Source organism: Bradyrhizobium sp. RDI18 (assembly GCF_043203335.1).
Lineage (GTDB): Bacteria > Pseudomonadota > Alphaproteobacteria > Rhizobiales > Xanthobacteraceae > Bradyrhizobium > Bradyrhizobium retamae.
Genome location: NZ_JBICRN010000008.1, coordinates 6,142,891 through 6,198,586 on the forward strand (window position 1 = coordinate 6,142,891; position 55,696 = coordinate 6,198,586).

General features: G+C 62.4%; 53 protein-coding genes, 2 tRNA genes and 4 pseudogenes (1 of these 59 cut by a window edge). 27 read left to right on the forward strand and 32 right to left on the reverse strand.

Translation table 11 applies throughout. From position 1 onward, the window contains the following. The 6 genes from ACFXS9_RS38690 to ACFXS9_RS38715 all read right to left on the reverse strand — a co-directional run. Positions 1-595 carry the 5' portion of a carbohydrate ABC transporter permease gene (locus ACFXS9_RS38690; protein WP_392698541.1) on the reverse strand. It extends 257 nt beyond the left edge of the window, so only the first 595 of its 852 coding nucleotides appear in the window; its start codon is at positions 593-595; the stop codon falls past the left edge of the window. Continuing rightward, positions 592-1,464 carry a carbohydrate ABC transporter permease gene (locus ACFXS9_RS38695; protein ID WP_213288758.1) on the reverse strand — a complete coding sequence of 291 codons (873 nt, stop codon included), beginning with the start codon at positions 1,462-1,464 and terminating at the stop codon, positions 592-594. Before ACFXS9_RS38695 ends, ACFXS9_RS38690 begins: the two co-directional genes overlap by 4 nt. 194 nt (positions 1,465-1,658) lie before the next feature. Beyond that, positions 1,659-3,038 (reverse strand): ABC transporter substrate-binding protein, encoded by a 1,380-nt coding sequence (locus ACFXS9_RS38700; RefSeq protein WP_392698544.1) that lies wholly within the window; start codon positions 3,036-3,038, stop codon positions 1,659-1,661. Between the two features lie 334 nt (positions 3,039-3,372). After that, positions 3,373-3,849, reverse strand: a complete 477-nt coding sequence (locus ACFXS9_RS38705) for a DUF2269 family protein (RefSeq protein ID WP_392698546.1) — start codon at positions 3,847-3,849, stop codon at positions 3,373-3,375. Further along, complete coding sequence (locus ACFXS9_RS38710; protein WP_392698548.1) at positions 3,849-5,126, reverse strand: SDR family oxidoreductase; 1,278 nt, start codon at positions 5,124-5,126, stop codon at positions 3,849-3,851. The genes ACFXS9_RS38705 and ACFXS9_RS38710 overlap by 1 nt, the downstream gene beginning before the upstream one ends. Positions 5,127-5,373: 247 nt before the next feature. Then, complete coding sequence (locus tag ACFXS9_RS38715; RefSeq protein ID WP_392698550.1) at positions 5,374-5,538, reverse strand: hypothetical protein; 165 nt, start codon at positions 5,536-5,538, stop codon at positions 5,374-5,376. 96 nt (positions 5,539-5,634) lie between these two features. On the opposite strand from ACFXS9_RS38715, the gene ACFXS9_RS38720 reads away from it, so the two are divergent. The 4 genes from ACFXS9_RS38720 to ACFXS9_RS38735 all read left to right on the forward strand — a co-directional run bounded on the left by ACFXS9_RS38720 (position 5,635) and on the right by ACFXS9_RS38735 (position 7,258). Continuing rightward, positions 5,635-6,021, forward strand: coding sequence for a hypothetical protein (locus tag ACFXS9_RS38720; protein WP_392698552.1), 387 nt, complete (start codon positions 5,635-5,637; stop codon positions 6,019-6,021). A gap of 147 nt (positions 6,022-6,168) precedes the next feature. Continuing rightward, the gene (locus ACFXS9_RS38725) at positions 6,169-6,393 is read left to right on the forward strand and encodes a hypothetical protein (protein WP_392698554.1); all 225 of its coding nucleotides are present in this window, start codon (positions 6,169-6,171) and stop codon (positions 6,391-6,393) included. Between the two features lie 170 nt (positions 6,394-6,563). Continuing rightward, positions 6,564-6,938, forward strand: coding sequence for a type II toxin-antitoxin system RelE/ParE family toxin (locus ACFXS9_RS38730; protein ID WP_392698556.1), 375 nt, complete (start codon positions 6,564-6,566; stop codon positions 6,936-6,938). After that, positions 6,935-7,258, forward strand: coding sequence for a helix-turn-helix domain-containing protein (locus ACFXS9_RS38735; RefSeq protein ID WP_392698558.1), 324 nt, complete (start codon positions 6,935-6,937; stop codon positions 7,256-7,258). Before ACFXS9_RS38730 ends, ACFXS9_RS38735 begins: the two co-directional genes overlap by 4 nt. A 149-nt stretch (positions 7,259-7,407) precedes the next feature. Here ACFXS9_RS38735 and ACFXS9_RS38740 read toward each other — a convergent pair whose 3' ends face one another. Further along, positions 7,408-9,357 (reverse strand): AsmA family protein, encoded by a 1,950-nt coding sequence (locus ACFXS9_RS38740; protein ID WP_392698560.1) that lies wholly within the window; start codon positions 9,355-9,357, stop codon positions 7,408-7,410. Positions 9,358-9,751: 394 nt separating this feature from the next. On the opposite strand from ACFXS9_RS38740, the gene ACFXS9_RS38745 reads away from it, so the two are divergent. The 8 genes from ACFXS9_RS38745 to ACFXS9_RS38780 all read left to right on the forward strand — a co-directional run bounded on the left by ACFXS9_RS38745 (position 9,752) and on the right by ACFXS9_RS38780 (position 16,701). Then, on the forward strand, positions 9,752-13,114 hold the full coding sequence (locus ACFXS9_RS38745; RefSeq protein WP_392698562.1) for a CHAT domain-containing protein: 3,363 nt from the start codon (positions 9,752-9,754) through the stop codon (positions 13,112-13,114). Positions 13,115-13,140: 26 nt separating this feature from the next. Then, complete coding sequence (locus ACFXS9_RS38750) at positions 13,141-13,593, forward strand: hypothetical protein (RefSeq protein ID WP_392698564.1); 453 nt, start codon at positions 13,141-13,143, stop codon at positions 13,591-13,593. Between the two features lie 77 nt (positions 13,594-13,670). Continuing rightward, on the forward strand, positions 13,671-13,799 hold the full coding sequence (locus ACFXS9_RS38755) for a hypothetical protein (protein ID WP_392698566.1): 129 nt from the start codon (positions 13,671-13,673) through the stop codon (positions 13,797-13,799). Next, a complete protein-coding gene (locus tag ACFXS9_RS38760) occupies positions 13,799-14,020 on the forward strand; it encodes a hypothetical protein (RefSeq protein WP_392698568.1) in 222 nt (73 codons plus the stop codon). The genes ACFXS9_RS38755 and ACFXS9_RS38760 overlap by 1 nt, the downstream gene beginning before the upstream one ends. A gap of 17 nt (positions 14,021-14,037) precedes the next feature. Beyond that, positions 14,038-14,571, forward strand: a complete 534-nt coding sequence (locus tag ACFXS9_RS38765) for a hypothetical protein (RefSeq protein ID WP_392698570.1) — start codon at positions 14,038-14,040, stop codon at positions 14,569-14,571. Positions 14,572-14,655: 84 nt separating this feature from the next. Beyond that, entirely contained in the window at positions 14,656-15,393 is a 738-nt protein-coding gene (locus ACFXS9_RS38770) for a CoA transferase subunit A (protein ID WP_028350172.1), read from the forward strand. Next, positions 15,393-16,043, forward strand: a complete 651-nt coding sequence (locus ACFXS9_RS38775) for a 3-oxoacid CoA-transferase subunit B (protein WP_057847341.1) — start codon at positions 15,393-15,395, stop codon at positions 16,041-16,043. The genes ACFXS9_RS38770 and ACFXS9_RS38775 overlap by 1 nt, the downstream gene beginning before the upstream one ends. Positions 16,044-16,047: 4 nt before the next feature. Then, entirely contained in the window at positions 16,048-16,701 is a 654-nt protein-coding gene (locus ACFXS9_RS38780; protein ID WP_392698572.1) for a GNAT family N-acetyltransferase, read from the forward strand. Between the two features lie 134 nt (positions 16,702-16,835). Here the strand turns inward: ACFXS9_RS38780 and ACFXS9_RS38785 are convergent, their stop codons facing one another. From ACFXS9_RS38785 to ACFXS9_RS38795, 3 genes are all read right to left on the reverse strand, one after another. Beyond that, positions 16,836-18,482, reverse strand: coding sequence for an ABC transporter permease (locus ACFXS9_RS38785; RefSeq protein WP_392698574.1), 1,647 nt, complete (start codon positions 18,480-18,482; stop codon positions 16,836-16,838). A 299-nt stretch (positions 18,483-18,781) separates the two neighbouring features. Further along, positions 18,782-19,765: a Fe(3+) ABC transporter substrate-binding protein gene (locus tag ACFXS9_RS38790; RefSeq protein ID WP_392698576.1), complete on the reverse strand. Its 984-nt coding sequence runs from the start codon at positions 19,763-19,765 to the stop codon at positions 18,782-18,784. A 236-nt stretch (positions 19,766-20,001) separates the two neighbouring features. Next, a complete protein-coding gene (locus tag ACFXS9_RS38795; protein ID WP_392698578.1) occupies positions 20,002-20,967 on the reverse strand; it encodes a threonine/serine dehydratase in 966 nt (321 codons plus the stop codon). Between the two features lie 85 nt (positions 20,968-21,052). Between ACFXS9_RS38795 and ACFXS9_RS38800 the strand changes: the two genes are divergently transcribed. Both ACFXS9_RS38800 and ACFXS9_RS38805 read left to right on the forward strand, forming a co-directional pair. Beyond that, positions 21,053-21,370: an ArsR/SmtB family transcription factor gene (locus ACFXS9_RS38800; RefSeq protein ID WP_392698580.1), complete on the forward strand. Its 318-nt coding sequence runs from the start codon at positions 21,053-21,055 to the stop codon at positions 21,368-21,370. Positions 21,371-21,506: 136 nt separating this feature from the next. Further along, a complete protein-coding gene (locus ACFXS9_RS38805) occupies positions 21,507-21,992 on the forward strand; it encodes a Crp/Fnr family transcriptional regulator (protein ID WP_392698582.1) in 486 nt (161 codons plus the stop codon). A gap of 21 nt (positions 21,993-22,013) precedes the next feature. Here the strand turns inward: ACFXS9_RS38805 and ACFXS9_RS38810 are convergent, their stop codons facing one another. From ACFXS9_RS38810 to ACFXS9_RS38825, 4 genes and pseudogenes are all read right to left on the reverse strand, one after another. Next, on the reverse strand, positions 22,014-22,955 hold the full coding sequence (locus ACFXS9_RS38810) for a hypothetical protein (RefSeq protein WP_392698584.1): 942 nt from the start codon (positions 22,953-22,955) through the stop codon (positions 22,014-22,016). A gap of 44 nt (positions 22,956-22,999) precedes the next feature. Further along, positions 23,000-25,192, reverse strand: a complete 2,193-nt coding sequence (locus ACFXS9_RS38815; protein WP_392700242.1) for an adenylate/guanylate cyclase domain-containing protein — start codon at positions 25,190-25,192, stop codon at positions 23,000-23,002. A 33-nt stretch (positions 25,193-25,225) separates the two neighbouring features. Continuing rightward, a pseudogene (locus ACFXS9_RS38820) lies at positions 25,226-25,342 on the reverse strand (SAM domain-containing protein); the annotation flags it as partial. Positions 25,343-25,684: 342 nt separating this feature from the next. Continuing rightward, a complete protein-coding gene (locus ACFXS9_RS38825; protein ID WP_392698586.1) occupies positions 25,685-26,506 on the reverse strand; it encodes a metallophosphoesterase in 822 nt (273 codons plus the stop codon). A 183-nt stretch (positions 26,507-26,689) separates the two neighbouring features. Here ACFXS9_RS38825 and ACFXS9_RS38830 point away from each other — a divergent pair, with 183 nt between their 5' ends. After that, a complete protein-coding gene (locus ACFXS9_RS38830) occupies positions 26,690-27,112 on the forward strand; it encodes a hypothetical protein (RefSeq protein ID WP_213288776.1) in 423 nt (140 codons plus the stop codon). Positions 27,113-27,338: 226 nt separating this feature from the next. Here the strand turns inward: ACFXS9_RS38830 and ACFXS9_RS38835 are convergent, their stop codons facing one another. From ACFXS9_RS38835 to ACFXS9_RS38845, 3 genes are read right to left on the reverse strand one after another with little or no spacing between them, the layout of a single operon-like run. Next, positions 27,339-28,838 carry a tripartite tricarboxylate transporter permease gene (locus ACFXS9_RS38835; RefSeq protein WP_392698588.1) on the reverse strand — a complete coding sequence of 500 codons (1,500 nt, stop codon included), beginning with the start codon at positions 28,836-28,838 and terminating at the stop codon, positions 27,339-27,341. Next, positions 28,838-29,332, reverse strand: a complete 495-nt coding sequence (locus ACFXS9_RS38840; RefSeq protein WP_392698590.1) for a tripartite tricarboxylate transporter TctB family protein — start codon at positions 29,330-29,332, stop codon at positions 28,838-28,840. The genes ACFXS9_RS38835 and ACFXS9_RS38840 overlap by 1 nt, the downstream gene beginning before the upstream one ends. Next, on the reverse strand, positions 29,329-30,297 hold the full coding sequence (locus tag ACFXS9_RS38845; RefSeq protein WP_392698592.1) for a Bug family tripartite tricarboxylate transporter substrate binding protein: 969 nt from the start codon (positions 30,295-30,297) through the stop codon (positions 29,329-29,331). Before ACFXS9_RS38845 ends, ACFXS9_RS38840 begins: the two co-directional genes overlap by 4 nt. A 314-nt stretch (positions 30,298-30,611) precedes the next feature. Here ACFXS9_RS38845 and ACFXS9_RS38850 point away from each other — a divergent pair, with 314 nt between their 5' ends. Next, complete coding sequence (locus ACFXS9_RS38850) at positions 30,612-31,331, forward strand: glutathione S-transferase family protein (protein ID WP_392698594.1); 720 nt, start codon at positions 30,612-30,614, stop codon at positions 31,329-31,331. 36 nt (positions 31,332-31,367) lie between these two features. Here ACFXS9_RS38850 and ACFXS9_RS38855 read toward each other — a convergent pair. After that, positions 31,368-34,407: pseudogene (locus tag ACFXS9_RS38855) on the reverse strand (PAS domain-containing protein). Positions 34,408-34,698: 291 nt separating this feature from the next. On the opposite strand from ACFXS9_RS38855, the gene ACFXS9_RS38860 reads away from it, so the two are divergent. From ACFXS9_RS38860 to ACFXS9_RS38885, 6 genes and pseudogenes are all read left to right on the forward strand, one after another. Next, the gene (locus tag ACFXS9_RS38860) at positions 34,699-35,082 is read left to right on the forward strand and encodes a phasin family protein (RefSeq protein ID WP_213288784.1); all 384 of its coding nucleotides are present in this window, start codon (positions 34,699-34,701) and stop codon (positions 35,080-35,082) included. Positions 35,083-35,342: 260 nt separating this feature from the next. Continuing rightward, entirely contained in the window at positions 35,343-35,777 is a 435-nt protein-coding gene (locus ACFXS9_RS38865) for a phasin (RefSeq protein WP_392698596.1), read from the forward strand. Positions 35,778-35,993: 216 nt separating this feature from the next. Beyond that, a tRNA-His gene (locus ACFXS9_RS38870) sits at positions 35,994-36,070 on the forward strand. 129 nt (positions 36,071-36,199) lie between these two features. Further along, complete coding sequence (locus ACFXS9_RS38875; RefSeq protein WP_392698597.1) at positions 36,200-36,556, forward strand: hypothetical protein; 357 nt, start codon at positions 36,200-36,202, stop codon at positions 36,554-36,556. Between the two features lie 100 nt (positions 36,557-36,656). Continuing rightward, a pseudogene (locus tag ACFXS9_RS38880) lies at positions 36,657-36,987 on the forward strand (hypothetical protein). 177 nt (positions 36,988-37,164) lie between these two features. Continuing rightward, positions 37,165-37,844 (forward strand): annotated as a pseudogene (locus tag ACFXS9_RS38885) (AAA family ATPase). A 69-nt stretch (positions 37,845-37,913) separates the two neighbouring features. Here the strand turns inward: ACFXS9_RS38885 and ACFXS9_RS38890 are convergent. Next, complete coding sequence (locus tag ACFXS9_RS38890) at positions 37,914-38,048, reverse strand: hypothetical protein (protein WP_334364992.1); 135 nt, start codon at positions 38,046-38,048, stop codon at positions 37,914-37,916. 234 nt (positions 38,049-38,282) lie between these two features. Between ACFXS9_RS38890 and ACFXS9_RS38895 the strand changes: the two genes are divergently transcribed. Beyond that, positions 38,283-38,423 (forward strand): hypothetical protein, encoded by a 141-nt coding sequence (locus tag ACFXS9_RS38895; RefSeq protein ID WP_392698599.1) that lies wholly within the window; start codon positions 38,283-38,285, stop codon positions 38,421-38,423. 49 nt (positions 38,424-38,472) lie between these two features. On the opposite strand, the gene dapA is transcribed toward ACFXS9_RS38895, so the two are convergent. The 3 genes from dapA to trxB form a co-directional block, all read right to left on the reverse strand. Further along, positions 38,473-39,435, reverse strand: a complete 963-nt coding sequence (gene dapA, locus ACFXS9_RS38900; RefSeq protein WP_392698601.1) for a 4-hydroxy-tetrahydrodipicolinate synthase — start codon at positions 39,433-39,435, stop codon at positions 38,473-38,475. Positions 39,436-39,926: 491 nt separating this feature from the next. Continuing rightward, entirely contained in the window at positions 39,927-40,847 is a 921-nt protein-coding gene (locus ACFXS9_RS38905; protein ID WP_392698603.1) for a LysR family transcriptional regulator, read from the reverse strand. 2 nt (positions 40,848-40,849) lie between these two features. Then, positions 40,850-41,815: a thioredoxin-disulfide reductase gene (gene trxB / locus ACFXS9_RS38910; RefSeq protein WP_392698605.1), complete on the reverse strand. Its 966-nt coding sequence runs from the start codon at positions 41,813-41,815 to the stop codon at positions 40,850-40,852. A 278-nt stretch (positions 41,816-42,093) separates the two neighbouring features. Here trxB and ACFXS9_RS38915 point away from each other — a divergent pair, with 278 nt between their 5' ends. Continuing rightward, positions 42,094-42,573, forward strand: a complete 480-nt coding sequence (locus tag ACFXS9_RS38915; RefSeq protein ID WP_028350193.1) for an Lrp/AsnC family transcriptional regulator — start codon at positions 42,094-42,096, stop codon at positions 42,571-42,573. A gap of 73 nt (positions 42,574-42,646) precedes the next feature. On the opposite strand, the gene ACFXS9_RS38920 is transcribed toward ACFXS9_RS38915, so the two are convergent. The 5 genes from ACFXS9_RS38920 to ACFXS9_RS38940 all read right to left on the reverse strand — a co-directional run bounded on the left by ACFXS9_RS38920 (position 42,647) and on the right by ACFXS9_RS38940 (position 48,797). Further along, positions 42,647-43,057 (reverse strand): DoxX family protein, encoded by a 411-nt coding sequence (locus tag ACFXS9_RS38920; protein ID WP_392700244.1) that lies wholly within the window; start codon positions 43,055-43,057, stop codon positions 42,647-42,649. A gap of 411 nt (positions 43,058-43,468) precedes the next feature. Then, positions 43,469-43,942 carry a transcription elongation factor GreA gene (gene greA, locus ACFXS9_RS38925; protein ID WP_156908795.1) on the reverse strand — a complete coding sequence of 158 codons (474 nt, stop codon included), beginning with the start codon at positions 43,940-43,942 and terminating at the stop codon, positions 43,469-43,471. A gap of 208 nt (positions 43,943-44,150) precedes the next feature. Continuing rightward, complete coding sequence (carB, locus tag ACFXS9_RS38930) at positions 44,151-47,615, reverse strand: carbamoyl-phosphate synthase large subunit (RefSeq protein WP_392698608.1); 3,465 nt, start codon at positions 47,613-47,615, stop codon at positions 44,151-44,153. A 320-nt stretch (positions 47,616-47,935) separates the two neighbouring features. Beyond that, a tRNA-OTHER gene (locus ACFXS9_RS38935) sits at positions 47,936-48,011 on the reverse strand. An 81-nt stretch (positions 48,012-48,092) separates the two neighbouring features. Further along, entirely contained in the window at positions 48,093-48,797 is a 705-nt protein-coding gene (locus tag ACFXS9_RS38940; protein WP_392700246.1) for a class I SAM-dependent methyltransferase, read from the reverse strand. A 121-nt stretch (positions 48,798-48,918) separates the two neighbouring features. Here ACFXS9_RS38940 and ACFXS9_RS38945 point away from each other — a divergent pair, with 121 nt between their 5' ends. Beyond that, on the forward strand, positions 48,919-49,452 hold the full coding sequence (locus tag ACFXS9_RS38945) for a Dps family protein (RefSeq protein WP_392698610.1): 534 nt from the start codon (positions 48,919-48,921) through the stop codon (positions 49,450-49,452). Positions 49,453-49,629: 177 nt separating this feature from the next. Beyond that, complete coding sequence (locus ACFXS9_RS38950) at positions 49,630-49,938, forward strand: hypothetical protein (protein ID WP_392698612.1); 309 nt, start codon at positions 49,630-49,632, stop codon at positions 49,936-49,938. Between the two features lie 241 nt (positions 49,939-50,179). Here the strand turns inward: ACFXS9_RS38950 and ACFXS9_RS38955 are convergent, their stop codons facing one another. Both ACFXS9_RS38955 and ACFXS9_RS38960 read right to left on the reverse strand, forming a co-directional pair. Further along, entirely contained in the window at positions 50,180-51,643 is a 1,464-nt protein-coding gene (locus tag ACFXS9_RS38955; RefSeq protein WP_392698614.1) for a DUF1254 domain-containing protein, read from the reverse strand. Between the two features lie 156 nt (positions 51,644-51,799). Continuing rightward, positions 51,800-51,931 (reverse strand): hypothetical protein, encoded by a 132-nt coding sequence (locus ACFXS9_RS38960; protein ID WP_392698616.1) that lies wholly within the window; start codon positions 51,929-51,931, stop codon positions 51,800-51,802. A gap of 627 nt (positions 51,932-52,558) precedes the next feature. Between ACFXS9_RS38960 and ACFXS9_RS38965 the strand changes: the two genes are divergently transcribed. Next, entirely contained in the window at positions 52,559-52,900 is a 342-nt protein-coding gene (locus tag ACFXS9_RS38965) for a hypothetical protein (RefSeq protein WP_392698618.1), read from the forward strand. Positions 52,901-52,912: 12 nt separating this feature from the next. On the opposite strand, the gene ACFXS9_RS38970 is transcribed toward ACFXS9_RS38965, so the two are convergent. The 3 genes from ACFXS9_RS38970 to carA form a co-directional block, all read right to left on the reverse strand. Then, entirely contained in the window at positions 52,913-53,446 is a 534-nt protein-coding gene (locus ACFXS9_RS38970; protein WP_392698620.1) for a hypothetical protein, read from the reverse strand. Between the two features lie 131 nt (positions 53,447-53,577). Beyond that, entirely contained in the window at positions 53,578-54,075 is a 498-nt protein-coding gene (locus tag ACFXS9_RS38975; RefSeq protein ID WP_392698622.1) for a PaaI family thioesterase, read from the reverse strand. Positions 54,076-54,293: 218 nt separating this feature from the next. Continuing rightward, entirely contained in the window at positions 54,294-55,484 is a 1,191-nt protein-coding gene (gene carA, locus ACFXS9_RS38980; RefSeq protein WP_028350201.1) for a glutamine-hydrolyzing carbamoyl-phosphate synthase small subunit, read from the reverse strand. Positions 55,485-55,696 lie beyond the last annotated feature (212 nt).

Here is a 55,696-nt window from a genome sequence, read left to right on the forward strand (position 1 = left end):
TCATCAGCGGCACATACACTAGCCGGAATAGCTGCAGCGTGGTGGCGCCGTCCATGGTGGCGGCTTCATCCAGTTCGACCGGCAACTTGTCGGACGCCTGTTTCAGAACCCAAATCGCGTAAGGGGAGGCGATCGTCACCATCGCGAGAATCAGCGACCAGTGATTGTTGAGGAGCCCGTAATTGCCCATGGTACGGTACATCGGCACGGCGAGGAACGCCGCCGGGATGAAATAGGTGAACAGCGCCAGATTCATCACCCAGCGCCCGCCGGGGACGCGCAGCCGCGAGATCGAGAACGCCGCGGCGGTCGCGATCAACAGCGTCAGCGCGCCGGCGGACAGCGCGATCACCACCGAATTGAAGAACTGGATCCAGAAATCGCGCAGGAAGTAGTGCTCCTGGTAGAACACGATCTTGAAATTGTTCAGCGTCGGATGTGCGGGCCACAGCTTGCCCGAAAACGCGTCTTCCTTCGGTGAGATCGCGAACAGGAACATGTGATAGATCGGCACCAGCGTCCAGATCAGCACGGGGATGCCGATCAGAAGCAGTTTCGCCTCGTTGCCGATTTCTCTCAGAGAGGGCAGCTTCATCGCGACAACCGTTTCATCATGAAATAGACCAGCGGCAGCACGAACGGCAGCGCGCAGACGATGGATGCCATCGCTAGCGAGAGTTGGTCGAGCCGGAGATAGCGGATGCCGAGCGTGGCGAGCACATGGGTGAGGTCGGCGGGGCCGCCGCCGGTGAGCAGATACACGCTGTTGAAGTCGCCCAGCGTCCAGATCATCGAGAGCAGCGTACAGGTGATGTAGAGCGTCTGCATCGACGGCCAGGTGATGTAGCGGAATTTCTGCGACCAACTCGCGCCGTCGACCTCGGCGGCTTCGTAGAGATCGTGCGAGATCGCAAGGCGCCCGGTCATCAGGATCAGCGTCCAGAACGGCAGCGATTTCCAGATGTGCACGCCGATCGCCATGGCGAGGGCGACGCTCGGGTCGTTCAGCCAGTTCGGGCCGTCCTCGGCGGTGAACTTGAAGATCAGTTGGTTGATAACGCCCCATTCCGGATTGAGCATGAAGCGCACGGAGAGAATTGTCGGGATCGACGGCACCGCCCAGGGCAGGATGAACAGCACCGACAGCCATTTGATCCAGGTACGCTGCTGGGCGAAGAAGCCGGACAGGAACAGCGCGATCGCCATTTTCAGATTGATGCCGACCAGGAGGAAGATGAGCGTATTGACGGCGGCGCGCGCGAAGATCGGGTCGTGATAGAGCGCGACATAGCTCGCCGGATGCCGCGCCAGCCACAGCCCGTAGCCGACCGGGTAGACCACGAAGGCCAGGAACACCAGCAGATAGGGGGCGAGCATCACGATGCCCCAGACCTGCGGCGTCGTCAGCCGGGCCGATAGCGGTGGGCTTGGAATTGCCTGATCGCCCGAAAGCGTGATTGCCATACGTTTACTCTTAAGGGGAGATGCCGGTCGTCGCTACGCCGTCGTCCCTGCGAACGCAGGGACCCATAACCACAGGCCGTTGTTGTTGCGCAAGATCGTCCACCAGCATTTTTCAAAACGGCCGCCGCGGCGTATGGGTCCCTGCGTTCGCAGGGACGACGGACATACTTCCGCGGCGGCCGGCTTCGTTTACGTCAACCCGCGACCTGCTTGAGGCGAGCGATCAGTTCGTCGACGGCCTTGTCGACCGGCACCTTCTCGCTCACCACGCGGTTCATCGCCTTGGCCCAGACGTTCTCGTTGTTCAAGATCGTGAACTTCCAGTTCTTGGTGAAGTCGAATGGCGTAGTGCCGCCCGTGAACTGGTTGTACACCGCCTTGCGATGCCGGTCAGCCTGCCAGAACGGGCTCTGCTGGCTGGCCGTCGTTACCGGGAACCAGCGGCCGAGCGCGCCTTCGATATAGGGCCGCACGTTCTCCTCCTGCAGCAGGAACTTGATGAACTCCTTGCCCTCCGCCTTGTTCTTGGCGACCGTGAACATCAGGCCGGTCTTGACGTCGGAGCGATACTTGATCGGCGTGCCGTCCGGCTTGTTGGGGAAGGATGAGGTGATGATGGTCTCATCGTAGTTCTTCTTGCCGAGCGCGCGCTGCTCCGGCGTCAGCGCCGGGTTGTTGGCGTCGTCGAGCCATTTCGCCGCGATCGAGATCGTGAAGTTGTGCGTCATCACGATCGTCTTGTTGTGGAAGGCGACGTTGTTGTCCGGATCCTTCCAGGTGGTGGAGGAGGGCGGCGTGCAGCCCTTGATGTAGGTGTCGGTGTAGTCCTTCATCGCCTTGATCAGGTTTTCCCGCACCTTGGGATCGTCGACCAGGAGCTTGCCGTCGTCATCGACCAGCTTGACGTTGTAGGCGTCCATGAAGGTGTAGAACGACTGGAACGAGTCGGTGGATTCCACACCCATCGGCTGGCCGACGGCATAGACGCGCTGACCGGTGGCCTTGCGGCTGGCGGCCTGCACCTTGTTGCACCAGAACGACCAGTAGTCTTCCCATTTGGTCGGGATGTCGCTTTCCTTGAAGCCGGCCTGTTCCAGCATGTCCTTCCAGATCTGGACGTGCATGCTCTGCTGCTTCAGCGGAAAACCGTAGTAGCCCTTCTTCTTTGTCTGGTCGTTATAGAGAAAGGTGGTTTCCAGCGTGTTGGGCGCGAACGCCGACTTCATCGGCAGCAGAATGTCGCCGAGATCCTCGAGCTTGCCCTCGAACGCCCACTTGCCCTGCGCCTGCACATCATAGCTGTCGGAATAGGCGACGTCAGGCACAGTGCCCGAATCCAGCGCCGCCACTGTCTTCGGGATCATGTCCTGAATGGCGTATTGCGACAGTTCGACCTTGATGCCGGTCTTGGCCTCGAATTTCTTGATCGCCTCTAAGAGCGCATCGTCCTCGGACTTGTAAAAGCCCTTGCCGAACCAGACCGTGATGGTCTTCTGCTGGGCGAGCGCGGGCGCCGTGGCGTAAAACAGGCCGACGGCTGCGACCGCGAGCGAAACTGATCTCCTGGATATCACATTGTTCTCCCTGAAAACGCCGGCTTGTTAACCGGTTGGATAAAAGACTTAGCGCATGCGCGTGGGCTGATCCAGATGGAGGCCGGTAAACTTCTGTAGGGGGATATTGGGGGCGCAAATGCGGCAAAAAGGTCTGCAGACGCCTGGGTGTTTGGTTCAATCATTTTGGTTCAATCATTTTGCATCCTCGGATGCCGAAAGAGCATGGCTGACCGACGGTTTGGCGCAGTGCCACTCGGATCGACGAGGCTGGCTGGTTTCAGCAGCGAGTAGCGCGCATGAGCGCAGCGATATGCGCGAGATGATGAACGTCGATGCCAATTGCCAGCGCATTTCAGAAAAACCCGATCTGCGGTTTGGCGATCATCAGCCACATTATGATCGCCACCGCAGTGAACGCCGGAATGCCAAACGCGAACCATAGCCAAAAAATCCGGTGATATTCTTGCGGCAGCGGCTTGCCCTCTGCCGCTGCGATCACGGCGAGGTCGCGCAGGCGCATTTGCATCCACACCACCGGCAGCCACAGCGCGCCGGTGATGACGTACAGCACGATCGACCAGACGATCCATCCGTCCCAGAACGAATAGCCGACGTTCAGCACGAGCAGCGTGCCGGTGATGGGCTGGACGACGACCGCGGTCGCCGTGAAGATGAAGTCGGCAATCACGACGATGCGGGCGACGCCTGCGATCACGGCCGGCTTGCCGCCGAGGTGAGCCGCCAGCATGAAAAAGGCGATGCCCGCGCCCGTGCCGAGCAGCACGGCTGCGCCGACGACATGGAGATATTTGAGGACGAAATACAGCATCACCGGTCCTCGAGCACGGCCAGCGCCGCGAAATGCAACACGATGATCGGCCAGATCTTCAGCATCGGCCCCAGCGGATCGGCCCAGAGCCGCGGCACCAGGATGGTGCCGATGATCGCGTAGGCGAAGGAAATCGCGATGGCCGCATAGAGGCCGTAGCGGCTGGTCGGCCTGTAGGCGATCGCAAGTCCAATGACCAGATCGGCCAGGGCGCCCGCGATGATCGTCACCGCCGCTGCCGTCCCTTCCACGCCGCCTTCGCCCAGCAGGCCCATGCCATAACCCCAGCCTGGCCCCAGCGAGACAAATGCGGTCGAGAGCCAGAACAGGGATAGAACGACAAAGATCGCGGGCTTGACCAGGTACATGCCGGCAAACCAGCGTTCCTGCACGGAAGCCGGTTCAGAGGCGAAGAATTCCGGAAGGCTTTTCGGATGCAGCCCGAGCCGCTGCATGTGTTCGAGATTGCCGATGGCGCCGCGCCCGATCTCCCGTTCGGCGGTGCTGCGTACGGGCGGCCGCCAGCCGAGGTACGAAACCATGTCGCCGAATTTGTACATGAGGCTTGAAGCGAATTGCGGCAGGTGAATCTCCCGTGCCGGCGGCCAGCGGCACCAGCGGCGGATCAGCGCGACGACCGCGCCGAAGGAATAGCGATGCGGGCCGACCAGCTCGACAATCTGCCGCGCGGGCGCGGCCGGGTCGAGAAAATGCTCCACGGTCCGTACCACGTCCTCCAGCAGGACGATCTGGAGTTGTCCAGTGTTCGGCATCACGGGAATGGCGGGCAGCGCCGCCAGACCTCGCATCAGCGCGCTGGCGCCATAGGCCGCGCGGCCGATCACCACGGAAGGCCGCACGATGACCCAATCGAGATCGCGCTCCATCAGCGCTTTGTCGCCGGCCAATTTGGATCGGGAAAAATCGCTCGGGGTTTCGCGGTCGACGCCGATGGCGGAAAAATGGATGACGCGACGGATCTGGAGCTGCTCGCAAGCGGCAAAGAGATTTGCGATGCCGTGATGATGCACCATTGACGTGGAATCGCCGGGGCTGTCCTGAAGTATGCCTGCGCAATTCACGACCGCCTCGATGCCATCGAGATGCGGCAGCCAGTATGCGGGCGACTTCGCCTCGGAGATATCCACCCGGGCAGCTCCAGTGCCCGGATGGCCGCCGCTTCTGCTCATTGAAACGACGGAATGACCACGCGAGAACAGGTGAGCCACGATTGCCGATCCGATCAGTCCGGTCCCTCCTACAACGGCAATCTTCATGACCGGCTCCGCGCCGAGAAGTCACGCCTGCTTCCGCGAACGCACGCCCCGAACGAACGAATTCCTGCACGCCTGCACGCGGCACCGCGTGACGGCTTTCCTTCATTCAGGGATAAGCACGCAGCGAAGAGCAATGTTCCTGGATCAGACCGGGCTTAGGTCGGTTTTGGATTGAAGTTGGCGCATCGGTTTGGGCTGTGCGGCGCTCCGTGTCCCTTCGCTCCGGTCAGTGGACCGGGCAGGCGGCTCAGAACGAATTCGCCAATTCGATCTCCGCCTTCAGCGCGGCAATCCGCCGCTCGGCTTCCCTGGCCGTCAGGTTGGGCTGATAGGCCTCGGCGCTGAGCGTGCGCAGCGTCGCCAATTGGCGCGGCGTCATCGGCGCATCCACCTGGTCCGATAGCCGGGACATCTGAAACCCCAAAGAATCTTCGATTCGATCCGAACTCTTAATTTGAAATTTGTTCTTTATTTGTTCTTATGGGGTTCTACCGCAGCGAGGTGGCCCATGGACAACAAATTGAATGAAATTCGCAGAAAAATCAGGTTCTTACGCTCGGAGATGCTGAGCGCGGAGGATAACATCCGCAAACAGCTCAACCGCGATGAGGACTGTTCGGAAGCAGCAATGCGTCTGATGGCCATGCGGGTCACCATGGTCGGCCTCATCGGCGAGCGGAACCGGCTCGGCGGCGAAGAGCGGCTGCTCAATGTCGATGAGCGGCTGAAGCTCGATGTCCGTGCGGTCAGCAGGAAGCCTGCGATCGGGGCGTCAGAGCGTTTTCCGGCGAAATGCGAACCGGTTCGCGGCAAGAAAACGCGTCAAATAAAAAATCCAGAGCCCCGTTCCGATTCAATCGGGACGGAGAAGGCTCGAGGCCGCCGTGAGCGATGATGCCATTCGGGCCCTGCGCCGGCAGATTGCCGAACTGGATCAGCTTGCTCGTCAGCTCAATCAATCCGGCCTGGATAACGCGCGGGCGCAGCTCCTGCTCGCGCGCAAGCGGGCGGAGTTGGAAGATTTCATCAACAGAGGCCGGCGATGTCAGGACCGCTCAGATGGTACGACCCCAATGCAGATAACCCGCCGTGGCTAAAAGCCCTGGCGGAGGTTCGGATCCGGGCGACGCGGGAAGGATGGTGCCATGCCCATGTCCAGGCGATCGTTGTCGCCATCGATCAATATGCCGAGGCGGCGCTGGGCAATCGGGATTACTTCCTCAACAGGCCGCATAGCATCGGTGGCCGCAGCAACAACATTCCCTGAAGATCGCTTTCAGTAGCCCGCCGAGCCAACGGTTCGCGCCAACGATTTCGGAAAGTGGCCTGTGATCTGATGGAAGCATAGAAAGCTGCCATTTGCAGGCACTTCCTACACCCTCGTCGGTAAATCCCTTGACGAATTATAGCTGTAGTACTATAAAGAAGGTCGAATGAATGAACACCCAAAGGCCCACGATATGGATCGGATCGTCCCGAGACGACCTAAGGGCTTTCCCAGACGAGGTTCGCCGCGTCATGGGATTTGCGATCGATGATGCACAGAACGGTGAGGAGCATCCTCGTGCCAAGGCCTTGAAGGGTTTCGGCGGCCGAAGTGTGCTGGAAGTGGTCGATGATGAAGATGGCGATACTTACCGAGCCGTCTACACCGTTCGCTTTGCTGCAGTGGTCTATATCCTTCACGCCTTCCAAAAGAAGTCGAAGAAGGGGAGTGAGACGCCGAAGCGCGACATCGAGATAATCAAGGCGCGGCTCAAGGTGGCCGAGGCCCATTACCAGGAACATTATGGGAAGGGAGCAAAGAAATGAGCAGCGAAAAAAAGGTGACCGTAGGCAGCGGTAACGTTTTTGCTGACCTTGGCTTTGCCAATCCTGAAGAAGAACTTCTTAAGGCGAAACTCATCCGCGAAATTCGGGCGATCATCAGACGTCGAAAACTTACTCAGGCCAAGGCTGCCGTTGTGCTTGGACTTAAGCAACCGGACGTTTCTGCTCTTGTAACTGGCCGCGTCGGTAAATTCTCGATCGACCGTTTGGTTCGTTGCTTGGGGCGGTTGGATTACAAAGTAGACGTCGTTGTACGCCACAAGCCGCCGCGTCGAGTCTCTTCGCGCGCGGTTGCCGCCTGAGACGGCTTTCGCAGCACTGCCAAGTGACTCGCATGAGCGCAGCGCCAGGCGGGATTTCAGAACACGTCTCGGACGCTGAGCCCGTCATCGGGCGCGCGTTCGCGCGCCCCGTTGGCTACGCTGGCTCAGATAGAAAGTTCTATACTGGTCTAATTTGCCTTTGCCGCTCCGGCCGGTGCGTTGGCCGGTGCGTCCGCCGCCGCCTCCGGCACCGCCTGCCGCGATCCTCCACCGGTAAACCGCTCGATCACCGAGCGCACCGCATCGCGCGTCTTGCGATCCTTCACGGCATCGAGCAGGGGCGCTGCGCCCGGCGAGCGGCGGATCAGGCTCTCCGGATCGGGAAATACCAGCGGATCATCCCACGGGCCCTGCACGACGAAGGGCAGTTCGAAGCCCTTATCGCCGGCGCCGGCCGACGTCAGGCTGGCGATGCCCTTGAGGTCGTATTCGCGTGATGGCACCGAAGCGGTGCCGGTCAGCGTCAGGCGTGTGGTCGGTCCGTTGACGCGGATATCTTCGACGGTGGCGATGCCGTCGTTGAAGTGCACCGAAACGGTGAGGTTGTCGTAGGGTGTCGTGCCGGAGCGGAAATTGCCGCCGCCGGATAGCGGCCGCCGCTCCAGCCGTTTCAGGAGCTGCTCGACATTGAAGCCGGCGATCGCGCCGTCATGACCGGTGAGCGTGGCGGTGCCGTCGAGCGAGGAGGCGAGCCCGAACGGGCTCGAGCCGGAGGCGATGAGCGAAATGTTGAGATTGCCGCGGCCGGACAGCTTGTTGGTGCCGAACAATTCGCTGGCACAGGCCTGCAGGTCGACGTCGGTGAACTGGAGCTGCGCTTTGACGTCGGCCACCGTGTCGGAACGCGCGATCCCGAACGAGCCCTTGGCAATGCCGCCATACATCTGCGCCTCGCCGACCGAGAGCGCCAGCGCGCCGCCGCGCAGATTGGCGCCAATGGCAGTGCGGCCGAGTTTGGTCCCGCCGACCGTCACCCTCGCCGCCGACAGGCGCATGTCAAGGTCGGTGGCAGAGAGCGAGGTGAGGTCGAACAATTGCCGGTTCCAGTCGCGCGCGCCGCTCGCAAGCAGACGGACGGTCGAGATATAGGGCGTGAAATCCAGGTTGCCCGCGGCGAGCGTCGCCTGCAGCGTCTGGCGGCCGTTATTGGCAACCGTCATCACGCCCTCGGCGACGTTGCCGTCGAGTTCGACATTCACATTCGTCAGCGCAACCGAGGCGCCGACGACATTGGCGCGTGCCCTCAGCGCGAAGCGGCCGAACCCGCCGCTGCCGGGCACCGGCTGTCCCATCCAGCGCAACGCATTGCGCAGCGACACGCTGTCGACCGTCACCGTGCCGTCCATCATCAGGCTGGTGCGGTTGGCCAACGAGCCGTCGAAGGCGAGTTTCAGGGGCGCGCTGACCAGCCGCGCCTTCAGACCCGAGCGGTCGCCCGAGAGCATCGCGACGAAGTCGCTGGCCGAGATCGAGCCGTCGACGCGTTCGCCGCGCCAGTCGAATTGTCCGGTCGCCGCGAACGAGCGCGAGATCGACGGCCAGGCCAGCGAGAGATCGATGTCACCGAGCTGTTCGGTGACACGGTTGGCGGCATCCTCGTATTTGAGCACACCGTCCTGAATCCTGATTTCCGAGAACGACACCTGGTTTTCGGCGCCGGGCTTCATCGTGCGCGCGATGCGTTCGACGAACGGCGTCCAGTTGCTCTGGCCGCCGGCCTCTCTGACCACGCGGATATGCGGCCGCAACATCATGACGTCTGCGATTTCGAAGCGGCGCAGCAGCAATGGCAGCAGGCGCAGATTTGCGGTCAAAACATCGACCTGCAGCGCAGGGTCGGTGGTGCCGCCGCCCTTCAGCCCGACATTGTGGAACGAGACATGGCTGCCAGGAAACACCGATACGTCGATCGCGCCGGTGACGACCAGATCGAGCCCGGTGACGGCGCGGATCTGCGCCTCGACCGCCTGTCGCAACGCGTCGCGGTTGATGAACCAGGAGGTTCCGATCAGGGCGAGCACGGCCACGCCGAACAGCGCCGCAACCGGCATCCCGAGGCGCTTCATTCCTTGGGCCATCGTTAATGACATATCCGGATCTGGTTAAACCGAACTCGGGTTGCTGCTGCTTACAGGGTCTTATGTTGATTAGCGCAGGTGGCTCGCTGGTAAGCTTGTGCCAACCCACGCAACTTGAAGGGCTTTCTTGACGCTTTCAAGGCCGACAACGCCGGTTCCTGGTGAGAAAACAGGCCTTTACAGCCCGCTCAGCCCAAAGCCCGTACGATTCCGGATGTGACCAGAAGTCCCTGGATGGCGGGCTTTAGAATTCCATGACAGCCTTGGGCCGGCTTGCTAGTATTTCCTTATTGCACATTGTGAATGCTTATTGGGGGGTCATTAAATGTCCTCGCATATTTATTCTCTCCTGCTGCGTTTTAAGCCGGCCAACCTCCTTGCAATTCAAGCCGCTATGTCAAGATGCGTCGTCGTGACGGCGATGCTTGCGGCAACCGCGCCGGCGGCGCAGGCGCTCAGCATCGAAGCCGCCCGGGAAAACTGCCGGATGACGGTCGGCAGGCCCTTCGTTCAGGCCTGTATGCGAGCCTCCGGCGGAGCGGGAAACGTCGAAGCGTGCCGGGCCAAGGCCACGCCGTCAGTCCGCGCCTGCGTGATGGCCGCGCTCGATAAGGCCAATGGCCGCGCCAATGTCGCGGTCGCCATTCCGACCGAAGCCGCACCGAAAGTTGCGCCCGGCAGCGCGCTGCCTGTCGGATTCGTCGCACCACCGCGAACGATCACCGATATCACCGCGATCCTGGACAGCGAGAAGGCCGATCTCAAGACGATCGAGGAGCTGAAGGCCGAGGCAGACGCAAAGCCGACCGGCAAGGAATCGCGCGAAGATCTCGCGCAATTCTATTTCGATCGCGGCAATGCAAGGGCGCAGCTCGGCCGGCTCGCCGATACCATAGCCGACGCCAACAAGGCCATCGAAGTCGGCCGCGGCGCGACCTCGGCCAACATGATGGGAAGGTTGATTTCGCTTGCTGCCCAACAGTACATGGCCGCCGGCGATCCCAAGAAGGCTTTTGAAACGTTTCAGCGGCTGCTTCGTGAGACATCCAACCAGAAGGGGGCCAGGGGGTACCTGATCGGTGCGAACCGCGCGATCGCCGGCATCCTGATCCAGATGGGCGATATCGCGCAGGCCGAGGCCTATCTGCGCCGCAGCCAGCCGCTGCTCCAGGAAGCGCGAACCAGCGGCCATCCGATCATGCGGTCGACCTACAATACCTACGGTCAGAACTGGGAGGCCGAAGTCGAAATCGGCCGCGCCATGCTGTTCGAAGCGCGGGGGCAATTCCGCGATGCCGAGGCCTCGTACAAGCTCGCCGAGCTGCGCAAGCGCGCTGCGATCAAGCCGATGTTGTCGGGTGCGGAGAATCCGCCTTCCGAGTCCAGCATGGTGCTCGCCGTCGATCTCAACATCCTGAACCAGGCCCGAATGAAAGCGCGGCAGGGACGCTTTGCGGAAGCCGAGGTCGATGCTCGCCGGGCGCTGCTGTCGCAGTTGAAAAACCAAGGCAAATACAGTCCCACCACGCCGCGCTTTGTCGCGGGATTGGCCGGCATTCTCGTCGAGCAGGGCCGTTACTCCGAAGCGGAGCAACTGGCCAGGGTAAGCCTAGACATTACCCGGACGGTTGGCGTCGCTGAAGATTCTCTTTCGACCGTGCAGTTGTTGTCGCAGCTCGGCAACATCTTGAATCTGCAGCGCAAGGGAGGGGATGCGATCGCGGTCTTTGCGCAGATCGACAAGGCGATCGCGAAATGGGAGCCGGCGCGGCGAGAGGCTTTCGAACTCAACGGCGGGCGCATTTACTCGCTCTATGCCTCCGGCCAAATGGAAGCCGGCATTGCCGCGGCTGAACAGCTCCTGAAGAAGCAAATTTCCCGGGTCGGCGAAAATCATCTCGATGCCGCCTCGGCGCGCGGCACGCTGGCGATCGGGTTGATGCGGGCCGGACGCGACCAGGATGCGATCCGCGAGTTCAGGACGGCGATCCCGATCCTGATGGCGTCGTCGCGCGAGAACGCCGATGACGACGACACCACGGCGGTTGCGGCGCGCAATCAGCGCCTGCAGGGCATCGTCGAGGCGTATCTGAACATGCTGGCGCGGGAGAAGAGCCCGTCCGGCGATGTCGGCGTCGAAACCTTCAGCCTAGCCGACGCCATTCGCGGCCGCTCGGTGCAGCAGGCGTTGGCGGCGTCAAGTGCGCGCGCGGCCGCCAAGGATCCGGCGCTGGCTGAACTGGTGCGGAAAGAACAGGACCTCGGCAAGCAGGTGAATGCGCAGTTGGGAACGCTCACCAACGTGTTGTCGCTGCCGTCGCACGAGCGGGACGAGAAAGGCGTTCAGGCGATCAATGCTTCGATCAACGCCCTGCGCGCCGATCGCACCAAGGCGCGCCAGGAGATCAGCCAGCGCTTCCCTGTGTACGCCGACCTGGTCGCGCCAAAGCCGCCATCGGTCGAGCAGATCAAGGCGACGCTGGCCGAGGGCGAGGCGATGCTGTCGTTCTATTTCGGACAGAACAACAGCTTCGTCTGGGCGGTTCCGAAGAACGGCCCGGTCGCATTCGCTGCGATCAAGGCGAGCAGCGGCGACATCGAGAGCAAGGTTCGCAAGCTGCGCGAGGCGCTGGAGCCGCAGGCGGCAATGATCTCGGACATTCCTCCGTTCGATCTCAAGCTCGCGCATGAGCTCTATTCGCTGCTGCTGCAGCCGGTCGAGAGCGGATGGAAGCCAGCCAAGAATCTGATCCTGGTGACCAATGGCGCGCTCGGCCTGTTGCCATTGTCGCTGTTGCCAACTGCCCCGGCCGAGATCCGCGGCGACGACGATCCGCTGTTTGCAAGCTACAAGAATGTACCGTGGCTGGCGCGGACGCATGCAGTCACCACGGTGCCTTCGGCTGCGGCGCTGCGCACCTTGCGTCAACTGCCGCCCGGCAAGCCCAACCGCGGCGAACTGATCGCGTTCGGCGATCCTTACTTCAGCAAGGAACAGGAAGCCGAGGCTGACAACGCCGACAAGGTCCGGGTCGCCGATGCCTCAGGCAACACGATGCGAGGCGGTCCGCTGAAGCGGCGCAACAGCCCGAAACTCGACGGCGTCGACAGCGCCGAACTGGCGATGTTGCCGCGGCTTCCGGATACGTCGGAAGAATTGAAGTCGATCGCGCTGGCGTTGCAGGCCGATCCGTCGAAAGTTCTGAACCTCGGCAAGCAGGCCAGCGAGCAGGCGGTCAAGACGATGGATCTTGCGGGGTTCAAGGTGCTGGCATTCGCTACCCATGGCCTCGTGCCCGGCGAGCTGAACGGCCTGTCGCAGCCGGCGCTGGCGTTGTCATCGCCCACTGTCACCGGCGGCGAGGGCGATGGCCTGCTGACGATGGAGGAAATCCTTGGGCTGAAGCTCGACGCCGACTGGGTCGTGCTGTCGGCGTGCAACACCGGGACCGGAGCAGGCGCCGGCGCCGAAGCCGCATCGGGCCTCGGCCGCGCGTTTTTCTACGCCGGCACCCGCGCGCTGCTGGTGACCAACTGGTCGGTTCACTCGCAGTCGGCGCGTGAACTGGTGACCGATCTGTTCAGGCGCCAGGCGCAGGATCCCAAATTGACGCGCGGTGAAGCGCTGCGGCTGGCGATGATGGCTCTGGTGGACGGCTCCGGCTACGCTGGTGCCGACGGCAAGACCGAATTCGCCTACGCCCATCCGCTGTTTTGGGCGCCGTACACCATCATCGGCGATGGCGGCGTGAGATAATGTTGAAGGGCAGGGGGAGAATGATCGTGCGTATCTGCGGGTTGCGGCTTCTGCTGGGAAGTATTGCGATTATCGCCGCCGGAGCGATGCCGGCGAAAGCGGCGCAGGTTTTGATCACGGCCGAGGAAGCCGCGCTGCCGCCGCCGAAAGGCGCGATCGCGACCGAGCGGCGCGGAATCACGCGGGGACCCAAGGTCGATCTCCTGACCGGCGGCGGGCAGCTCCGGTCTCCGATGCGGCTTCAGCTCAAATTTGAACCCTATGGCGGGGCGAAGATCGATCCGGATTCGGTCAAGATGACCTATCTCCGGACCCCGAATGTCGATCTCACGTCGCGGGTCAAATCCTTCGTTGGACCGCGCGGGATTGATATGCCGGAGGTCGAACTGCCGGCTGGCGAGCACATGGTGCGGGTCGACATCAAGGACACCGACGGGCGTGTCGGGACTACGAGCTTCATCCTGAAGGTCGTCCCCTGAGCGCCGCCTGTCCATACTGCGCGAGGGAAAATCCACCCGAGGCGCTGGTGTGCGGCTCCTGCTCGCGGGAGATCGCGGTGCCGCAATCGCTGATGGCGGAGCGTGACGAACTGGCGCGCGAGCGCGTCACGCTGCGCCTCGAACTGGAGCGCGCGAAGAGCGAACTCGAGGCGCTCAGGCGCCGCAGAAAAAATCGGTCAGCCTGATGGAATGCCCGTTCTGCGCCGAAACGATCAAGGATGAGGCGGTCGTCTGCAAACATTGCTCGCGGGATCTGCGGATCGTACGCCCTGTCATCATCGAGATCGAGAAAATCGTCATCGAACTCGACGCCCTGCAGCGTGAACTCGATCAGACCAATGCGCGCATCGAGCGGATTCGTTCCCCCTGCGATACTACGGCGTTCATTCGCTCGCCTATGTCCTGATCCCGGTCATCCTGCTGGTGGCCGCTCACATCCTCATCACCATCATCTTGGACATTACCCCGCTCTATCTCCGGCTTGCTTCGGTGGTCATTCCGCTGCCGTTCGGCTTCCTGATTCATTCGCATCTGAAAATCGGATGGCGCGGCGCCCTTGCGGTCGGGCTTTTGACGGCGGCGATCGCCGTGACATGCATGCTCACCGTGACCGGCATCAACGACAATGTTCCGATCGTGCCCGGGCCCTGGATCGAATGGCGAGAGGTGATCGAATATACCGCCAGCATCGCGCTCGCTTTCGTGACCGGCAACATTCTCGGCTTCCTGATTGTCGACGTGCTGCCGAAAACGGTGACGCAGGGCGGCGGCAAGCCCAACCCGCTCGCCTACAAGGCTGCAGGCCTGCTCGTCGGTCGGCATGTCGGCGCGGAGCACCTGCGCCGCCGCGCTCGGATCATTCAGGACCTGATGACGGCGGCCGGGCCCACGGTGGGTGTCATGGGGACCGCGGCCGGGTCCCTGTATGCCGGTCTGAAGGGTGTTATTGGCGGCTGAGCGCATTGACGCACCGCGAAAAATTCGCCTAATAATCCCGACAATGCTGGCATTCGGCCGTTCCCTCCATCAGGTCAAACATCCATGAACAAGGTTTACCCCGACGCCAAATCGGCACTCGACGGCGTTCTCAAGGACGGCATGATGATCATGTCCGGCGGTTTCGGTCTGTGCGGTATTGCCGAGACCCTGTCGGACGCGATCCGCGATTCCGGCGTCAAGAATCTGACGGTGGTTTCCAACAATGCCGGCGTCGACGGCATCGGGCTGAGCCGGCTGCTGGAGACGCGCCAGATCAAAAAGATGATCTCGTCCTATGTCGGCGAGAACAAGCTGTTCGCGCAGCAATACCTCGCCGGCGAACTGGAACTCGAGTTCAATCCGCAGGGCACGCTGGCCGAACGCATCCGCGCCGGCGGCGCCGGCATTCCGGCGTTCTACACCAAGACCGGCGTCGGCACGTTGATCGCCGAGGGCAAGGAAGTGAAGGAGTTCGACGGCGAGAAATACATCATGGAGCGCGGCCTGTTCGCCGATCTCGCCATCGTCCACGCCTGGAAGGGCGACACCGCCGGCAACCTGATCTACCGGAAGACCGCGCGGAATTTTAACCCGATGATGGCGACCGCCGCGAAGATCACGGTGGCGGAGGTCGAGCACCTGGTTCCGGCCGGCGAACTCAATCCCGACCACATCCACACGCCCGGCATTTTCGTCAAACGCATCATCGAGGTCGGCACGGCCAAGAAGCGCATTGAGTTCCGCAACACCCGCCCGCGCCCATCGAGCGCGTCCGCGGCGGCAACGGGAGTAGAAATCTGATGGCCTGGACCCGCGAACAGATGGCGGCGCGCGCCGCGAAGGAACTGCGCGACGGCTATTACGTCAATCTCGGCATCGGCATTCCGACGCTGGTTTCGAACTACATCCCTGCAGGCATCGACGTCAGCCTGCAGAGCGAGAACGGCATGCTCGGCATGGGCCCGTTCCCCTATGAGGACGAGGTGGACGCCGATCTGATCAACGCCGGCAAGCAGACGGTCAGCGAATTGCCGTCGACCAGCTATTTCTCATCGGCCGATTCGTTCGGCATGGTGCGCGGCGGGCATATCGATCTCTCGATCCTCGGTGCGATGCAGGTGGCGCAGAACGGCGACCTCGCCAACTGGATGATCCCCGGCAAGATGGTGAAGGGCATGGGCGGCGCGATGGACCTCGTCGCCGGCGTCAAGCGCGTCGTCGTGGTGATGGAGCATTCCGCCAAGGACGGCCCGAAGCTCTTGAAGAAATGCAACCTGCCGCTGACCGGCGAGCGCGTGGTCGACATGGTGGTGACCGATCTTGCGGTCTTCACCATCGACAAGCATGGCAAGGACGGCATGGCGCTGATCGAACTCGCCGACGGCGTCACGCTGGACGAGGTGAAGGCCAAGACCGAAGCCGAGTTCCGCGTCGCGCTGAAGAACGTCTGACGTGATGGCGGGGCGGTCGCAACCTGCGATCCGTCCCGCGCGTCCCGAAGACGCAAGCTTCATTGCCCGCAATATCCTGGCGTCGCAGCGCGGCCCGTTCCCGCGCGGCTGGTTCGACATCGCGCTTGGCTGGGACGAGCCGCAATGCCTTGCGTTCGTCGAATGCATCGCGATCGCGCCAACGCAATCGTGGTGGCACATCACCCAATTCATCGTCGCTGAAGTCGAGGGTGAGCCAGCGGCATCGCTGTGCGCGCTGCCCGCTGAAGGCACCGAGGCCGCCGCGCGGGCGGCGATCCAAGAGGTGGCGACCGCGATAGGGCTGAGCGCCGCCGATCTGAAGGCAATCTTCCGGCGCGGCGCCTATGGAGCGAATTGCTGGGTGCAGGGCGGTGAGGGCGACTGGCTGATCGAGCATGTCGCCACGCTGCCGGAGTATCGCGGCCGCGGGCTGGTGCAGGCGCTGATCGGGCATGCTTTGGCTGCCGGCAAGGCCGCGGGGTTCGAGCAGGCCTCGATCTCGTTTCTGATCGGCAACGAGGCGGCAGAGCGATGTTACGCGAAGGCGGGTTTTGCATTCGCCGAAGAAAAACGCGATCCGGCGTTCGAGGCGTTGACAGGATCGCCGGGCTTCCGGCGATTTGTGCGCGGAATTTAGACGTGTGTCGTCCCTGCGAACGCAGGGACGCTGCGGCCTCTCGTTGTGACGCTGGGGCCAGTTGCCTTCGCAGCAACAATGGCCGGTGGTTATGGGTCCCTGCGTTCGCAGGAACGACGAGAGTGTTGCTCGACCTACGCCGGCCCGGCCGGAACGTCCGAAAATCGGGTCAGCCACGCCACCGGGCCGATACTGGCGGCAACGATCAGGAGCGCGGCGAGCGCACCTTCCTCGAAGCTGCCGCGGCTGGCGTACTGGTAGATCGAGGTCGCCAGCGTTTCGACGTTGAGCGGCCGCAACAGCAGCGTCGCCGGCAATTCTTTCAGGCAATCCACGAATACGACAATGACCGCACCGAGCATGGCGGGGCGCAAGAGCGGCAGATGGATCAGCCGCATCGTCGTGGTCTGGCCGGCGCCGGCGGCGCGCGCGCTATCATCGTAGTCGTGCGGGATCCGCTCGAACCCCGCCTTGATGAATCCGGTCGGCACCGCCAGAAACCGGATCACATAGGCGATCACCACGGCAGCACCTGAGCCGACCACGACCAATCCCGGCAGCGATTGTCCAAGCCATCCGGCGAGTGCGTTCAGTGCGTTGTCGATGGCGAGCACCGGCGCGAGCAGCCCGAGCGCCAGCACCAGCCCCGGCAGCGTGTAGCCGGTTTGCGCAATGTTCATTGCGAGGAAGCGCAACCCATTCGGCCGCCAGCGCCACGCGAGAATGGTCGCAAAGCCGAGCAGAAGCGCGGTCAGCGTGGCAAGGCTTGCGAAGGCAACCGAGTTGAATGCATCGCGCCATAGCGCTGCGTCGAAATTGGCAAAAAGCCCGCGCTTGAAACTCTGCTGCGCGAGATACAGGAGCGGCACGAGGAATCCCAGCACCACCGGCAGCAGGCAGGCCGCGAATGCACATCCGCCCTTGATGCCGGTGAGTGGGGTCCGCGGCGTGAGCCGCGGGCTTTCGGCGGAAAACTCCGTCGTGACATTGCGGCGTCCGTAACGCTCGACTGCGATCAAGCCGGCCACGATCGCCAGCATGAAGCAGGACAATTGCGCGGCGCCGGCGAGGCTGCCGCGGTTGAGCCAGGTCGTGAACACCGACACCGTGAGGGTACGGACACCCAGATATTCGCTGGCGCCGATGTCGTTCAGCGTTTCCAGCGATACCAGCGCGACGCCGACCGCCAGCGCGGGACGTGCCATCGGCAGCGAGATACGCCAGAAGGTGGTCCAGCGGCTGGCGCCGAGCGTCTTCGCGGCCTCGGCGAATTCCGCGCTCTGGTACTGGAACATCGTGCGCGCCGAAAGATAGACATAGGGGTAAAGCACCAGCGCGATCACAACGACCGCGCCCGGCAGCGAGCGCAAATTCGGAAGCATGCGCACGGCGTCCTGCAGCGGAAGCCAGTGCGCGAGCGTCTTGTGGACCAGGCCCAGCGGCTCGAACAGGTCGACATAGACGTAAGCGGCGAGATAGGTTGGGATCGAAAGCGGCAACGGCAGCAGCCATAGCAGCATTTTCCGGCCGCGGAATTCATGCAGCGAAACCGTCCACGCCGTGCCGGTGCCGATCGCAAGCGACAGGGCAGCGACGCCGCCGAGCAGCAGCGCGGTGTCGAAGATGGTAGCCGGTAGCACGTAGTCGATCAGGTGCTGCCAGACGTCAGGCGCCGGCTGCAGCGCGAGCGCAATGATCGAGATGACGGGGGCTGCGACAAGGATGGCGGTCGCAACCGCAATCGCTGCCGCGATGCGGCCCGAGCGCGTGACGGGACTCACGTCCGCACACGTCGGCAAGATGAGCCGAGATTTATCCGCTGGCGCAGGTGGGCTCCGTGCCACCCGCAACCGGGGTTTACCCCGGTTGCGCATCTTGAGTTTGCGCAAGTCGGGCAGGCCCGACTTGCACCGGGGGAGGGCAGGGGGAGGGGTAGCCGCGGGCGATGCTGCCCGTGTGGCTTACCCCTCTCCCTAACCTCGAGAGCGAGCTTCGCTCGCCTCGGACCCCGCAAGAGGGGAGGGGACGCAGTCGTGCCAGGCGAGAGATCACAATTCGAATCCTTCGCCCACCCAGCCGTTCAATTATCGAATCCGACCTTGTCCACCAGCGTCGAGGCCGCCTTGCGGTTGGCGGCGATCTTGGCGATCGGCAGCGGGTCGGCGGTGAGCTTGCCGTAGCCCGCAATCGTCGGGTTGACGGCAACGCCGGCGCGAACCGGATATTCATAATTGGAATCGGCGTAGATCTGCTGCGCCTTGTCGCCGACGAGCCACTCGATCAGCTTGACGCCGTTGGCCTTGTTGGGCGCGTTCTTCGCCAAGAGGACGCCGGAGAGATTGACGTGGGTGCCGCCGCCTTCAAAGGTCGGCAGGATCACCTTGGTGGCTTCCGCCCACGGCTTCTTCTCGGGATCGTTGTTCATCATCAGCGCCCAGTAGTAGGTGTTGCCGATGCCGATGTCGCACTTGCCGGCCGCGACGTCGCGTGCGGCTTCACGGTCGCCGCCCGAAGGTTTTTGCGCCAGATTGGCCTTCAGGCCCTTCAGCCACTCCTCGGCCTTGGCCTCACCGTACTTGGCCACATAGGCCGCGAACAGGCCGTTGTTGTAGATGTGCTGGCCGGAGCGGATGCAGATCTTGCCCTTCCACTTCGGATCGGCGAGTTCTTCATAAGTGATCTTGTCCTGCTTGACGCGGTCCTTCGAGGCGTAGATCACGCGCGCGCGCATGGAGATGCCGGCCCAGTGGCCGTCGGGGTCGCGATATTGCGCTGGCACGATCTCGTCGATCACCACCGACTTGATCGGCTGGGTGACGCCGGCCTGCACGGCGTCGTCGAGGCGGCCGATGTCGACCGTCAGCAGCACGTCGGCGGGGCTGCTGGCACCTTCCGCTTTCATGCGCTGCTCGAGCCCCGAACTCGCCGAGACGACATTGACCTTGATGCCGGTGTCCTTGGTGAAGGCATCGAACAGCGGCTGGATCAGCTTGGTTTCGCGATAGGTGTAGACGTTGACCTCGCCGTCGGCGGACGCCGGCGAGGCTCGAACGCGGTAAGACAAAGCAACGCTGCGGTTGCGGCGGTAGCGCGAATATTCATCATGAGAGCTGCCCGACAAAGCTGGTGAAGATGCCCGTCTCAGTAGCGCAGCGGCTGCGATGTCGTCAGCGACTGGATGTCGCGAATGGCTCAGTTTAGAAGGATTCCACGCTATAGTTTAGAGCGATTCCAAACATGGCGCGCCATCGCTGCTGCGGTCCGCAAAGCAGGCGGGGACGCAGATGGCTGGGGCACGACCTATCGGCTGCCATTGGCGAGGTCGAAATCGACAGCGGCGGTGTTGCCGCCGCTGATGACGACTGCAATGCGTTCGCCGGCGGCGGGCTTGTAGGCGCCCGACAGGATCGCGGAGAACGCTGCCGCGCCGCCCGGCTCTGCAACGATGCGCAAGGCGCGCCAAAGCGTCGCCTGTGCGTCAGCGATCGCGGCGTCGGAAACCAGTACGGTTTGTCGCGCGTATTTCTGGACGATCGGGAAGACCTGTTCGCCGACACGCCGCGGCGCAAGCGAATCCGCAGCCAGCCCGCCGGCCTCGGCATCGACAGGATGGCCGGCTTCAAGGGCCCTGGTCAACGTGGGCGATGCATGCGGCTCGACGCCGACCACCTTGATGCGGCCGGCATACCATGCCGCGATCCCGGCGATCAGCCCGCCGCCGCCCACAGATACGAGCAGGGTATCGATGTCAGGTGCCTGCTCCGAGAGCTCAAGGCCGATCGTTCCCTGTCCCGTGATGGTTTCCTTCTGGTCGAAAGCCGGCACCGGTAGTGCGCCGGTTTGCTGCGCCCATATCTCGCTGGCCGCGAGCGCATCGGCATACCGGTCGCCTTCGATCGCGAGGTCGGCGCCGTAGTCGCGGATGCGTTGCACTTTCGCCGGCGAAGCGACGCTCGGAATGAAAATCTTGGCCGGCTTTCCAAGCTTCATCGCGGCATAGGCGACGGCCGCGCCATGGTTGCCGCCCGACGCCGCGACGACGCCGGCCTGCGGCACATCGCGGGTCAATAGATTGGCAAAAGCGCCGCGCGCCTTGAACGAGCCGGAGTGCTGCAGAAGCTCGAGCTTGAGCGTCAGCGTACGGCCGGGAAGCCCGAACTCGGCGCCATCGACCTGGATCACCGGAGTCCGCCGGATAAAGGGCCGGATCAGCCGCTCGCACTGTGCGATCGTTTCCGAGGTTACGGCATCCGCTGACGCATCCATTGCAAGGCACTCCCACGGCGAATTGAACAAGGCCAAACTGGCAAGGCTCGATTGACAGCAATTAGTCATTTAGCTAATTAGCAATATGGCTTCTTTCGAGGATGACGTCGAGTCTGCTTTTCGCGCGCTCGCCAGCGATCGGCGGCTTTTGATCCTGGAGTGGCTGAAACGCCCCCGGGCGCATTTTCGCGAGCAGGTCGACGGCGATCTCGTCAAGGACGGCGTCTGCGGCGTGTTGATTGCCGAAAAGCTCGGCGTCAGCCAGCCCACCGTGAGCGAGCACCTGAAAATACTGTCGCAAGCGGGACTGGTGAGCGCCAAGCGCGTCAAGCAGTGGACGTTCTACAAGCGCGATGAAGCGCGCATTGCAAAGCTGAAAGCGGCCATGCTCGAAAAGATCTGATGTTCGGTCGTGGGCTGCGCCAGCGCGCGCCGACGCTGGGCGCTCCGTGCCGACATTTTGAGCAGCGAAGCGCACGTTATCCGTTCGACCTTGGCATCATCAGTGCCTAGTCTTTGCTGACAGGGAGATGAAGCTGATGCGCGCGGTACTGGACTATTGCACCGGAGGAGCGAAGCGAGAGGTATCGGCAGGCACGCTCGTCCTTCATGAAGGCAGCAAGACCGGACATCTGTTCGTCCTGCTTGAGGGAAGGCTGGAAGTCGTCAAGGGCGACAGCGTCGTGGCCGTCCTCAGCGAGCCGGGGGCGATGCTCGGGGAAATGTCGGTGCTGCTCGAGCAGCCGCATACCGCGACCGTGCGCGCCGCCGCCGATTCTGTCGTCTACGAGTTCGATGATGCCGCGGCGTTCCTGCGCGACCAGCCGGCGGTGGCGCTGTTGATCGCGCGGTTGCTGGCGCAGCGCCTCAACGTCGCGACCACCTATCTCGCCGATCTCATGCATCAGTATGGCGACCATGGTAACCATCTCTCGATGGTCGGCGAACTCCTGCAGAGCATGATCAACCTGCCGCCGACAGAGGTTTCGCCAGGCTCGGATCGGCAATCCGACTCCAGACTCTAGCTGCATTGGCAGAAGCATCGGCTAGCGGCTTTTCCTGAGCAGTTTCTTCGCTTGTTCGATTTCGGGGAGGTCTTGCCCCGTTTCAAAATCGACGAGCGCTCGCGCGACCACCTCGGATCCGGCCGTTTCCCGGCCGTTGTTGATGCAAAGACGCGCAAGTCCAATTGCGCTGCGCAGTTCGAAAGCTTTCGTCTGCTGGCTTCGGGCTATCTCAAGCGCCCGGTTAAAGGCGCCTTCGGCCCCGCAGAGGTTCGTCGGGTCGCGACGCAACAGAAGCTCACCCCGAGCACGATGCAGTTCGGCATCGAGCCAATGCTGACCCGACTGTTCCGTCACGTCGATCAACTCGCGCAGTATCTCCAACCCAGTGTCCGTTTGTCCCGCCGCGGCATTCGCCACGGCAACCTGCATTCCCCAAAACGGTTCGCAAAGGTAGCAGTCATTCTCATGCAGCAAGGTCCAACCTCGATGCATTTCCGCAAGCCCGGCCTCTCGGTCGCCGGCGCGCCACCGTGCAAGGCCAGTGAGGTATGTGCCCGCGGCTACATACAACGGCATCGTATGGTCGCGAGCGAGGGCGAGCGCAAGGATTGTCTCTGTTTGCTGTAGCGGCCCGCCGCACAGTCCGTCGAAAACCGCCTTATGGACGAGCGCATTGGCTTGGGAGAGCGCTCGCTTTTCTCCCGAGGAACGCACCGCTTCCGCGGCGAGCCGGCGGGCGCGATCAATCTGTCCGATCGGCCAAAGCACCAGAGCAAGAAATCTCATGATGACGAACGGCAGGTCCAGCGTTGAAGCCCTGAAGGTCTCAAGATTCGGTTCAGCATCATAAGCCGCAAGCGCCTGCTCAAGATGCTTTCTCGCGTTCATATAGTCGCCGCCGAACCAGCAGGTCGCCCCGTTTGTCCAATGCGCGACAACTGCGGCCACTGAGGAGTCCGGATGTCTATTGGCGGCGTTCATGGTTGCATCCGCCAACTCCCACATCGGCGCGATCTCGCCATGCGTCAGACAGGCATTGAACAATCCCGAATAGATCGGCGCCAGCTCAACCGGATCATTGATATCAGCCGCGAATTGCCGAGCGCGCGTCCATGCGGCGACGGTTTGGGGGCGCTGTGCCCAAGGTTGCCCCGCAGCGCGCGGCTGTAGATGATTTGAAGATGAAGCCGGTTCATGGTTCGGCCTGGGTCATCCGGCAGCCCGTCGGCAATCGCAATTGCCTTGCCGAGATGCGCGATTGCCTCGGTATAGGCGGAGCGCTTGAGCGCCTGCTGGCCTGCCTTGAGCCACCAATCGAGAGCAACCCCGTCGAGTCCCGCTTCGGTGAAGTGATGGGCCACGACTTCGGGCTCGGTCTCGGCGATGGCCGGAAACTGATCACGCAGCACATCGCCAATATGTTTGTGCAGCAGTTGCCGGCGGCTCTTGAGCAGGCTCTCATAAGCCGCTTCCTGGACCAGCGCGTGCTTGAAGCTGTAGCTCGCTTCGGGCGGCGTCCCGCGACGCAATAGCAGTTCGGCCTCTTCCAGTTGCCTCAGCGCGGTGCTCAGCGTCAGATCATCGCGCCCTGCCACACACCGCAGCAATGTGTATGAGAAGTCACGGCCAATCGCGGCGCCTATCTGTGCCACCTCCTTGACCGGCGCCAGTCGGTCAAGGCGCGCCATCAGCGAGTCTTGCAGCGTCGCGGGAATGGCGAGTGGCGGTAGCGGACGATCAAGGCGATAGCGCCCGGCATCTTCCACCAGCAGTCCGGACTCCAGTATTGTCTTGGTCAGTTCCTCGATAAACAGCGGGATGCCATCCGTCCTGTCGATGATCTGCGTCATCATTTCGCGTGGTAGCTGTCGACCGACGGTCACCTGCTCGATCAGAGTGCGCGCGTCCTGCCGGTCAAGTCGGTCGAGCCGCAGCAGGCTGACATTGGCGAGACCCGCCCAAGGCGGCTCGAACTCGCGCCGGAAAGTCATGAGCGCGAGGATCGGCAAGCCCCTGATCCGGTCGACCGCGAGATCGAACAGCTCAAGTGTCGTGGCGTCGGCCCAATGCATATCCTCGCAGACGATCAGCACAGGTTGCTGCCGGGCCAAACCCTCAAGCTGATCGAGGAGGGCGGCGAACGTCTGTCGCCGCTGCTGCACCGGATTCAAACCGAGCGGCGGATAGCGCTCGCCCGTTGCGATCGAAAGAAGTGCTGCGATCAGCGACGTCGCGTTTGCCACCTGCAGCGTTCCAAGTGCAAGCATTGCCTCAAGCTTGTCGAGCTTTTGCTCGGGCGTGTCCTGTGGCCTGATACCGGCGCCGCGCTCGAGTTGAGCGATAAAGGGATGAAGCGCACTGTTGATGTGGTAAGGCGAGCACTGATACCGCACCCGACAGTGTGCCCCCAACACAGGGCTCTCGCAGAGCATTGCGACCAGGCGCGATTTGCCGATCCCGGCCTCGCCGGAAATCAACACCACCTGACCTTGACCCTGCCACGCCAGTTGCTGGCGCGAGAGCGCGAATTCGATTTCTGCCTTACGGCCGACAAAGCCCAGCGAGCGCGCCGTGCGCACCGCCTCGAAGCGGCTCTCCGACGCCACCCCACCTTCGACCGCCCAGACCGCGATGGGTTCGGAGATGCCCTTGACCTGGCGCAGGCCGAGGCTACGGAAAGTGAACAAATCTCCAAGCAGCTCGCGCGTCGAAGCAGCAACGATAACCGCCCCCGGCTCAGCCAGGCCCTGGAGCCGGGCGGCGATGTTCGGTGTATCGCCGATCATCGCCTGCTGCTCCGAAACGCCTCCGCTGATGAGGTCGCCCACCACGACAAGCCCGGTCGCGATCGCGATCCGCACTTCAACCTGTTCCGCGGGCGTTTCGAGCGGCCTTATTGCGGCGATCATGTCGAGCCCGGCTCGCACGGCGCGCTCGGCGTCATCCTCGTGCGCGTGGGGGTAACCAAAGTAGGCGAGCACTCCGTCGCCGACAAACCTGGCGATGCTGCCGTCGTAGGTGGCAATAACTCTGGCGCAGGCCGTCCGATAGGCGCGGATCACCTCCCACATGTCCTCTGGATCAAGGCGAGCAGACAGCTCAGTCGAGCCGACCAGATCGCAGAACATCACGGTGAGGTGCCGTCGCTCGGCATCATGCTGACGAGCCGGCTCGTCGACCAATTCGAGTTGCTTGAGTTCGGCGATCGCGCGCAGCATCTTGCGGCGATGGCCGAGCAGGACTCCGAGTCTATCGAAGTCCTGATCCGTTAGCTCGGGAAGGATGCCGATATCGATTCCATTCTCGGCAAAACGCAACGCGTATTGTCCAAGCCCAAGCTTCTCGAGCCAGTCTGCAATCTGCTGCATTGGCTCCACCGAACTGTTCTGGCTGGCGGCTAGCCGGATTTTGGACTACTGCTAAAAAAATGCCATTCAATATTTGCGGGATGCGGTATTGGGCTGCGGGCTCAACAAAAAATCACGCGAAGCAACCAGACCGATATGATCGGCACCGGCGGCAAATTGCACGGGAGTCGGTGACAAAAATTCGCGCAACATCTCCTTCAAAAGAACACGACAAGTCGTTGCGCAACACGCGCTTTGCGCCACTAACGTTCAGCGCGAACAATCTGACGCTTTCTGTGAGGACCCTGAGGGAATTGACGACCGTCGTCGTGTAACCTGTCACACGGGCTTTTTTCGAACTTCTCAGGCGCCTGTCGATGAGGAGAAACGCGGATCGGCAATCCGACCCAAGGATGTAAGCCAGTCCGGCGGGTTCTCGATCGGGGCCGCCGGCCGGAGCAAGGGCGCGCGCAGGTCGATGCGTTGCGCCTCGCCGGCCGCAATCCAGAACGCTGTGCCCTCATCGAAGTCGAGCACGATGCAGACGGGCGGACGGCCGTGCTGCAGGCCGGCATTGAATACCCAGGTCGTGCCGATGCGGTCGAACCACGAGCCGTCGGGGATGAAAGGCGATTGATGGACGTGGCCCGAGATCACCATGGACGGTTGGTACTGCGCGATCCATTGCACCAGTTCGACGTCGCCGAAGAACCGCTTGCCGCCCCAGCTCGTCGGTGAATTCGCCGGCGGCGCGTGATGCACCCAGATCCAGCGTTGCGCCGGCTCGAGCGCGGCGTCGCGAAGCTGGGTTTCGATGCGGCTCTTGACCAGCGGTCCATCCCACCACGGACACACCGTGAAGCGCGTGTCGCCGACGGTGAGGCTGTCGCCGTCGCAGGCGACGCCGAGTTCGCGGATATCGCCGACCCAGCGCGCGATCTTTTCGCCTTCCGCGCTGCGCTCGTCGAGGTCGTGATTGCCGGAGCAGAGAATGACGCGCGTCACTTGGGACAGCAGCGACAGATATTTTTTCACCACCAGAATCTGCGCGCGGAAATCGACGAACGATCCGACGTCGAGCGCGTCGCCGGCGAAAATGACGACGTCGAATTCAGGAGCTGCCGCGAGCAGCCAGTCAAATTGCGGCAACGAATAATGCAGATCGGCAACGACTAGGCAGCGCATAATGATCAAAATCCAAAAATGCCCGGGAAACAGGCGATCCGCAGGCGGATGCATTCAGGCAGACTGGATTCGAGCAAGAATTGTGCCGGTCCAGCACCTAGGCATTGAACAGGACGTTGAAGATACTAGAATGGAACCTCCGAATATCCCCGGGGGAGGCTCGCTGTGTTCAAGAGTGCATCTATGCTGGGCGTTTTGCTAACGGCTTTGATCATGGCCGTTTCCATCTCAGAGTCCTTAGCCCAGGGAAGTTCGTTGCCTTACGGCGGCGGCGGTCCGATCAATGCTCCGGCAATTATCAGAGAATACAACGCATCTGGAAAGCAGATGCGGATCGAGGGCTCATGCCAATCATCCTGCACGACGCTTCTTGCAATAAAGAACGTCTGCGTTGAGCCCTCGGCGCAACTGAAATTTCACGCGGCGTTGTTTCCGCATGAGCGGAACCAGAAGCCGCCCCCTGCAAGGCAAGCTCGGATGCTGGCGGCATACAACGCTAAGCTCCGCAATTATCTCGTTTCCGGCGGATACGTCGACGGGTTCGAGTTTCACACTATCTCAGGGCAGGACATCATTACGAAGTTTGGATATCGAGCCTGCAGATAGCCGTCGTTCAGACATAGGCCGATTGTCCGGCAGAGCTGGTTCAAGGGCATGAGCGAGCAGGTAGGGACACCTCAATTTGACGTAGATCAGCTAAGGCGGCTTTGGGTCATTCGCTACAGGGGCGACCCAGCGGCAAGTCCAGCCATGTCCGCCGTGACGCCGAAAGCGGAAGTCCCTTCAAACTCGCCTCAATCCGAATTTGGCTGCGCGCCAATGAGTCGACGCCCTAATCCTCGCTTGCCCTGAACCGACCGAGCCCCTTCAGTACGAACGGCGCCACCAGCGCAATCAGCGCAATGCCGAGCAGCGTCGCCGACATCGGACTCTGCAGCAGCACGATGGGATCGCCGAGGCTGATGGCGAGCGCGCGGCGCAACTGGCTTTCGGCGATCGGCCCGAGGATGAGACCGACGACGACAGGTGCGATCGGGAAGTCGAACCGGCGCATCAGAAAGCCCAACACGCCGAAGGCTGCCAGCATCGACAGCTCGACCACCGACGGCTTTGCGGCGATGGTGCCCATGGTCGCGAACACGAGAATGCCGGCGTACAGCCACGGCTGCGGGATCGCGAGCAGTTTTACCCATAGCCCGACCAGCGGCAGGTTGAGTACCAGCAGCATCACGTTGGCGATGAAGAGGCTCGCGATCAGGCCCCATACCAGATCAGGCCGCTCGGCGAACAGCAGCGGTCCCGGGTTCAGTCCGTATTGCTGAAAGCCCGCCAGCATCATCGCAGCCGTCGCCGAGGTCGGAAGCCCCAGCGTCAATAGCGGCACGAGGGTGCCGGCGGCGGAGGCGTTGTTGGCGGCTTCCGGCCCCGCGACGCCTTCGATCGCGCCCTTGCCGAATTCTTCCGGATGCTTCGACAGTCGCTTCTCGGTCGAGTAGGACAGGAATGTCGGAATTTCCGCGCCACCGGCGGGAAGCGCGCCGATCGGAAAGCCGAACATCGTCCCGCGCAGCCACGGCTTCCATGACCGCATCCAGTCCTGCTTCGTCATCCACAGCGAGCCGCGCACCGGCTCGATCTTTTCCTCGGCGTGATGGCGGCGCGATGCGACGTAGAGCGCTTCGCCTAAGGCGAACAGGCCGACCGCCAGCGTCGTCACTTCGACGCCGTCGAGCAGTTCGGGCATGCCGAATGCGAGCCGGGCCTGGCCGGTGAGCTTGTCGATGCCGATCAGCCCGAGCGTCAGCCCGATGAACAGGCTGGTCAGCCCGCGGATCGGCGAATCGCCGAAGGTCGCAGACACCGTGACAAAGGCCACGCACATCAGCGCGAAATAATCTTCAGGCCCGAAGCGCACGGCAAAATCCACCAGCCACGGTGCGAGAAAAGCCAGGCCGATGGTGGCAATGGTGCCCGCGACGAACGAGCCGATCGCCGACGTCGCCAGCGCCGGACCGCCGCGACCGGCCTTGGCCATCTTGTTGCCCTCGAGCGCGGTCGCCATCGACGCGCTCTCGCCGGGCGTGTTGATCAGGATGGCGGTGGTCGAGCCGCCATACATGCCGCCGTAATAGATGCCGGCGAACATGATCAGCGAGCCGCCGGGATCGAGCTTGTAGGTCACCGGCAACAGCAACGCGACGGTGAGTGCCGGCCCGATGCCGGGCAGCACGCCCACGGCAGTGCCGAGGAACACGCCGATCAGCGCATAAAGCAGGTTCATCGGCTGGACGGCGACGGCCATGCCATGCGCAAGCGCAGCGAAGGTTTCCATTACAGCAGTCTTTCCAGAGGGCCGGCAGGCAGGCTCAACGTCAGCAGCCGATCGAAGGCGAGATAGATCAGCGTGGTCATCACGAGCGCGATGACGAAGTCGGCGAGGATGGCGCGGCGCCCGAACGCCGCCGAGGTGGTGACGAACAGCGCCGATGTCGCCAGGATGAAGCCACCGCCGAGCCCGATGATGGCGATCAGCAGCGCAAGTCCGCCGAGGATCAGCAGCACGGGCTTGGGATCGGCGCTCTCGCGCGGCGGCAAGTTGCCGCGCAAGGCGTCGATCAGGTTGGCGATCGCGAGAATGCCGAGCCCGACCGCTACGACGACCGGCATCGCCTCGGGCCCCATGCCGTACATCGAAGTGGATGACAGACGGCTTGCGTCCCATACCAGCACCGCAGCAAGCGCCGCGAGCGCCGCGGCGATGACGACACCCGCGCGATCGATGTGCCGCGATGCCGGCGGAGCATCCCCGGAAGCGCTGTCCGTCATGATTTGACGAGACCGACCGACTTCAGCACGTCGGTGACGCGCGTCGTTTCCTTCTTCAGGAAGTCGGCGAACGCATCGCCGGAAAGATAGGCGTCATCCCAGCCCTTCTGCTTGAGAATGTCCTTCCAGGCGTCGGACTTGACCATCTTCTCGACCGCTTCGCTCAACGTCTTGCGCTGTTCCGGCGTGATGCCGGGAGGCGCGACTACCGAACGCCAGTTGGCGAGCACGAGGTCGATCCCTTGTTCCTTGAAAGTCGGAATATCGATTCCGGCGATACGCTCCTCCGAGGTCACGCCGAGTGCGCGCAATTTGCCGGATTTGATCTGTCCTTCGTATTCGCTCAGGCCCGAAATGCCTGCCGTGACCTTGCCGCCGAGAATGGCCGCCAGCGACTCGCCGCCGCCGGAGAAAGGAATGTAGTTGACCTTCTTGGCGTCGGCGCCGATCGTTCCGGCAAACAACGCCGCCATCACATGATCGACGCCGCCGGCCGAGCCGCCGGCAAAGGTCACCTTGGCGATGTCGGCCTTCACGGCCGCGGCAAGATCCTGCGCCGTCTTGAGCGGCGAATTCGCCGGCACCACGATCACCTGGATTTCCTCGGTGAGGCGCGCAATCGGCGTCACCTGTTCGAGCGTCACCGGCGACTTGTTCATGGCGAGCGCGCCGACCATGACGAAGCCGTTCACCATCATCTGGTTGCCGTCGCCCTTGGCGCCGTTGACGAACTGCGCGATGCCGATGCTGCCGCCGGCGCCGGCCACATTGGTGACCTGGACGCTACGGGCGATCTTGGCGGCGACCAAAGCCTGCTGCATCGCGCGGGCGGTCTGATCCCAGCCGCCGCCAGGGGCTGCGGGCGCCATGATCTTGAGCTCGAGCTGCTGCGAGAGGGCAGGCGCTGTGGCTGCAAGCGTCAACGCGACCACCGCGCCGAACAGGCGCGTATGAAACGGCATCATGGGATTTCCTCCAGGCTCACGCGGAGCCGCTGTGTGTCAATTCGTCGCATATCAGCCGGAAAACCCGCCGCTGTCCAGAAGGACCTTTGCGTGGGCGGACCGGATCTCAAAGATTTCGTCTAGGGCCTTGAAGTGCGTTTTTGGCCTTCGGCACTTGCCTGACCGAAAGTGAAAGGCCAATTGCTCGGCACACGTCCGAACAGGCACCGTGCTTTGCGTTGCCTTGGCCTGGCTATGGCGCCTGAATAAGGCGCGATGACGAAGGCGGCCACGGCCTCGGGTCGAACGCGCCGCTGATGATTGAGGGGAAATCGATGCACGAGAATGCTCAATCCGGTCGAGAAGCCGATCGAAGCAGCGGCCGCAAGATGCGGCTGTTCTCCGCCGCCCTGAGCATGTTCGGCGCAAAGGTTCAGATCGCTGCACACGAGAAGGACATCGATTTCGAACTGGTCATGGTCCCCTTCACCCAGAAGGAGGGTTATGCGCCGAAACATCCGGAAGTCCTGCGCATCAATCCGAAGCGCCAGGTTCCGGTGCTGATCGATGGCGATCTCGAGATTTTCGATTCCACCCAGATCTTCGAGTATCTGGAAGACATCAAGCCGAGCCCTGCGCTGTGGCCCGCAGATCCTGCCGCGCGAGCCTGGGCTCGCCGGCTCGAGCATGAATCGGACGAGGTCTATTTCCCGCATATCATCAAGTTGATGCCGCTCTGGAATACGCCAAGCGATCCCGCCGGGAAGCCCGCGCGCGAGGCCGCTGCTGCCTATTATCGAACCATGGAGCGTGTCCTTGGCGACCGCGAGTTTCTCGCCGGCGAATATTCCTTTGCCGATATCGCGTTCTATATGGCCCAGCTCTTCGGTGCCCGCATGGGTGCCGACATGACCGGCGAAACGCCGAGACTTCTGCAATGGCGGCAGCGCATGACGACGAGACCGGCCGTCATCAAGGTCGTTCGACCGATGGCCGACTATTTGCGCAGCGATGGCCGAAGCGTTCCAGCGTTTCTCTCGCCAATAGCGACGTGATCGACGCCGCGGCTACGCACGCCTGTTCGTCTCCGGCTATGCCCGCACTACCGCGGGCGGAAACACGATCTCGATCAGCGTGCCGGAGCGGCCGCCGGTCTTGATCTGGAATTTGGCGCGGTTGGCTTCGACGAGCGCCTTGGTGAGCGACAGGCTGACGGCCGCACTCTCGGACTGATCCGACGGCGCCCGCGTGCGGAACGGCTCGAGGGCTGCGGCAACCTGGTTGTCGTTGAGGCCGTGGCCTGTGTCGCGGACCCGCAGCATCACCTCGCCGAAATCGGACAGCGCGGTCGAGACGATGACCTGGCCGCCGGCATTGGCGAGATGGATCGAATTGCCGATCAGGTTCAGCGTGATCTGGCGCAACGCCTGCGCGTCCGCGATCACAGGCGGCAGCGTGTGCGCGAGCGAAGTGCGGATGATGATGCGCTCGCGATTGGCCTGCGGCTGCATCACCGCCACGCAGCTCTCGACCAGCTCGTTGAGATTCTGGTTGGTGAAGGCGAGATCGAGTTTGCCGGTTTCGATCCGAGAGATCGAGCAGGTCGTTGACGATGGCGATCACGTGTTCGCCGGCGGCGCGGATGTCCTTCATGTATTCGCGGTAACGCTCGTTGCCGAGCGCGCCGAAACGCTCCCCGATCATCACTTCGGCAAAGCCGATGATGGCGTTCAGCGGCATTCGCACCTCGTGACTGATCCGGGCCAGCACGTCGGCCTTAGCGTTGGCGGCGCGTTCCGCCAGCCGTCGCGCCTCGCGCAACTCGCTCTCGGTCTTCTTGGCCTGCGAGAGATCGCGGAACACCGCGAAGAAATTCGGGCCGTCCGGGCGGGTACGGCCGATGGTCATCGACAGCGGAATGATGCCGCCCTTGCTTTCGCGGCCGAGCACCTCGCGGCCGTGATCGAGCAGGCTTTCGACGCCGGAGGCCTTGATGCCGGCGAGATATTCGAACACGCCGTGCTGGCTTTCGGGCGCAAAGAGATCGGCGAGATTGCGTTGGACCAGTTCGTCGCCGTCATAGCCGAACAGCGCTTCGGCGCTGCGGTTGGCTGCATGGATGTTGCCTTCTGCATCGAACATCAGGAGGCCTTCGGCTGTAGTGTCGAGGATGGCGGCGAGTTCTTCGGCGTTGGCATGGCCGACATCGGACGGTTCGGGGATGTCCAGCTCCGCTGCCGGCTCGGCTTGCGAGATGGCGGCCGCGATTGCCGCGCCCTCATGGCGCGTGGTCGAGAAGATCAGGGCCAGCGCCGAATCGCCGTCCCATGAAATCGTGTGGAGGCGGGCCTCGGCGGCCGATGACGGCGCATCGGCATCCGCAGGCCCGCTTGCGGAAATCGTCACCGGCCTGCCGGTGTCCGATGTCGAGGACGCATTCGACGTGCCGGGTTCGACATAGAGCGCGTCGAGGCCGCCGGCATCTTCCAGCGCATGCAGGCTGGCATAGCCCATCTGCGTCAGGAAGGCGGGGTTGGCATATAGCAGGCGGTCGAGCCGGTAGATCAGGATGCCGACGGGTAAGAGATCGAGCAGCGCCTTGTCGCGCGCGGCTTCGCCATGCGCGGGCGGTTCGGGCGGCGCCAGCCATTCGGGCGGCTCGCCGGCTGGTTCGCGCGCGAACGATGCGACGGTTGGTTCAAAGATCGTTTCACCGGTGACGTTCGGCACCGCCTCGTTACCATTGTCGGTGTCGAGCCGCGCCGACAATTGCCGCGCGAGTTCGTCGAAGGCGCTGTTCTCGACCGGCGTCAGCGATAGCTGCTTCGCCTCGCCGGGGGCGCGGAATGGCACGACGTTGGGAGCGCCTGCTGGCAATTCCATCACGGTGTCCTTCAGGGCTCCGTTGGCGCTTTCCTTGACGCTTTGCTCGACGCTTTCCTCAACGCTTTCCTTGGGAGGTTCCACGGGCGTTTCCAAATCGTTTTGATGTGAAGTCTCGGCGGCAATCGGTTCGGGCAAATCGTCGACCAAGGGCGGTGCAACGCCCGTCGGGCTGGGAAATTCCGGGGCGGGCGGTTCTTGCGGCATTGCCATCTCGCCGGACAATTCCGCCAGGCGCAGGGCGGCGAGCCGGGCCAGCGCCTCGAAATCGCGGCAGACGCCAAAGCCGCGATAGCCGGTGAAATTCCGCTGCCCGTCGAAAATCGGCAAGCCGGACAATTCAACCGGCAGAGTGCCGCCGCCATCGACCGGCCAGTTCAGCATGATGCCGCTCCAGGTCGCGCATGTGGCGAACGCCTTCATCACCCGCCCGTCGGGATCGAGCGCAAATCTCTCGGCGATCTCGCGCCATGGCCGCCCGAAGCCGGCCGTGGTGCGCGGGCCGATCAGGCCGGTGAATTCGTCGGTGCCGAGCGTGAAGCGGCCTTCCCGATCCATCTGCCAGGTGAAGCGCAGCGGCAGGCGGCGCGTCGGCTGGCCGGCGAATGCTTCGAGCGCCGGGAATGGCGTGCGTGGAGGAGGCTCAGTCGCAGCCGGCTCCTCCGCGGCGGCAGGCTCGGCAAACGCATCGAACAATGCAAACTCGGCGGGCGCTTCGCCCGATTGCGCGGGCTGTTCGTAATCGGGAGCCGGCTGCGGCACGGCCGCTTGCTCCATGACGGGCGCGCTCGGCTGCGGAGTTGGTGTTGACGCTGTGGCCTCGGGCTGCATCTCGTTCTCGGGCGGCTCATGCGCCCGCGCCGGTCGCGGCGCGATCAGCGCGATGTCGCCGGCCGCGATCAGGACACCATGGCTGCCATTGGGAAAGTCGAACCGCGAACAGCCGCAGGTCGCAAGCATGCCGGGCGCCGCGCCAAACCCCTGTAACCGCTCCAGGCGGATGGCGCCGTTGGCGAGCAGCCGTCCTGCGAGCCGCGCGATCTGCCGCCGGTGCCGGTCGGCCGGTCCGAAGGTCTTCTCAGCAAGGGCTGCGGCGCTGGCGGCGCCGAACAGGCGGGCGCCGGCCGGATTGGCCCACAGGATCCGCCTGCCGTCGGCCGTCCACAGCCATGCAGGCAGGCGGCTCGCCGCATAGGCCGCCAATCGCGGATCGCTCTGCGTCCGCCACTGAAATTCCGCGTCCTTCATCGCAACTACAAGACCGTCCGGCGTCACGATCGGCAGCCAGAATGCCGATAACGTTAAGGGATCGTTACTATCGCAAGCCGGCGGTGGCAGGTCCACGGCCCGGCCGGTCGGCAGTGATTTAAGCGGCGGATAACCTTAACCCCGGCTGGACCCTTTGGCTGGCCGCCGCGTTGGGTGGTTGCAAACGGCCGTCAAGGGTTCAACGGGGAACCTCCCCGGCGCCGCATCCGTCCCCGGAGCGGCCCCTGACGGTATCCGGACGCAATCCCAGCCAATGCAAAGGAACGCACCATGAGTGACGAAGTGCGAGACCGTTTCGAGATACCCAAGGAAATGCGATCGATGGCGGAAGCGAGCCTGGAGCAGGCCCGCAAGACGTTTGAGAAATTCGTCGCCGCCGCGCAGACCACCGCGGATACCATCGAGGAGCGCAATGCCACGGTGCGCGAGGGCGCCAAGGATGTCCGGCAGAAGGCTGTCGCCTATGCCGAGAAGAACGTGCAGGGCTCGCTCGATTACGCGCAGTCGCTCCTGAAGGCCAAGGATCTGGCCGAGGTAACGCGGCTGCACAGCGAATATGTGCAGGGGCAAATGCGTGTGCTGGCGGAGCAGGCCAGCGAGATGAGCCAGATCGTCGGCAAGGCCGCCATGGATGCGGCGAAGCCGAAAGCCTGACCCCGTCCGCAGCGGGCAGTACTGCAACCGCCAAATGGACCGGCTGGAACGCGCATCCGGTGCGGATTGCCCATGTGGCGTTGCACCAGAAATTGCAGTGCGTTGCACAAATTTGACACGATATGGGTGCTTATTGGGCGAGCCCGTGGATGGGCAAACTTCCGTGAGTGCGTGTGTACGTGATCCCTTTCGGCGTTCCGGTCATCCGCCCGGCACCGCCAGGGGAACATCGATTAACCCCATTGTGAAGGATGCAAGCCGTGACCAGCTCCACCGATCCCTTCTCCGCCGCCATCATTCCCTTCGAAGTTCCCGAGCAGATGCGCGCACTCGCCGAAAAGGGCGTTTCGCAGGCCCGCGACAGCTACGCCAAGTTCAAGGATGCAGCCGAAACCCATAACGGCACCATCGAGGCCGTGTTCACCACGGCCAGCAAGGGCGCCAGCGAGTACAACGCCAAGCTGATCGAGTTCTTCAAGGCCAACACCTCGTCCTCGCTCGATTTCGCGCAGGAGTTGCTCGGCGTGAAGACGCCGGCGGCAGCGCTCGAACTGTGGACTGCGCACGCCAAGAAGCAGTACGAGACCTTCACCGCGCAGGCCAAGGAGCTTGCCGAGCTTGGCCAGAAGGTTGCGACCGAGACCGTCGAGCCGATCAAGGCCTCCGCCTCGAAGTACTACAAGCCCGCCGCCTGATCGGGCCCGCATCGCCAACGAAAAGCCCGGGCGAAGCGGCCCGGGCTTTTTGCTGTCACGGGACCATTTTGCGGGCCCCGGCGCGATCCGCGTTTGAACGCAACACGCGCCCAAAACGACTATAATCAGATGCTTCCCGGCCTTGCCAAAGGCCGGCGTTGCACCTAGTTTCCGGCCCATTCGCGACCCCTCTTTTGGGGGCTCCGCGTGAGGGATGCAGTTGTAGCTCAGTTGGTTAGAGCGCCTGTCTGTGGAACAGGAGGTCGGTGGTTCGAGCCCACCCAACTGTACCAGCTTTTCACTCCCCTGAATTGCCGCCCACCTGCCGCGACACTTGTGCTGTGGCGCGTTGTCCAGCCGTGCTTGCCAAGCCCCACCCGTTCACCCAGTATTTCGGGAATCATTGCGGCTTGGGGGAATTCATGGCGATTTTTCGGATCGAAAATTTTCAGCTCGGATTGTTGCTTGCCGCCGCGCTCGCGGTTTCGATCTCGCCCGCGGTCAGTCAGACCTACACACCCGAACAGGAGCAGGCCTGCACCGGGGACGCATTCCGCCTCTGCAGCTCCGATATTCCTGACATCAGCCGCGTCACCGCCTGCATGGTGCGCAACAAGTCGCAGCTCTCGCCGGCTTGTCGGGCGCACTTCCGTCCCGAGTCCGATGAAATCACGGCCCGGCCCGTGGGCCGGCCGACCGTCATCCGGCCGGCAGCCCCGCGCAAAGCTGCTGCAGCCAAGCCGCGCAAAACCAAAAAGCCGGCGAAACCTGCGACTTGACGCGCATTACGCCATTTTAAGGTTTCCTCGCGCGGCAGACTGACGCCTTGTTTGCGGCGTCTGCAATGAACATCTCCCATGGGGAAGAGGAGAGGGTTCATTGATAGATCACAGTAAAGAGCTCGACCGGCACTTTGCCTGGTTCGAGAGGAAGCTGCCGCCGGGGCCGGCGAAGTTCGTCGGCTGGGTGCGCAAGCCGTCGTCGATCTACGTCCGGGTACCGCTCGCCATACTGCTGGTCGTCGGCGGCTTTCTCAGCTTCCTGCCGGTGCTCGGCCTCTGGATGCTGCCGCTCGGACTCCTTTTTGTTCGCGCAGGACATCCCGCCGCTGCAGAAGCCGTTGTCGCTGGGGCTTGGATGGATCGAACGCAAATGGCTCGAACGCCAGCGCGCAAAGCTCGAACGCGAGCGCACAAAAGGCGCGCAGTGAGCCAGGCAAGGTGAGCCTTTCGATTCCTTCTCAAGGTCACCGGGGTTGCACGGTGTGACTCAAAAACCAGCCTTATTGGCAATTAAGTGGCTTCATCGCGGTGGGTGATAAATTTTTCTTTCACGAATCACCGCGCTGATTCATTTTCGGCTTCTGGGGTCAACTGGAGGCCAAGATATGAACGTAATTGTTTTCGCATCACGTAAGGGGGCTCGGGAAAGAGTACCCTGGCTGCTCACCTCGCTGCCCATGTTCACAAGGCAACGAAGCCCATCCTCCTGGTCGACGCCGACCCGCAGGGATCGCTTACGCTCTGGCATAAATTGCGCGGCACCAACGAGCCGCCGATCAAGCCCGCGGTGAATTCCGTCAGCGGCATCGTCGCTGCCGCCAAGCGCGACGGCATCGAATGGGTGTTCATCGACACGCCGCCGAATTTGTCGGCCGTCGTCGACGATGCGATCCGTAACGCCACCATGGTGATCATTCCGGCGCGGCCCGGCGTGTTCGACGTCAACGCGGTGCAGGAAACCATTCAGACCTGCCGTTCGGCGCGCAAGCCCTACGCGGTCGTGATCAACGGCGCGCCTGCCGAACGCGACGGCGCCGAGAGCCGCATCGTCAGCATCGCGCGTGAAGCGCTGGCGAAATTCCGCGCGCCGGTGTGGAGCGGCCAGATCACCAACCGCGCCGATCTCATCATGGCGCTAAGCCAGGGCGAAGGCGCCCGCGAATATTACGCGGAAGGCCGGGCGGCTGCGGAGATCAGCAGGCTGTGGGGCGCGATCGAACGTTCGATCAAGGCGATTCGCGGAACGGCGTCGGCATCGGGCGCCATGCACAAGCAGGCGGCGTAACAACGCCGCTCTCGATCTGCCGGACTGATAAAGAACGCGCGGGCTCCGCGCGTTTTTCTTTTGGTGTCCTTACGCCACCATCAGCACGTAGAACACGACGACCGGCGACAGTGTCAGGATCACCGACCAGACGCCGACGGCCCACAGAATGTCCTCGGTTGAAAAGCCCTGTTGTCCAGGAATGCTGTTATTCTCGAAATGCACGACGCGCCCCCGCGTTTTTCTGTTGTATGGGGGATGTTGATACGCGAACGGCTTTAAAAAGCCGGTTGCGATTTCGCTTGCATTTGAGCGCACCTGCTACCGCCGATTAACCACCGCCATGTCTGGTTAACATTCCCTGACCGCACAGCGTCAAAGTCGATCGAAGCCTCGCCCGTACCGTTAGAATTTTATGCGTATGGATCTCCCGCTTAGAAAAACGACGGGGGAAAAGTGATGAGCACGCACGACAAGAAATTTCCGATTGCCGAGTACGCCCAGAGCATGCACGACGTTCTCCTGGTGTCGTCATTCGCCGCCTGGACGATGCTGCTCGGCTTCGCGCCCGTGATGGCCTATCGCCTGCTGGTCAGCTAATTCCATTTCTCCCTCTCGCCATCGGGCGAGAGGGAGCCGATGCCATCGTTTAAGCCCGCCGCAAAAGCTGTGGCCTCCGCCGCTCGATCTCCTCGTCGAGCAACGCTGCCAACTCTGCGCTTATCTCCACCATCGGCAGGCGAACCTCGGCGCTGTCGATCAGTCCGTTGCGCGCCAGCCAGTATTTTGCGGGCGCCGGGCTCGGCTCGGCAAACAACAGCCGGGTCAGCCGGGAGAGTTCCTTCCAGCACGTCCGCGCGCCGTCGCGGTCGCCCTGCGCGAGCAGCGTCCGCAGCGATGCGAAGGCCGCGGTCTCCAGATGCGCCGACAACAGGATCGCGCCATCGGCGCCATCGGCGAGCGCGTCGTGATACTCCGCGTCTTCGCCGGTCAGCACGCGAAAGCCTGCTGGCCGTCTCGCCAGAAGGTCAATCGACTGCGCGCGGTCGGCGCCGCAATCCTTCATGCCGACGATGTTCGGATGCTGCGCAAGCTGCAGCAACGTCTCATTGGTGAGGCTGACGCCTGTCCGGTAGGGAATGTTGTAGAGCACGATCGGCCATGAGGCGTGATCGGCGAGCGCGGTGAAGTGCTGCACGAGGCCGCGCTGCGTCGGCCGGATGTAATAGGGGCTCGCGATCAGATAGCCGTCGATCGGCCAGGTCGCCGTCTCATCCAGTGCATCGAGCATCTTCGCGGTGGAGGCACCGGACAGGCCGAGCAGGATCGGCAAGTGGCGCCGGGTGGCGGCGAGCTCGCTCTGCGTCAGCGTCACCAGCCGCTCCAGTTCGCCTGCGCGGAGCGACATGCCTTCGCCCGACGTCGCCGCGAGAATGAAGCCGTCGACGGGGCCTGCCGCATAGTGTCGGACAAGCCGGCGCAGCGACGCCTCGTCGAGTTCGCCGTCGCGAAACGGCGTGATCAGCGGCAGCCACAGGCCCTGCAGCCGGCTTGCCAAGTCGTTGCTTGCCAAGTCGTTGCTTGTCAGGTCGTTGGTCGAAGGGGCAGTCATCGTTCCATCTCCTTGGGGTAAGCGCCGGAGACGGGACCAACAAAAAACCCCGTCCAGACGGCGGGGTTCGGGATCGTGGGTTCGCGACAGACTAGCGCGCGCGTCGATCTCGGGTCCCCGGATGGGGACCTTTTTCGACGACAGTGCTGCGCACGAACTCGTGATCATGTGCGGATGATGGAGGCCGAGAACCTCAATGTCAATCTGTGCGGGAACATGACACTGACGCGAAAAAAAGCCGGGCCCGAAAGAGCCCGGCTTGAGGTATTGGCCACGTGAGGCCGACACAATCACCTTCCAAGAGGGATTACTGAACCGCCGCGTCACTGGAGGAGGGGGACATATGCGCGACGCGACCGCTCAGCCTTTGAGCACTATGATCCTCATCAGTGCCCTGCAGCAACCGTCCAAGCCGCATGTCAGTCATGCGGAGAGCGGGGCCTCTATAAAATAGGCTAATCCGGAAAGCGGAAGACGAAGCGCCACCGTTTTTACGAGGGCCAGCGCTGCGCCTTGCTCACCACGAAGTCGCGGAATACCTGCACGCGTGCGACCGTCTTCAGCTCTTCGGGATAGACGAAATACGTGTCCACCGCGATCAGATCGGTTTCGCCGAACAACTGCACCAGGCGGTTGTTCTCCTCGACCAGATAGTCGGGCAGGGCGGCGATGCCGAGTCCCTGCTGGCAGGCGCGAACGAGCCCCAAGATGTTGTTCACCTTGAAGTAGGCCTCGCGCGGGCCCGAGCCGTTGCGGCCGGCATCGATCAGCCAGCTCCGGTTCTGCAGATGCGGCGGCACCTGCGCATCGCCGAGCATGATGATGCGGTGCGAGTCGAGGTCGTCCAGCGTCCGCGGCGTACCGAAGCGCTTGATGTATTCCGGCGAGCAATAGGCATGGAAGCCGATCGAGAACAGCTTGCGCTGGATCAGGTCGGGCTGGGTCGGCTTGCGGGTCCGGATCGCGACGTCGGCCTCGCGCATCGACAGGTCGAGATCCTCGTCGGTGACGATCAGCGAGATGCGGATATCAGGATAAAGCGCGGTGAACTCGTCGAGCCGCGGGATCAGCCAGTTGATGCCGAGCGCGGGCGGCGTGGTGATCTTGAGGTCACCGCTCGGCCGCTCGCGGCTGTCGGTGAGTTTTGCGCGCGCCGCCTGCAACTGCATGAAGACATCATGCGCCGTGCGGAACAAAAGATCGCCCTGTTCGGTGAGGATGAGCCCGCGCGCGTGGCGGTGGAACAGCGACACCGCAAGCTCCTGCTCCAGCGCGCTGACCTGCCGCGATACCGCGGATTGCGAGAGCCCCAATTGCTCGCCGGCATGGGTAAAGCTTCCCGCTTCCGCCGCCGCGTGAAAGACCTTCAGCTTGTCCCAGTCCATGTCAAATCCGTCTCGTGTTCTAGGCATGACTATTCAGCCGCCGCGCGATCGCTCGCGCGCAAAGCCAGGAAGCGTTCGGCCTCAAGGGCCGCCATGCAGCCGAGGCCGGCAGCCGTAACCGCCTGGCGGTAAGTTTCGTCGGCCACGTCACCGGCGGCGAACAGGCCGGGTATCGAGGTTGCGGTCGAGTTCGGCGCCACCTCGACATAGCCTGATGGCCTCAGCTTGATCTGGCCTTTGACGAGGTCGGTTGCCGGCGCATGCCCGATGGCGATGAAGACGCCGTCGGCCGCAACACGCGTGAGTGCGCCGGTCTTGACGTTCTTCAGCCGCACATGGGTAACCTTGCTCGGGTTCTCGGCCCCGCAGATCTCGTCGATCGCCGAGTCCCACACCACCTTGATCTTCGGATTCTTGAACAGGCGGTCCTGCAGGATGCGCTCGGCGCGGAAATGATCGCGGCGATGCACGATCGTGACCTGCGAGGCGAAGTTGGTCAGGAACATCGCTTCCTCGACCGCGGTATTGCCGCCGCCGACCACGATCACTTCCTTGCCGCGATAGAAGAAGCCGTCGCAGGTCGCGCAGGCCGAGACGCCAAAACCCTTGAACTTTTCTTCCGAGGGAATGCCGAGCCAGCGCGCCTGCGCGCCGGTGGCGAGGACCACGGTTTCCGCCAGATAGACGTCGCCGCTATCGCAGGTCAGGCGGAACGGCCGGTGCGCCAGTTCGAGTTTGTTGACGAAATCGGTGACGATTTTGGTGCCGACATGGGCCGCCTGCTTCTCCATCTGCTCCATCAGCCACGGGCCCTGGATGACGTCGGCAAAGCCCGGATAGTTTTCCACGTCGGTGGTGATGGTGAGTTGTCCGCCGGGCTGGATGCCCTGGATCAGCACCGGCTCCAGCATCGCGCGCGCCGCGTAGATCGCCGCGGTGTAGCCGGCGGGGCCGGAACCGATAATGACGACCTTGGCATGAATAGGCGCAGGCATCGGCGGATCCCTCTCTTATTCGGGGCTTTGTTTTGACTTTGAGCAGAAGCGCCTGGAAGGAGGTCGACGGCGCTGAAAGTGTCAAATCCAAGTCTAAGATATCTGGGTAGCTATGCAAGAATTGCAATTCATCCCAGCGAATTTTCCCCGGAACTGAAGTAACAATCGCGAAATATGGCGTCGTGCGCGCAATAAAATTGCGCAAGCTGCCCGGCGTGCGCTAAGAGAGTTGCCAGTAAGGCCAGCCCACGCGGCCAGAATTAGGGAACCCGACGCGCGTGTCGAAGAATCTTGACGAAATCGACCTTCGAATTCTTGCCGAAATCCAGGCCGACGGCCGAATCACCAACGTGGAACTCGCCAAGCGCGTCGGTATATCGCCGCCGCCCTGCCTGCGCCGGGTCCGCACGTTGGAGGAAGAAGGCTACATCCAGGGCTATCGGGGCCTGTTGGATCCGCGTCGGCTAGGCTTCGACGTCACCGTGTTTGCTTCGGTTCATTTGTCGAGCCAGGCGGATGCGGATTTGCGTGCGTTCGAGGATTTTGTCCGCGCCGAGCCTCTGGTGCGGGAATGCTGGATGCTGTCGGGCGAAGTCGACTTCATCCTCAAATGCGTCGCGCCCGACATGGCGACGTTTCAGGATTTCGTCACGCACCTGACGGCCGCGCCGCACGTACGCAACGTCAGGACGTCGCTCGTGCTGCACAATTCGAAATATGAAGCGGCGGTGCCGCTCGATGTGAAGGTGGCGGGGTGAGGTTGAGAGTCATTCCGGGTTCGCGTCTTCGACGCGCCCCGGAATGACGTGCTTAGGAAACGGCGCTCAGCTTTTATTTCTTCCGCATCGCGTCGACGCTGTACGGGCCGCCGCCTGCAGTCGAAAGATACAGGCAGGCGAAGCAGAACAGGATCGCGAGCGTGCCGCCGTTGATGAGCGGAAAAAAGCTCCTCGGCGCATGACCGATGAAATAGGCAAAGGCCATCTCGCCGGCAAGAATGAAGGCGACGGGCTGTGTGAACAGTCCGATCAGCAAAAGCCCGCCAAAAATCAACTCAATCGCACCGGCGGCTCCCGATAGCGACATCAATTGCACCTTGTTGAGGAAGGCGGCAGCGTTACCCTCCGGAATTGTCGGAAACTTCAGAATCTTCGCGACACCGTACTGAAACAGCAATAGCCCGGTGATGAAGCGAAACAGGCTCAGCGCCGGCGGTTGCCATTTCGCGAGCATCTTGTCGATTTGTTCCATGTCATAGTCCCCCTTTGTTTGACGCGCTAGAACCTAGCGCCACGAGATTACACGGTCTTGTCGAATCGCGTGTGATGCCGACACAACACCCCCGAGATTGAATCATTCCCCTTCACCGCGCCGCTTCGCGACATTGTTGCGATTGCAGCGCAGCACGATACCGCCTCGCCAACAGCCTGCAGCTCATCGCCGCGGATGTTTCGCAACGCCGGCACGCCCCCGCTCCAGTTAGTTATAATCTATAAACATCGTCCGGGATTCGGATATTCTGAAATCCGCCGCACCACTACTCACATTCCTGTCAGTACAGCAGCAACAAAAAAGCCGCGTGGAGAACGCGGCTTTGTCGCAACAGTAACTTGCAGGTGACTACAGCATGATCCGGAAGAACGTCATCGCGCTCTATCGCCACTCGACCTTGGTGATCTCGTAGGCCTTGGCGCCGCCGGGAGCCACGACCTCCACGGTCGAGCCCTTCTTCTTGCCGATCAGGGCGCGAGCCAGCGGCGAGGTGATCGAGATGCGGCCCTTCTTGGCGTCGGCTTCCGGTTCGCCGACGATCTGCCACACCGCTTTCTTCTCAGTGTCCTCGTCGACCAGTGTGACGGTCGCGCCGAACTTGACGGTGTCGCCGGACAGCTTCGAGATGTCGATGATGTCGGCGCGCGCGAGCTTGTCCTCGAGCTCGGCGATGCGGCCTTCGTTGTGCGACTGCTCTTCCTTGGCCGCGTGATATTCCGCGTTCTCGGAGAGATCGCCATGCGAGCGCGCCTCGGCGATATGCTCGATGATGCGCGGACGCTCCACCGACTGGCGCTGCTTCAATTCGATCTCCAGGGCGGCATACCCGCTAGCAGTCATCGGAACCTTGTCCATCATCTCTTTCCGTCCTTCCCTCGTGCGAGCCGCCAGAAGTTGCGCGCACAAGCAACGCTTTCGATTTCGATCAGGAACTCGACACACGAACCCGCCAGCCCGTTGATTTAGGCCCCGTCAGGGGCCTTACAACATCAAACGGGCGGTGGGTTCCAGCCATGCCGGCTTATTGCCGATCGTTTCGCAGGCATTTTCGCCCGGCAAACGATCAGTTTTCGGAAAAATAGCTCTGTAGCGTGCGGACCTCAAGGTCCCCGCCCAGATAGGCGCGGATGCCCTGGGCGGCCGCAACAGCACCCGAAAGAGTGGTGTAATACGGCACTTTATGCAAGAGGGCAGCCCGCCGCAGCGAACGGCTGTCGGCCAGTGCCTGCGGCCCTTCGGTGGTGTTGAAAACGAGCTGAATGTCGCCATTGGTGATGGCATCGACGATGTGCGGCCGCCCTTCCAGCACCTTGTTTACCTTCTCGGTCGGAATGCCCTTGTCGGCGAGGAAGCGCTGGGTGCCCGATGTGCCCATCACCTTGAAGCCGAGCGAGTGCAGAAGCCGGACCGCCTCGGCGATACGGGTCTTGTCGGTCTCGCGCACCGAGACGAAGACGGTGCCCTTGCGCGGCACGCGGGTGCCGCCGCCGAGCTGGCTCTTGGCAAAGGCAATCTCGAACGAGCGGTCGATGCCCATCACCTCGCCGGTCGAGCGCATCTCCGGACCGAGCACGGTATCGACGCCGGGGAAGCGCGCGAAGGGGAAGACGGACTCTTTGACGCCGACATGGCCGAGCTGCTTCTTCTTCAGCTTGAAATCGGCGAGCTTCTCGCCGGCCATGATCCGTGCAGCGATTTTCGCCACCGGCGTACCGACGACCTTGGCGACGAACGGAACGGTGCGCGACGCCCGCGGATTGACCTCGAGCACGTAGATCTCGCCGTCCTTGATCGCATACTGCACGTTCATCAGCCCGACCACGTCGAGGCCGAGCGCGAGGTCGCGGGTTTGCCGCTCGAGCTCCTCGATCATCTTCGCATCTAGCGAATGCGGCGGCAGCGAACAGGCGGAATCGCCGGAGTGAATGCCGGCTTCCTCGATATGTTCCATGATGCCGACGATGAAGGTGTCGTTGCCGTCGCAGAGGCAATCGACGTCGATCTCGGTAGCATCGGACAGATAGCGGTCGAACAGCAGCGGGTTCTTGCCGAGCACGGTATTGATCTGCCCGGTCTTGTCGTTGGGGTAGCGCGCCTTGACGTCGGCCGGCACCAGCTCGGGGAGCGTCCCGAGCAGGTAATCGTCGAGCTGGGTTTCCTCACGGATGATCTGCATCGCGCGGCCGCCCAGCACGTAGGACGGACGCACCACCAGCGGCAGGCCGAGATCGGCCGACACCAGCCGTGCCTGCTCGACTGAATAGGCGATGCCGTTCTTCGGCTGCTTTAGCTTCAGTTTGTCGAGAACGCGCTTGAAACGGTCGCGGTCCTCGGCGAGGTCGATGGCGTCGGGCGAGGTGCCGAGGATCGGCACGTCGGCAGCTTCCAGCGCGCGCGCCAACTTCAGTGGGGTCTGGCCGCCGAACTGCACGATCACGCCGTGCAGCGTGCCGTTCTGCCGCTCGGTGGCGACGATTTCCAGCACGTCCTCGGCAGTGAGCGGCTCGAAATACAGCCGGTCGGCGGTGTCATAGTCGGTCGACACCGTCTCCGGATTGCAGTTGATCATGATGGTTTCATACCCGGCATCGTCGAGCGCGAAGCAGGCGTGGCAGCAGCAATAGTCGAATTCGATGCCCTGGCCGATCCGGTTCGGGCCGCCGCCGAGAATGATGACCTTCTTGCGGTCGGAGGGCGCGCTCTCGTCGGCCAGCGCGCCCGCGAACGGCGCTTCATAGCTCGAATACATGTAGGCGGTGGGAGAGGCGAATTCGGCGGCGCAAGTGTCGATGCGCTTGAAAGCGGGGCGTACGCCGAGCGCGTGACGCTTCGCGGTGATCTCGGCTTCGGTGGACTCGGACAGTACGGCAAGCCGTGCGTCGGAAAAGCCCATCGCCTTCAGCATGCGCATGCCATAGCCGTTCGGCGGCAGGCCGTGCGTCCTGATCTTCGTTTCCATGTCGATGATGCCGCGCATCTCGGCGAGGAACCACGGATCGATCTTGCACGAATTGAAGATGTCTTCGTTCGACCAGCCCAGCCGCATCGCCTGCGCCACCTGCAGGATGCGGTTCGGCGTCGGCGTGCCCAACGCGGCGCGGATCGCGTTCTTGTCGTCGCCGCGGCCGAGCCCCTCGATCTCGATCTCGTCTAGGCCGGTCAGTCCGGTCTCGAGCCCGCGCAACGCCTTCTGCAGGCTCTCCTGGAAGGTGCGGCCGATCGCCATGACTTCGCCGACCGACTTCATCGAGGTCGTCAGCGTGGTGGAGGCGCCGGGAAACTTTTCGAACGCAAAGCGCGGGACCTTGGTCACGACATAGTCGATGGTCGGCTCGAACGAGGCGGGCGTGGCGCCGCCGGTGATGTCGTTGGCGATTTCATCGAGCGTGTAGCCGACCGCGAGCTTGGCGGCGACTTTTGCGATCGGAAAGCCGGTGGCTTTTGATGCGAGCGCCGAGGAGCGCGACACGCGCGGGTTCATCTCGATCACCACCATGCGGCCGTCGTCCGGGTTGACGCCGAACTGCACGTTGGATCCGCCGGTCTCCACGCCGATTTCGCGCAGCACCGCGATCGAGGCATCGCGCATGATCTGGTACTCTTTGTCGGTCAGCGTCAGCGCCGGCGCCACGGTGATGGAATCGCCGGTGTGCACGCCCATCGGATCGAGGTTCTCGATCGAGCAGACGATGATGCAATTGTCCTTCTTGTCGCGCACCACCTCCATCTCGAACTCTTTCCAGCCGAGCACGGATTCCTCGATCAGCACTTCGTTGGTCGGGGAGGCGTCGAGCCCGCGTTCGATGATGTCGAGGAATTCTTCCTTGTTGTAGGCGATGCCGCCGCCGGTGCCGCCCATGGTGAAGGAGGGGCGGATGATTGCAGGCAGCCCGATTTCGGACAGCGCCATCAGCGCCTCGCCGAGCGCGTGCTCCTGGTAGCGCTTGCGGCGCTCGTTTTCGCCGATCGTCCATTGCCGTTCGAGCTCATCCAGCGCGTCGCCCGATAGCTTCTCGCGTTCGGCGAGGTATTTGTCGCGATAGGACTTTTTCAGCGCCGAGGCATTGGCGAGCCGCGATTTCGGCGTCTGAAGACCGATCTTCTCCATCGCGTTGCGGAAAAGCTGGCGGTCTTCTGCCTTGTCGATCGCGTCAGCGGTGGCGCCGATCATCTCGACGTCGAATTTGTCGAGCGTGCCCTGACGGCGCAGCGACAGCGCACAGTTCAGCGCGGTCTGCCCGCCCATGGTCGGCAACAGCGCAAAGCCGCCGGGAATGACGTAGCGCTCCTTCTCGATGATCTTGGCGACGATTTCGGGCGTGATCGGCTCGATATAGGTCGCATCCGCCAATTCCGGATCGGTCATGATGGTGGCCGGATTGGAATTGACGAGGACGATACGGTAGCCCTCTTCCTTCAGCGTCTTCACCGCCTGGGTGCCGGAATAATCGAATTCGCAGGCTTGGCCGATCACGATGGGACCGGCGCCGATGATCAGGATGGTGGAGATATCTGTTCTTTTGGGCATCAGCTCTCAGACTGGATTTTGGGCACAAAAAAGGGCGCGCAGCCGCGCGTCCCCTAAGCCAAGAGCGCGGGTCACCCTCGCGCGCGGGTGGTCTTTAGACCAGATTCCGCACCCGCGAAACCCCCAAAGACCCCTCATCAACCGCGATTTTGGAGGAAGTTGCGGTGATTGCCGAGGCCCGGCTTCGCCCTCCGGGCTACGCCGCGGCAGCCTTCGCTACGACAGGACTTGCCGAGCCGAGGTCCGCCTTCGCTCCGCTACGGCGCGACAGCCTTCGCCACCGCTGGCTTGCCGAGCCGAAGCTGCGGAGCAGCGAAGGCTGGAGGCCCGGCCTGGATTTGAACCAGGATAAAGAGCATTGCACTGCTCCCGCGTCGACGCTTCCGCCACCGGGCCGTAGCAATCATTGCCCATCACGGCGCGGTGAACCATCCTTACCGTGCTTTAGGGTTAAAACAACCTCAACGCGCGTCGCGCTCAATGGCGTTGGAATGCGTGCCGCGCGACGAAGGTCATCCGCCACGGGTTGTGGCCGATGTTCTGATGCGCGCGGGAGGCGGTGAAGCCGGAGGCGGCGAGCTTCTCGATCATCTGGTCTTCACTGTAGCGCTGCAGCCCGACGCGCGTGCGGAGTTGGCGGTAGTCCGACAGCGCCGTGCTCGCAAGGCCATAAAGCGCGTCTTTCAGGAAACCGTGCGCGGCGGCGAATTTCAAGAGCGCCAGCACGTCTCTGGCCATGCCGACTTCCGGCCGCAGGATATCGCCGAGCACCAGGCGACCGTTGGGCTTCAACAACCGGCGAATGACGGCAAGCGCCGAATCCAGCTCCCCTGGCGTCATGTATTGCGCGACCGAATTCATGACGACGAGGTCGACCGAGCTTTCCGCCATTCGTGTGAGATCCTCGAGCGAGCGGACGCGGATCTTGGTGTTCGGCGCAAAACGCGCGATCAGCCGGCCGCGGACGCCGGGCGCCGGTTCGGCCAGATAGAGTTTTGCGCAGGCGTCCGCCACCTTGGCAGCCGACAGCGCTTCGCCGCAGGCATAGTCCAGCACGACCGAGTCGGGCGAAGCGATATAGCCGATGATATCGCGCGCGATGATCTGGAAATGCAGGTCGCGATGCAACCTGCTCGCATAAATCGTATGCGTGGAATCGTAATAGTCGATCCATTCATCCATGCGCGCGTCCGGCAAAACAGCGGGTTCCGGCATCGGAACCAGCCTGAAAGTGATGCGTTAGGTCGTCCGGCGGCCGATGTCCACCGCCGCCGGTGTCCGGTTCCTAACAGGAAGGTGTAACGTGAGCAAAACCAATAACAAATCCGACAAGGTATCCCCTGACCTCGACACGCCGACCGACCTGCCGCCGGCCGCTGTCGAGAAGATTTCGGCATCGCTTAACGTCCTGCTGGCGGACGCCTTCGCGCTCTACCTGAAGACCAAGAACTTCCACTGGCATGTCAGCGGCCGGCATTTCCGCGATTATCACCTGCTCCTGGACGAACAGTCGGAAGCGATCTTTGCCACCACCGACCAGCTCGCCGAACGGGTGCGCAAGCTCGGCGGCATCACGCTGCGCTCGATCGGGCAGATTGCCAAGCTCCAGACCATTCAGGATAACAACGAGGCCTATGTGCCGCCACGCGAAATGCTGCGCGAACTGATGGAAGACAACAAGAAGATGGCGGCGGCGATGCGCAAGGCGCACAAGCTCGCGGATGGCAATGAGGACAGAGGCACCGCCCAGTTGCTCGAACTGTTCATCGACGAGACCGAGCGCCGCACCTGGTTCCTGTTCGAGGCCAGCCGTCAGGAAAGCGCCAACGCGGCGTAATTCACCGTCTCCGTGTGGGAGTGGATTTGCCAACGGGTGGCGCCAAACGCCGCCCGATCGGACATTCCCGCCGTCTTCCGGTCGATCTTAGTTGACGTGCGGTGCCCAGATTAAAGGTGGCTTCCCGGGCAGGTTCCGCTACGATGCTGATGCGCGAGACTTGGCGGGAGGCCTGCGATGCCTATCTCTTTCTCGATGATCGTTTTGAACTCGCAGTTGGTCGTTGCGGTGGCCGACGGAGTGCCGAACTTCGACATCGCCCGGAGTTGTAGGCTCGATGTCGCCGCAACCACCGGCCTCTCTGTTGATCAGTCGATGAAGAGCTGCGTAAACGATGAGCAGAAAGCGAAGCGGCAGCTTGCAAGCCAATGGTCGAAATTCCCCGCGCCAGGCCGGGCAAGCTGCACCTCGCTAGAGAGCATCGGTGGCACGCCAAGCTACGTCAGTTTGCTGACCTGTCTGCAGATGGGGCAGTGGGTTAGGTGAGCCCGGCGTGATTCGCCGTCAGTAGCCAGGACAGGATGAACGCAGTTCGCCGCCACAACGGCCGGCTACCCTCGACCATGCGCTGGCCGCCGTCCCCTCAAGTCAGGACGGCGGCCGGTCAGTTTACTGCGTCAGCATTTTGAATGTCTCCTCATCCGGAAATCGGGTTTGAGATTTCCAAGTCTGAAGCGCTGCAAACCGGCGGCCGGCGGAAGGTCGGCCGCCGACGTCTCTGTCACTCTTATTGGGCCGACAAGCCCACCGTTGTCGGCGTCTTCACGATCGGCGGCGGATTCCATTTTCCGGTCAGCGCCTCCGACTTCGGGCTGTAGAGACGCATGGTCAGATTGAAGGCTCCCTTCGGTGCCGGAAGCCAGTTGGCTTCCTTGTCCTTGCCCGGGTGCGCGTTCTGGAAGTAGAGATCGAGCGAACCATCGGCATTGTATTTGAACGGCATCCAGCTAGAGACGGCGAAGCGGTTCAGGACGTTACCGACCTGGAATCCTTCCGGATCGTAGAGGGTGATCGACCAGAACGCATGGGTAGGCGGGGCGGCGCCCTTCTCGAACGTGATCGTATATTTGTTCGCGCCATCGAGCGGCTTGCCGGATTCGTCGCCGAGATTGAGTGGATAGATGGCGTCCTCGGGCAGGTTTGCACCGAGTCCGACCTGAGCGACGATCGCCCGCTTCAAATAGTAGTTGCCGTAAACACCCATCGTGTCGGTGTTCATCGACCAGCCATTCGCAACCCGCGCCACCGTCGGTATCTTCCAGGCCATCAGCTTCTGCGCGTCCTGCGGTGCGGTCTCCAGTGCTCTCTGCACGGCCGGATCGAGCTTGCCGATGTCAAAGCTCTTGCCCGGCTCGATGCCAATTTTCTTCATCTGCGCGATGATCGGCTCGTCGGTGATATGCGGCGGGTGAAGCTTGAGCAACTCGGCGGCACTGGCGAAATACACGCCCGCCGTCATGGCATCGACCTGGGCCTTTGGCGGCGTCTTCATGTCGATGCTTGGGTCGATCTTGGCCTCGACCGGCTTCGGCGCCTTGCCGAATTCTGAAAGCGGGGTGACCTTGTAGCCGGCCTGGATCTTGTGAACTGCAGCGTAGTCCGCCGGGCCGTCCGTCTTGGTGCGGCCAATGACCCAGACATAGGGCGTTGGCGCTTCGATCCGCTGCGTGTCCTTTGGAAGCTTGAACTCCTCGGCAAATTTTTCGCGCAGATCCGGCCTCCAGCCTGGGGGAGTGATCAGGAACGTCCCGGCCTTGGTGCCCGTCGTCCGCCAGCCCGGTGACGCAAAGACATCGGTCCACATGTCGAGCATCGGCAACAGGTAGTAGCGTCCATTGGTGTCCGGAACGGAAATGACGACGGGCTCCTTGGTCATGTCCAGCCATGAGGCGGAATACAACGTGTCGAAGTTGGTTCGCACGACACCCTTGAAGTCCGCCGGCGGGTATTCGCGCACGTTGACGAACGTATTCATCGGGCCCTTGAAAGGTTCTTTGCCTTGTTCGACGTTTGTAAATTGCTTGCGGGACATGTCCATCGACATGATGGGGTAGAGGTAAATGTAGGCGTCCACTGCGATAGCGTGCGCCTCCTCTTCGGTGATAGCCGGCGCCGCCTGGGCCAGCGCGGCGGGTGCTGTCGCCGCACCAAGGCAGAGAGACAATGTCAGTGGCAGGATTCCGCGAAACATGTCGAACCTCCTCTTCCAATGTGTTGACTATAAACTTGCGGCTTCGTTCAATTCTCCTTGTGCGCCATCGCTTGATGGTCGGCGCGCCGCTTCTTTCGGTTAGCTGATCGGCAATGATATTATTGCCGGGGCGGCGTCGCGCGCGTGCCTTCTCGTTCAGTAACAGGGCGCCACGCCGGTCAAGGCGAGTGTGTCGCCCTGCAACGTCGCGCCGCGAGAGTTGAGCACGAACAGCGAGGGCACGATCTCAGGTTTGGCTGGAGCTGATGGCGTGCCGATTGTTTTCATGGAGGGTGGGCTGCCGCTTGCTGAGCAATCGCCGCTTCGGGCCCGTACAACGTTGCGGCTACGGCAGGCATTCCGAAAATCTGATTCAAGCTTGTGATACGCATGACAACATTCCATTTTGCAAAATCGACCAAGCGAGTTGAAACATTCGCGCTTGGGTGCCCGAGCGCGCGCACGTGCGACGCTTCTGCATCAAACGCCGCGAGGCGTATGCAGATCCGAAACAGGGTATTGGAAAAAGTGATGCTAGGAAGCTAACGGTTGAAATGCGGCTTCAGCTACCTCCACGCGCGTAACGTTAGCACAAGTGTGAAATGCGGGCTAGCTATCTTGGCGGGTGCTCTTGCCGAGGAGTCTTTCTTGCGATGTTTGGCGCGCGTTTTTGTCTCACATTATTTGTCTCACACTGATACGGCGCGTGGCGATCGCCGAATGGTCAGCGACGCTTCCCTAATCCCACGCGGGCCGAGGCAAAATGCGCGCACAAAGAACGTGCTGCGCGATTCCGATAATCAATTTAAGCAACCTGCGCGAGAGTGCCTTTATGCTGCATAGCGGCCGGCGAACTGGATGTCCGGCGACATAAATACAACTTTAACGAGCGAATTGTAAATTTGGAATCCAGCGATGATGCAGAAAATTGTCAAACTCCGTGACGTGGCATCGTCCGGCCGTCGTGTTGGCCCATCCGGTCAGCGGGCCGGCGATGCGCCGGGCTCGCCGACGGCGCCACCGTCGATCGAGCCGATCTGGGCGGTGGTTGATTCATTGTCGCGCACCCTCGAATGCATCAAGACCATGTGCGCGACCGAGCCGCACGGGCCGATCCGCGACAAGCTGGAGATCGAACGAACAAATCTCGTGATCGGGCTTTTTGTCGCGCGGATCGCGGCGATGCGGGTTTCGTCGAGCGAACCGATGCCGGAGGCTTTGTCCGAACCTAATGTCCCGATTGCCAGGCGCGGATGACGGCGCTCCGTTTCATCGCGTGCCGCTTTTCCAGAGCCGGACCATCGGCCCGTCTTCGCCCAGCACCGGATCGGTCTTCGGCAGCTTCACTTCCGGGATCGTCTTCAGCGCCTTGGCGTGGTTCTCCGGCGTCGGGCGCGTGATCTGCATCGGCGGTCCCGGCGGATAGGCGCCGACCACGCAGAAATCGGGGCTGGCGAACACGCATTGATGCCCGGTGCCGGCGGGAAGGATCGCGACATCGCCCGGCGTTATTTCGAGCTCCTTGCCGCTTATACCGCCGAAGCGGACGCGGGCCCGGCCGCGGGCGACGCCGAGCGCCTCGTGCACCGTGGCGTGGTAGTGCACATAGTCGTAGACGCCGTTGCGCCACATGGCGCCCCAGCCATTGCCGCCGAACAGCGTCTCGATGGTCTTTTCCGGGTGATCGTTGGCGACATAGACCGCACCCTTGTAAACCAGCAGCGGCAGGCGATTGTTGGGCACGAGGCCGTCATCCTCGAACACGAAGGTGAGCGGCTCGATATCGGCGCTGACGACGGACATGGTTGTTCTCCACAAATCGCAGCATCGTAGGATGGGCAAAGGAGCCCACCATTCCGAGCGCGGACGTGAATGGTGGGCACGGCGCAAGTGCGCCTCTGCCCACCCTACAATTCAGAACCGCCCGCCGCGCTTCACGTTCCCTTCGGAATCTCGAAAACCAGACACGTTGTCGTCGCATGCGCGAGCAGGCGGCCGTTGGTGTCGGTGATCCGCGCCTCCGCGGTGGCGGCGCGGCGGCCGACATTGAGCGTCTTGCCCTCGGTGCGGACAGGCCCGGTATCCTTTGTCATGCCCTTGATGAAAGAGATCTTGAATTCCAGCGTGGTGTAGCCGGTGCCGGCGGGAAGGGCGGAATGCACCGCAAGGCCCATCGCGGAATCCAGCAGGATCGCGGCATAGCCGCCATGCACCGAGCCGATCGGATTGTAATGCCGGAAGCCGGGCACGCTGTAGAACACCACATGTCCCTTCTCGGCGGTGGAGTCGAACGGCTCGACATTCTGCATGATCGGCGGCGCCGGCAACTTGCCTTCGAAGATGGCGCGCACGAAGTCGAGGCCGGACATCGAGGCCATGACGTCGGTCGGTGCCACGCCGTATTCGACGGTGGAAGCGGGTTTGTCAGCCATGGGTTGTCCGGCTATTTGGTTATGATGATGCTCATATTAATTCATCGGAAAACCCGCAACAAACCATCGTGTCCCGGACGCCGTGCAGCGTGCTCCCGGCGATGCGAAGCATCGTCCGGTACGCTGCACCGCAGAGCCGGGACCCATTGGCTGAACTGGGATGAAACGTAGGCCCCGGATCAGCGGCGCGCTGCGCAGCATCCGGGGCACGAGAGCGCTTACGCCCGCTTCTTCTCTCGCATCAGATCCGCAAACCGCTTGAACAGGTAATGCGAGTCACGCGGCCCCGGCGAGGCTTCCGGGTGATACTGCACGGAGAACACCGGCTTGCCCTTGAGCTCGATGCCGCAATTGGAGCCGTCGAACAGCGAGATGTGGGTCTGCATCGCGCCCTCGGGCAGCGTAGCCTGGTCGACGGCAAAGCCGTGGTTCATCGAGGTAATCTCCACCTTGCCGGTGGTTTCGTCCTTGACCGGATGATTGGCGCCGTGATGGCCCTGATGCATCTTTTTGGTCTTGGCGCCGACGGCCAGGCCCAGCATCTGATGACCGAGGCAAATACCGAACGTCGGCGTGCCGGACTGGATCACCTGCTGAATCACGGGCACCGCATATTTGCCGGTCGCGGCCGGGTCACCCGGGCCGTTGGAAAGAAACACGCCGTCCGGCTTCATCGCCAGAATGTCTTCGGCCGAGGTCGTCGCCGGCACCACCGTGACCTTGCAGCCTTCACCGGCCAACAGCCGCAAAATGTTGCGCTTGATGCCGTAGTCGATCGCGACCACGTTGAACTCAGGTTCGCTCTGCCGGCCAAAGCCGTTCTGCCAGGCCCACGGCGTCTCATCCCAGGTAAAGCGCTGGCCCGACGTCACCATCGGCACCAGATCCATGCCTTCCAGGCCGGGCCATTCGCGCGCCTCTTCCTTCAGGCCGTGCAGGTCGAACACGCCGTTCTTGGCATGCGCAATCACCGCGTTCGGCATGCCCTTTGAGCGGATCAGCGCAGTCAGCGCCCTTGTATCGATACCCGACAGCCCGATGATGCCGCGGGCGCGCAGCCACTGATCGAGGTGCCGCGTGGCGCGGTAGTTCGAGGGATCGGTGATGGCCGTGCGCAGGATAACGCCGCGCGCGCCCGGCGTCGCCGCCATGTTCACCGTCTCGATATCCTCGTCGTTGGTGCCGACATTGCCGATATGCGGGAAGGTGAAGGTGATGAGTTGCCCGGCATAGGAGGGATCGGTGAGGATCTCCTCATAACCGGTCATCGCGGTGTTGAAGCAGACTTCGCCGACGGCGTGGCCTTCCGCGCCGAGGCCAAATCCCTCCAGCACGGTACCATCGGCAAGCACGAGGAGCGCGGTCGGTTTATGGTCCGGCCAGGCTGAAGCGTTTTCAGATGTTGTCATGAGCGCACTTCATAGTCGCAAGCACCCCCGCGCGTCAAAGCCGGAAGGCCAAGAAAAGCCAAAGAAAACCGGCTATTCACATGCGTTTGCCGCATATTTGACAGCCGGTTCTATGGACTTGAGCCGGTTTTTCCGGTTTTTCACCAAATCCGGTCGAATCTGGAACCGGCAGGACAATTCGACTGCCGATCCTGGTCGTTCCCGTCCTATAT

Bases quoted from the DNA above. Each gene is read 5' to 3' on its own strand.
- ACFXS9_RS38965 (WP_392698618.1), top strand. From the start codon at position 52,559: ATGATGCAGAAAATTGTCAAACTCCGTGACGTGGCATCGTCCGGCCGT.
- ACFXS9_RS38800 (WP_392698580.1), top strand. From the start codon at position 21,053: ATGGCTTCTTTCGAGGATGACGTCGAGTCTGCTTTTCGCGCGCTCGCC.
- ACFXS9_RS38970 (WP_392698620.1), bottom strand. From the start codon at position 53,446: ATGTCCGTCGTCAGCGCCGATATCGAGCCGCTCACCTTCGTGTTCGAG.
- greA (WP_156908795.1), bottom strand. From the start codon at position 43,942: ATGGACAAGGTTCCGATGACTGCTAGCGGGTATGCCGCCCTGGAGATC.
- ACFXS9_RS38775 (WP_057847341.1), top strand. From the start codon at position 15,393: ATGGCCTGGACCCGCGAACAGATGGCGGCGCGCGCCGCGAAGGAACTG.
- ACFXS9_RS38725 (WP_392698554.1), top strand. From the start codon at position 6,169: ATGTCAGGACCGCTCAGATGGTACGACCCCAATGCAGATAACCCGCCG.
- dapA (WP_392698601.1), bottom strand. From the start codon at position 39,435: ATGACTGCCCCTTCGACCAACGACCTGACAAGCAACGACTTGGCAAGC.
- ACFXS9_RS38830 (WP_213288776.1), top strand. From the start codon at position 26,690: ATGCTGGGCGTTTTGCTAACGGCTTTGATCATGGCCGTTTCCATCTCA.
- trxB (WP_392698605.1), bottom strand. From the start codon at position 41,815: ATGCCTGCGCCTATTCATGCCAAGGTCGTCATTATCGGTTCCGGCCCC.
- ACFXS9_RS38740 (WP_392698560.1), bottom strand. From the start codon at position 9,357: ATGGCCCAAGGAATGAAGCGCCTCGGGATGCCGGTTGCGGCGCTGTTC.
- ACFXS9_RS38760 (WP_392698568.1), top strand. From the start codon at position 13,799: ATGGAATGCCCGTTCTGCGCCGAAACGATCAAGGATGAGGCGGTCGTC.
- ACFXS9_RS38860 (WP_213288784.1), top strand. From the start codon at position 34,699: ATGAGTGACGAAGTGCGAGACCGTTTCGAGATACCCAAGGAAATGCGA.
- ACFXS9_RS38805 (WP_392698582.1), top strand. From the start codon at position 21,507: ATGCGCGCGGTACTGGACTATTGCACCGGAGGAGCGAAGCGAGAGGTA.
- ACFXS9_RS38955 (WP_392698614.1), bottom strand. From the start codon at position 51,643: ATGTTTCGCGGAATCCTGCCACTGACATTGTCTCTCTGCCTTGGTGCG.
- ACFXS9_RS38940 (WP_392700246.1), bottom strand. From the start codon at position 48,797: ATGGATGAATGGATCGACTATTACGATTCCACGCATACGATTTATGCG.
- ACFXS9_RS38975 (WP_392698622.1), bottom strand. From the start codon at position 54,075: ATGGCTGACAAACCCGCTTCCACCGTCGAATACGGCGTGGCACCGACC.
- ACFXS9_RS38815 (WP_392700242.1), bottom strand. From the start codon at position 25,192: ATGCTGCGCGCGATCGCCGAACTCAAGCAACTCGAATTGGTCGACGAG.
- ACFXS9_RS38850 (WP_392698594.1), top strand. From the start codon at position 30,612: ATGCACGAGAATGCTCAATCCGGTCGAGAAGCCGATCGAAGCAGCGGC.
- ACFXS9_RS38715 (WP_392698550.1), bottom strand. From the start codon at position 5,538: ATGTCCCGGCTATCGGACCAGGTGGATGCGCCGATGACGCCGCGCCAA.
- ACFXS9_RS38720 (WP_392698552.1), top strand. From the start codon at position 5,635: ATGGACAACAAATTGAATGAAATTCGCAGAAAAATCAGGTTCTTACGC.
- ACFXS9_RS38735 (WP_392698558.1), top strand. From the start codon at position 6,935: ATGAGCAGCGAAAAAAAGGTGACCGTAGGCAGCGGTAACGTTTTTGCT.
- carB (WP_392698608.1), bottom strand. From the start codon at position 47,615: ATGCCCAAAAGAACAGATATCTCCACCATCCTGATCATCGGCGCCGGT.
- ACFXS9_RS38795 (WP_392698578.1), bottom strand. From the start codon at position 20,967: ATGGATGCGTCAGCGGATGCCGTAACCTCGGAAACGATCGCACAGTGC.
- ACFXS9_RS38810 (WP_392698584.1), bottom strand. From the start codon at position 22,955: ATGAACGCCGCCAATAGACATCCGGACTCCTCAGTGGCCGCAGTTGTC.
- ACFXS9_RS38845 (WP_392698592.1), bottom strand. From the start codon at position 30,297: ATGATGCCGTTTCATACGCGCCTGTTCGGCGCGGTGGTCGCGTTGACG.
- ACFXS9_RS38895 (WP_392698599.1), top strand. From the start codon at position 38,283: ATGAGCACGCACGACAAGAAATTTCCGATTGCCGAGTACGCCCAGAGC.
- ACFXS9_RS38780 (WP_392698572.1), top strand. From the start codon at position 16,048: ATGGCGGGGCGGTCGCAACCTGCGATCCGTCCCGCGCGTCCCGAAGAC.
- ACFXS9_RS38745 (WP_392698562.1), top strand. From the start codon at position 9,752: ATGTCAAGATGCGTCGTCGTGACGGCGATGCTTGCGGCAACCGCGCCG.
- ACFXS9_RS38950 (WP_392698612.1), top strand. From the start codon at position 49,630: ATGCCTATCTCTTTCTCGATGATCGTTTTGAACTCGCAGTTGGTCGTT.
- ACFXS9_RS38695 (WP_213288758.1), bottom strand. From the start codon at position 1,464: ATGGCAATCACGCTTTCGGGCGATCAGGCAATTCCAAGCCCACCGCTA.
- ACFXS9_RS38770 (WP_028350172.1), top strand. From the start codon at position 14,656: ATGAACAAGGTTTACCCCGACGCCAAATCGGCACTCGACGGCGTTCTC.
- ACFXS9_RS38840 (WP_392698590.1), bottom strand. From the start codon at position 29,332: ATGACGGACAGCGCTTCCGGGGATGCTCCGCCGGCATCGCGGCACATC.
- ACFXS9_RS38825 (WP_392698586.1), bottom strand. From the start codon at position 26,506: ATGCGCTGCCTAGTCGTTGCCGATCTGCATTATTCGTTGCCGCAATTT.
- ACFXS9_RS38730 (WP_392698556.1), top strand. From the start codon at position 6,564: ATGAACACCCAAAGGCCCACGATATGGATCGGATCGTCCCGAGACGAC.
- carA (WP_028350201.1), bottom strand. From the start codon at position 55,484: ATGACAACATCTGAAAACGCTTCAGCCTGGCCGGACCATAAACCGACC.
- ACFXS9_RS38875 (WP_392698597.1), top strand. From the start codon at position 36,200: ATGGCGATTTTTCGGATCGAAAATTTTCAGCTCGGATTGTTGCTTGCC.
- ACFXS9_RS38705 (WP_392698546.1), bottom strand. From the start codon at position 3,849: ATGCTGTATTTCGTCCTCAAATATCTCCATGTCGTCGGCGCAGCCGTG.
- ACFXS9_RS38835 (WP_392698588.1), bottom strand. From the start codon at position 28,838: ATGGAAACCTTCGCTGCGCTTGCGCATGGCATGGCCGTCGCCGTCCAG.
- ACFXS9_RS38960 (WP_392698616.1), bottom strand. From the start codon at position 51,931: ATGAAAACAATCGGCACGCCATCAGCTCCAGCCAAACCTGAGATCGTG.
- ACFXS9_RS38710 (WP_392698548.1), bottom strand. From the start codon at position 5,126: ATGAAGATTGCCGTTGTAGGAGGGACCGGACTGATCGGATCGGCAATC.
- ACFXS9_RS38905 (WP_392698603.1), bottom strand. From the start codon at position 40,847: ATGCCTAGAACACGAGACGGATTTGACATGGACTGGGACAAGCTGAAG.